Origin of the sequence: Paraburkholderia lebeckiae (genome assembly GCF_050436225.1) — a bacterium.
Lineage (GTDB): Bacteria > Pseudomonadota > Gammaproteobacteria > Burkholderiales > Burkholderiaceae > Paraburkholderia > Paraburkholderia tuberum.
Map to the genome: position 1 here is coordinate 3,040,480 of NZ_JBNDLU010000001.1, position 54,650 is coordinate 3,095,129.

At 63.8% G+C, this 54,650-nt stretch carries 54 protein-coding genes, 1 tRNA gene and 3 pseudogenes (2 of these 58 only partly in view); 33 read left to right on the forward strand and 25 right to left on the reverse strand.

From position 1 onward, the window contains the following. Together OKW45_RS14185 and OKW45_RS14190 are read right to left on the reverse strand one after the other, a co-directional pair. Positions 1–665: the 5' portion of a maltotransferase domain-containing protein gene (locus tag OKW45_RS14185; RefSeq protein ID WP_429469002.1), read on the reverse strand. The gene continues 2,788 nt to the left of window position 1, outside the view; 665 of the gene's 3,453 nt are visible here — the first part of the coding sequence; the start codon lies at positions 663–665; its stop codon lies beyond the left edge, outside the window. A 532-nt stretch (positions 666–1,197) separates the two neighbouring features. After that, positions 1,198–1,860, reverse strand: a complete 663-nt coding sequence (locus OKW45_RS14190) for a DUF1345 domain-containing protein (RefSeq protein WP_429469005.1) — start codon at positions 1,858–1,860, stop codon at positions 1,198–1,200. A 306-nt stretch (positions 1,861–2,166) separates the two neighbouring features. Between OKW45_RS14190 and OKW45_RS14195 the strand changes: the two genes are divergently transcribed. The 4 genes from OKW45_RS14195 to OKW45_RS14210 all read left to right on the forward strand — a co-directional run bounded on the left by OKW45_RS14195 (position 2,167) and on the right by OKW45_RS14210 (position 6,881). Next, positions 2,167–2,793 carry a sugar dehydrogenase complex small subunit gene (locus OKW45_RS14195; protein ID WP_429469008.1) on the forward strand — a complete coding sequence of 209 codons (627 nt, stop codon included), beginning with the start codon at positions 2,167–2,169 and terminating at the stop codon, positions 2,791–2,793. 109 nt (positions 2,794–2,902) lie between these two features. After that, a complete protein-coding gene (locus OKW45_RS14200; protein ID WP_429469011.1) occupies positions 2,903–4,504 on the forward strand; it encodes a GMC family oxidoreductase in 1,602 nt (533 codons plus the stop codon). A gap of 20 nt (positions 4,505–4,524) precedes the next feature. Further along, positions 4,525–5,955 (forward strand): cytochrome c, encoded by a 1,431-nt coding sequence (locus tag OKW45_RS14205; RefSeq protein ID WP_429469013.1) that lies wholly within the window; start codon positions 4,525–4,527, stop codon positions 5,953–5,955. A 188-nt stretch (positions 5,956–6,143) separates the two neighbouring features. After that, the gene (locus OKW45_RS14210) at positions 6,144–6,881 is read left to right on the forward strand and encodes a metallophosphoesterase (protein ID WP_026226467.1); all 738 of its coding nucleotides are present in this window, start codon (positions 6,144–6,146) and stop codon (positions 6,879–6,881) included. A 37-nt stretch (positions 6,882–6,918) separates the two neighbouring features. Here OKW45_RS14210 and OKW45_RS14215 read toward each other — a convergent pair whose 3' ends face one another. Both OKW45_RS14215 and OKW45_RS14220 read right to left on the reverse strand, forming a co-directional pair. Beyond that, positions 6,919–7,620, reverse strand: coding sequence for an RES family NAD+ phosphorylase (locus tag OKW45_RS14215; RefSeq protein ID WP_429469015.1), 702 nt, complete (start codon positions 7,618–7,620; stop codon positions 6,919–6,921). After that, positions 7,617–7,979: an MbcA/ParS/Xre antitoxin family protein gene (locus OKW45_RS14220; RefSeq protein WP_018424156.1), complete on the reverse strand. Its 363-nt coding sequence runs from the start codon at positions 7,977–7,979 to the stop codon at positions 7,617–7,619. Before OKW45_RS14220 ends, OKW45_RS14215 begins: the two co-directional genes overlap by 4 nt. A gap of 187 nt (positions 7,980–8,166) precedes the next feature. On the opposite strand from OKW45_RS14220, the gene OKW45_RS14225 reads away from it, so the two are divergent. Then, positions 8,167–8,814 (forward strand): hypothetical protein, encoded by a 648-nt coding sequence (locus tag OKW45_RS14225; RefSeq protein WP_429469018.1) that lies wholly within the window; start codon positions 8,167–8,169, stop codon positions 8,812–8,814. A gap of 54 nt (positions 8,815–8,868) precedes the next feature. Here the strand turns inward: OKW45_RS14225 and OKW45_RS14230 are convergent, their stop codons facing one another. Further along, positions 8,869–9,720, reverse strand: a complete 852-nt coding sequence (locus OKW45_RS14230) for a LysR family transcriptional regulator (protein ID WP_429469021.1) — start codon at positions 9,718–9,720, stop codon at positions 8,869–8,871. A gap of 98 nt (positions 9,721–9,818) precedes the next feature. Between OKW45_RS14230 and OKW45_RS14235 the strand changes: the two genes are divergently transcribed. From OKW45_RS14235 to arsH, 6 genes are all read left to right on the forward strand, one after another. Continuing rightward, positions 9,819–10,211 (forward strand): tautomerase family protein, encoded by a 393-nt coding sequence (locus OKW45_RS14235; RefSeq protein ID WP_429469023.1) that lies wholly within the window; start codon positions 9,819–9,821, stop codon positions 10,209–10,211. 91 nt (positions 10,212–10,302) lie between these two features. Further along, positions 10,303–10,635 (forward strand): ArsR/SmtB family transcription factor, encoded by a 333-nt coding sequence (locus OKW45_RS14240; protein WP_429469025.1) that lies wholly within the window; start codon positions 10,303–10,305, stop codon positions 10,633–10,635. Continuing rightward, positions 10,632–11,099, forward strand: a complete 468-nt coding sequence (locus OKW45_RS14245) for an ArsI/CadI family heavy metal resistance metalloenzyme (protein ID WP_429469028.1) — start codon at positions 10,632–10,634, stop codon at positions 11,097–11,099. The genes OKW45_RS14240 and OKW45_RS14245 overlap by 4 nt, the downstream gene beginning before the upstream one ends. Continuing rightward, complete coding sequence (locus tag OKW45_RS14250; RefSeq protein WP_429469031.1) at positions 11,096–11,617, forward strand: arsenate reductase ArsC; 522 nt, start codon at positions 11,096–11,098, stop codon at positions 11,615–11,617. The genes OKW45_RS14245 and OKW45_RS14250 overlap by 4 nt, the downstream gene beginning before the upstream one ends. Beyond that, a complete protein-coding gene (arsB, locus tag OKW45_RS14255; protein WP_429469033.1) occupies positions 11,604–12,701 on the forward strand; it encodes an ACR3 family arsenite efflux transporter in 1,098 nt (365 codons plus the stop codon). Before OKW45_RS14250 ends, arsB begins: the two co-directional genes overlap by 14 nt. Then, the gene (gene arsH / locus OKW45_RS14260) at positions 12,698–13,459 is read left to right on the forward strand and encodes an arsenical resistance protein ArsH (RefSeq protein WP_026226470.1); all 762 of its coding nucleotides are present in this window, start codon (positions 12,698–12,700) and stop codon (positions 13,457–13,459) included. Before arsB ends, arsH begins: the two co-directional genes overlap by 4 nt. A 59-nt stretch (positions 13,460–13,518) precedes the next feature. On the opposite strand, the gene OKW45_RS14265 is transcribed toward arsH, so the two are convergent. Next, positions 13,519–13,767 carry a hypothetical protein gene (locus OKW45_RS14265; RefSeq protein WP_026226471.1) on the reverse strand — a complete coding sequence of 83 codons (249 nt, stop codon included), beginning with the start codon at positions 13,765–13,767 and terminating at the stop codon, positions 13,519–13,521. 144 nt (positions 13,768–13,911) lie between these two features. Here OKW45_RS14265 and OKW45_RS14270 point away from each other — a divergent pair, with 144 nt between their 5' ends. Together OKW45_RS14270 and OKW45_RS14275 are read left to right on the forward strand one after the other, a co-directional pair. Next, positions 13,912–14,616, forward strand: coding sequence for an SDR family NAD(P)-dependent oxidoreductase (locus tag OKW45_RS14270; protein ID WP_018424166.1), 705 nt, complete (start codon positions 13,912–13,914; stop codon positions 14,614–14,616). An 85-nt stretch (positions 14,617–14,701) separates the two neighbouring features. Beyond that, positions 14,702–15,547 (forward strand): TOBE domain-containing protein, encoded by an 846-nt coding sequence (locus OKW45_RS14275; RefSeq protein WP_184004274.1) that lies wholly within the window; start codon positions 14,702–14,704, stop codon positions 15,545–15,547. A gap of 37 nt (positions 15,548–15,584) precedes the next feature. On the opposite strand, the gene OKW45_RS14280 is transcribed toward OKW45_RS14275, so the two are convergent. From OKW45_RS14280 to OKW45_RS14295, 4 genes are all read right to left on the reverse strand, one after another. Further along, complete coding sequence (locus OKW45_RS14280) at positions 15,585–16,295, reverse strand: sulfate/molybdate ABC transporter ATP-binding protein (RefSeq protein WP_018424168.1); 711 nt, start codon at positions 16,293–16,295, stop codon at positions 15,585–15,587. A 1-nt stretch (position 16,296) separates the two neighbouring features. Continuing rightward, positions 16,297–16,971 carry a molybdate ABC transporter permease subunit gene (gene modB / locus OKW45_RS14285; RefSeq protein ID WP_018424169.1) on the reverse strand — a complete coding sequence of 225 codons (675 nt, stop codon included), beginning with the start codon at positions 16,969–16,971 and terminating at the stop codon, positions 16,297–16,299. A gap of 22 nt (positions 16,972–16,993) precedes the next feature. After that, entirely contained in the window at positions 16,994–17,767 is a 774-nt protein-coding gene (gene modA / locus OKW45_RS14290) for a molybdate ABC transporter substrate-binding protein (protein WP_429469037.1), read from the reverse strand. A gap of 192 nt (positions 17,768–17,959) precedes the next feature. Beyond that, on the reverse strand, positions 17,960–18,661 hold the full coding sequence (locus tag OKW45_RS14295; RefSeq protein ID WP_429469040.1) for a phosphatase PAP2 family protein: 702 nt from the start codon (positions 18,659–18,661) through the stop codon (positions 17,960–17,962). Positions 18,662–19,019: 358 nt separating this feature from the next. Between OKW45_RS14295 and OKW45_RS14300 the strand changes: the two genes are divergently transcribed. Next, entirely contained in the window at positions 19,020–20,198 is a 1,179-nt protein-coding gene (locus tag OKW45_RS14300; protein WP_429469043.1) for an extracellular catalytic domain type 1 short-chain-length polyhydroxyalkanoate depolymerase, read from the forward strand. Positions 20,199–20,307: 109 nt separating this feature from the next. Next, positions 20,308–20,490 carry a DUF3563 family protein gene (locus OKW45_RS14305; protein ID WP_018424173.1) on the forward strand — a complete coding sequence of 61 codons (183 nt, stop codon included), beginning with the start codon at positions 20,308–20,310 and terminating at the stop codon, positions 20,488–20,490. A gap of 156 nt (positions 20,491–20,646) precedes the next feature. Here the strand turns inward: OKW45_RS14305 and OKW45_RS14310 are convergent, their stop codons facing one another. The 7 genes and pseudogenes from OKW45_RS14310 to OKW45_RS14340 form a co-directional block, all read right to left on the reverse strand. Continuing rightward, on the reverse strand, positions 20,647–21,102 hold the full coding sequence (locus OKW45_RS14310; RefSeq protein WP_429469403.1) for a TspO/MBR family protein: 456 nt from the start codon (positions 21,100–21,102) through the stop codon (positions 20,647–20,649). A gap of 57 nt (positions 21,103–21,159) precedes the next feature. Continuing rightward, positions 21,160–21,713 (reverse strand): annotated as a pseudogene (locus tag OKW45_RS14315) (FAD-binding domain-containing protein); the annotation flags it as partial. Between the two features lie 101 nt (positions 21,714–21,814). Continuing rightward, the gene (locus OKW45_RS14320) at positions 21,815–22,234 is read right to left on the reverse strand and encodes an organic hydroperoxide resistance protein (RefSeq protein WP_429469046.1); all 420 of its coding nucleotides are present in this window, start codon (positions 22,232–22,234) and stop codon (positions 21,815–21,817) included. Between the two features lie 172 nt (positions 22,235–22,406). After that, the gene (locus tag OKW45_RS14325) at positions 22,407–22,859 is read right to left on the reverse strand and encodes a MarR family winged helix-turn-helix transcriptional regulator (protein WP_018424177.1); all 453 of its coding nucleotides are present in this window, start codon (positions 22,857–22,859) and stop codon (positions 22,407–22,409) included. A gap of 173 nt (positions 22,860–23,032) precedes the next feature. Further along, a complete protein-coding gene (locus OKW45_RS14330) occupies positions 23,033–23,839 on the reverse strand; it encodes a BPSS1780 family membrane protein (RefSeq protein WP_018424178.1) in 807 nt (268 codons plus the stop codon). Continuing rightward, entirely contained in the window at positions 23,830–24,825 is a 996-nt protein-coding gene (locus OKW45_RS14335) for a homoserine kinase (protein WP_026226473.1), read from the reverse strand. Before OKW45_RS14335 ends, OKW45_RS14330 begins: the two co-directional genes overlap by 10 nt. A gap of 176 nt (positions 24,826–25,001) precedes the next feature. Continuing rightward, on the reverse strand, positions 25,002–25,397 hold the full coding sequence (locus OKW45_RS14340; protein ID WP_018424180.1) for a hypothetical protein: 396 nt from the start codon (positions 25,395–25,397) through the stop codon (positions 25,002–25,004). Between the two features lie 190 nt (positions 25,398–25,587). Between OKW45_RS14340 and OKW45_RS14345 the strand changes: the two genes are divergently transcribed. Then, the gene (locus OKW45_RS14345; RefSeq protein WP_026226474.1) at positions 25,588–27,114 is read left to right on the forward strand and encodes an AMP nucleosidase; all 1,527 of its coding nucleotides are present in this window, start codon (positions 25,588–25,590) and stop codon (positions 27,112–27,114) included. Between the two features lie 118 nt (positions 27,115–27,232). Here the strand turns inward: OKW45_RS14345 and OKW45_RS14350 are convergent, their stop codons facing one another. From OKW45_RS14350 to OKW45_RS14360, 3 genes are all read right to left on the reverse strand, one after another. Further along, the gene (locus tag OKW45_RS14350; protein WP_018424182.1) at positions 27,233–27,763 is read right to left on the reverse strand and encodes a chromate transporter; all 531 of its coding nucleotides are present in this window, start codon (positions 27,761–27,763) and stop codon (positions 27,233–27,235) included. Beyond that, positions 27,760–28,329 carry a chromate transporter gene (locus OKW45_RS14355; RefSeq protein WP_429469048.1) on the reverse strand — a complete coding sequence of 190 codons (570 nt, stop codon included), beginning with the start codon at positions 28,327–28,329 and terminating at the stop codon, positions 27,760–27,762. Before OKW45_RS14355 ends, OKW45_RS14350 begins: the two co-directional genes overlap by 4 nt. Positions 28,330–28,529: 200 nt before the next feature. Beyond that, positions 28,530–29,273: an LOG family protein gene (locus tag OKW45_RS14360; protein WP_035471771.1), complete on the reverse strand. Its 744-nt coding sequence runs from the start codon at positions 29,271–29,273 to the stop codon at positions 28,530–28,532. 1 nt (position 29,274) lies between these two features. Here OKW45_RS14360 and polA point away from each other — a divergent pair, with 1 nt between their 5' ends. The 3 genes from polA (at position 29,275) to OKW45_RS14375 (ending at position 34,492) form a co-directional block, all read left to right on the forward strand. Further along, positions 29,275–32,016 (forward strand): DNA polymerase I, encoded by a 2,742-nt coding sequence (gene polA, locus OKW45_RS14365; RefSeq protein WP_429469051.1) that lies wholly within the window; start codon positions 29,275–29,277, stop codon positions 32,014–32,016. 157 nt (positions 32,017–32,173) lie between these two features. After that, positions 32,174–33,529, forward strand: coding sequence for an NAD(P)/FAD-dependent oxidoreductase (locus OKW45_RS14370; protein WP_026226476.1), 1,356 nt, complete (start codon positions 32,174–32,176; stop codon positions 33,527–33,529). Positions 33,530–33,619: 90 nt separating this feature from the next. Continuing rightward, positions 33,620–34,492 carry a dienelactone hydrolase family protein gene (locus OKW45_RS14375; protein ID WP_429469054.1) on the forward strand — a complete coding sequence of 291 codons (873 nt, stop codon included), beginning with the start codon at positions 33,620–33,622 and terminating at the stop codon, positions 34,490–34,492. Positions 34,493–34,542: 50 nt separating this feature from the next. Here OKW45_RS14375 and OKW45_RS14380 read toward each other — a convergent pair whose 3' ends face one another. Further along, a complete protein-coding gene (locus OKW45_RS14380) occupies positions 34,543–35,412 on the reverse strand; it encodes a sulfurtransferase (protein WP_018424188.1) in 870 nt (289 codons plus the stop codon). A gap of 149 nt (positions 35,413–35,561) precedes the next feature. After that, positions 35,562–36,668: an aromatic ring-hydroxylating oxygenase subunit alpha gene (locus OKW45_RS14385; RefSeq protein WP_429469056.1), complete on the reverse strand. Its 1,107-nt coding sequence runs from the start codon at positions 36,666–36,668 to the stop codon at positions 35,562–35,564. A gap of 318 nt (positions 36,669–36,986) precedes the next feature. On the opposite strand from OKW45_RS14385, the gene OKW45_RS14390 reads away from it, so the two are divergent. From OKW45_RS14390 to folE2, 4 genes are all read left to right on the forward strand, one after another. Next, positions 36,987–37,295 carry an exodeoxyribonuclease VII small subunit gene (locus OKW45_RS14390; protein ID WP_429469059.1) on the forward strand — a complete coding sequence of 103 codons (309 nt, stop codon included), beginning with the start codon at positions 36,987–36,989 and terminating at the stop codon, positions 37,293–37,295. After that, a complete protein-coding gene (locus OKW45_RS14395) occupies positions 37,292–38,173 on the forward strand; it encodes a polyprenyl synthetase family protein (RefSeq protein WP_429469063.1) in 882 nt (293 codons plus the stop codon). The genes OKW45_RS14390 and OKW45_RS14395 overlap by 4 nt, the downstream gene beginning before the upstream one ends. A gap of 87 nt (positions 38,174–38,260) precedes the next feature. After that, positions 38,261–40,168, forward strand: a complete 1,908-nt coding sequence (dxs, locus tag OKW45_RS14400; protein ID WP_429469066.1) for a 1-deoxy-D-xylulose-5-phosphate synthase — start codon at positions 38,261–38,263, stop codon at positions 40,166–40,168. A gap of 245 nt (positions 40,169–40,413) precedes the next feature. Beyond that, the gene (gene folE2 / locus OKW45_RS14405) at positions 40,414–41,220 is read left to right on the forward strand and encodes a GTP cyclohydrolase FolE2 (RefSeq protein WP_429469069.1); all 807 of its coding nucleotides are present in this window, start codon (positions 40,414–40,416) and stop codon (positions 41,218–41,220) included. A 94-nt stretch (positions 41,221–41,314) separates the two neighbouring features. Here the strand turns inward: folE2 and tsaD are convergent, their stop codons facing one another. Continuing rightward, positions 41,315–42,343 carry a tRNA (adenosine(37)-N6)-threonylcarbamoyltransferase complex transferase subunit TsaD gene (gene tsaD / locus OKW45_RS14410; RefSeq protein WP_429469071.1) on the reverse strand — a complete coding sequence of 343 codons (1,029 nt, stop codon included), beginning with the start codon at positions 42,341–42,343 and terminating at the stop codon, positions 41,315–41,317. Between the two features lie 145 nt (positions 42,344–42,488). Here tsaD and OKW45_RS14415 point away from each other — a divergent pair, with 145 nt between their 5' ends. From OKW45_RS14415 to OKW45_RS14450, 8 genes are all read left to right on the forward strand, one after another. Continuing rightward, a complete protein-coding gene (locus OKW45_RS14415) occupies positions 42,489–43,724 on the forward strand; it encodes a BaiN/RdsA family NAD(P)/FAD-dependent oxidoreductase (protein WP_429469073.1) in 1,236 nt (411 codons plus the stop codon). Positions 43,725–43,773: 49 nt separating this feature from the next. Next, complete coding sequence (rpsU, locus tag OKW45_RS14420) at positions 43,774–43,986, forward strand: 30S ribosomal protein S21 (protein WP_018424196.1); 213 nt, start codon at positions 43,774–43,776, stop codon at positions 43,984–43,986. 240 nt (positions 43,987–44,226) lie between these two features. After that, complete coding sequence (locus tag OKW45_RS14425) at positions 44,227–44,673, forward strand: GatB/YqeY domain-containing protein (RefSeq protein WP_090808418.1); 447 nt, start codon at positions 44,227–44,229, stop codon at positions 44,671–44,673. A gap of 117 nt (positions 44,674–44,790) precedes the next feature. Beyond that, a complete protein-coding gene (gene dnaG, locus OKW45_RS14430) occupies positions 44,791–46,668 on the forward strand; it encodes a DNA primase (protein ID WP_429469076.1) in 1,878 nt (625 codons plus the stop codon). A gap of 91 nt (positions 46,669–46,759) precedes the next feature. After that, entirely contained in the window at positions 46,760–49,150 is a 2,391-nt protein-coding gene (gene rpoD / locus OKW45_RS14435) for an RNA polymerase sigma factor RpoD (protein WP_084754380.1), read from the forward strand. 153 nt (positions 49,151–49,303) lie between these two features. After that, a tRNA-Ile gene (locus tag OKW45_RS14440) sits at positions 49,304–49,391 on the forward strand. 465 nt (positions 49,392–49,856) lie between these two features. Further along, positions 49,857–50,027, forward strand: coding sequence for a hypothetical protein (locus tag OKW45_RS14445; RefSeq protein WP_429469078.1), 171 nt, complete (start codon positions 49,857–49,859; stop codon positions 50,025–50,027). Between the two features lie 895 nt (positions 50,028–50,922). Further along, positions 50,923–52,068, forward strand: coding sequence for a porin (locus OKW45_RS14450; protein ID WP_429469081.1), 1,146 nt, complete (start codon positions 50,923–50,925; stop codon positions 52,066–52,068). 153 nt (positions 52,069–52,221) lie between these two features. On the opposite strand, the pseudogene OKW45_RS14455 reads toward OKW45_RS14450, so the two are convergent. Beyond that, a pseudogene (locus OKW45_RS14455) lies at positions 52,222–52,762 on the reverse strand (porin); the annotation flags it as partial. A 194-nt stretch (positions 52,763–52,956) separates the two neighbouring features. Between OKW45_RS14455 and OKW45_RS14460 the strand changes: the two are divergent. Next, a complete protein-coding gene (locus OKW45_RS14460) occupies positions 52,957–53,313 on the forward strand; it encodes a transposase (protein WP_429469083.1) in 357 nt (118 codons plus the stop codon). Between the two features lie 18 nt (positions 53,314–53,331). Here the strand turns inward: OKW45_RS14460 and OKW45_RS14465 are convergent. Then, positions 53,332–53,913: pseudogene (locus OKW45_RS14465) on the reverse strand (Crp/Fnr family transcriptional regulator); the annotation flags it as partial. 165 nt (positions 53,914–54,078) lie between these two features. On the opposite strand from OKW45_RS14465, the gene OKW45_RS14470 reads away from it, so the two are divergent. Continuing rightward, positions 54,079–54,650 carry the 5' portion of an acyl-CoA synthetase gene (locus OKW45_RS14470; RefSeq protein WP_429469086.1) on the forward strand. It continues 1,063 nt past the right edge of the window, so only the first 572 of its 1,635 coding nucleotides appear in the window; its start codon is at positions 54,079–54,081; its stop codon lies beyond the right edge, outside the window.

Sequence of the window (54,650 nt, forward strand, 5' to 3'; positions counted from 1 at the left end):
GAAAACGCGCTGTCGAAGCCGGCTGCTTCGAGACCGGGCAGATCGCCGCGCGACAGGCCCGGCGTTGCCGCGAGAAAGCGCACGTGCGGATGCTTCGCGCGCACTTCATCGCCGAGGTGCCGCCATACGGCAGCCGGCACGCGATGCGGCGAATCGAAACGGAAGCCGCCGACACCCGCCTCGGCGAGCGCGAGCAGTTGCTGGGTCCACCATACGCTCAGCGAGGCACTCGTCGCGGGATCGTCGAAATTCGCGTAGGCAACGTTGTCTTCGCGATGCACGTGGCGCGGATCGAGCCGTGCGAGCTCGGACTCACGCGCGTGAAACCAGTCCGAATGCTCGCTGTACAGCACGCCGTCGGCGGCCATGCGGTCGATCACGAGATCGACCAGCAGCGTCAGGTTGTTGCGGCGCGCGGCATCGGCGAGCATGCGCACGGCGTCGTGCACCGAATGCTGCGCCTCGAACACCGGATGCAGCCGAGCGTGATTGCCGACCACCTGGCCATGGCCGGCCTGGCCGGGCTCGAACAGCCCGCCGATCAACGCATGATCGAAGCCGAGCCCGGCCGCGTGAGCGAACTGCGCGGGCCAGGCATCGAGGGGCCCGACGAGAAGAGAATGAAAAAAGTAAATCCGCGGCGCGTACCCGTTTGGAGATTCCATCGGTCGTTTCCAGAATTGTCCTGCTGCGGTGTGGATGCACTTCGCATGCGATCACAGCGCTCATTGGGCTTCCCGAGCCGGATACCGCGCGATGCGTCAGCGGGGGCACGTACTGGTCAATGTAGTGCAAAGATCGTCGCGCTGCTGGCCAGTCGCGGGTGCTTTGACGCCAGACGCCGGTCTCGCGGGACTGGTCGTCACTCGTCGCAGAGAGGAGCAAACCGTGTGCCAACGCGGCGGGCAGCCGGTCACCGCGCTAGCGCGGAAACGGGGAGGTTACGGTGAGAGGGCGAGTGCCGAAGGTGCGCGCGCGCACGGAGCGCGCGCAATAATGCGGGCATTGTTACGCATGCTGCGGGTGGCCGGCATGTAAAACGGGATGGCGTGGGGCCGGTTTTACACGAGCGGCCCCGCGTTGCACGGAATGCGGTTCAAGCGGACGCGTGAAGCCGCGGCGCCGCTCACGTGGCAGCCATGTGGCACGCGCGTGGCATTCGCGTGAAATTCATCCGAACGCCGCGCAACGGCCGTGTTACGAACCCAGCAGCCCCGCCGCGATGTTCACGCACAGGCCGAGCACTGCGACGTTGAAGTAGAACGACAGGACCGATTGGGCGAGCGTCGCGCGGCGAATTTCGCGTGAGCGCAACACGACATCGGAAGTCTGCGACGCGACCGCGATCGTGAACGAGTAGTACAGGAAGTCCCAGTAGGTCGGCAGCAAATGGTGATCGGGAAACTTCAACGCGGTCTCTTGCGCGTCCGCGTCGTAGTAGAGGCGCGCGTAGTGCAGCGTGAATATCGTCGGAATCAGAAACCATGCGCCGATCAGCGTCAGACCGGTCAGCAGGTAATGCCAGACGGTCGTTGCGCCGCCCGCGCCCTTGGCCGACGCGAGTTCGAGCACGATCGCGGCGACGCTCGCGATCGTCGCGACGCAGATGACGACCAGCACGACGCCCGCGTTTTCGTCGTCGCGCATCGCGTATTCGCGCACGCGGTGCTCGTCGGCAAGAGCCATATGCACCCAGATCATCAGCAGGTAGCTCCAGATGGCCGCGTCCCAGCCGATCAGTGTGCGGGCGATCGGACTCGTATGACCGGGCACGAGGAACGCGACGACGATCCCGATCACGAGGCCGATCACCGTGCGGGGCCGATTGCGAAGAAGCTGCGGATAGTAGTTGATGGACATGGACTCGATGAACGACGAAGTGTAGGGCAGTCGGTGTCGCGGATTCTACGCGTGCAACGCGGACCGATTGTCGAATAGTGGGTCACAGGCTATAGTCTTCCGCAGCGGCCTTGCGCGCCGCTTTCAGTCGAAAGCCGATTGGTAGAAAACACCACACATGCGGCGCGCGTGAATCACGCGCACGGATACGAGACCGCTGAAGCGGCGTAAGACCAGGTTTGGGGAAGAGCAAACGAAGCGGCACGCGAACGGCATCATGCCCTCGCCGGGCTGCTCGTCGAGAACGACTCATCATCTGGAGCCCCCATGACAGATGTTCCTGAGGATAACGATGCGCATCCCCACGTGACGCATCGGCAAGGAGCGAAGTCTTATCGCAATGCCACACGGTTCACCGGCTTGCCACCGTCGTTTTCCGCTTCGCGCAGGGCCTGGGTGCTCGGCTCGTGCGCGACGGCCGCGGCGCTCGCGTTCGCCGGCGCGAGCCGTTCGCCGTCGTGGATCGCGCCCGCCTTCGCCGATACGCGGCCAGCCGGGGGCGGACTCGATGCCTTCCTCGCGCTTTCGCAACACCTCACCGGTCGTAGCAGTTTCGATACCGTGCTTGGCCAACGTGTCTACGATGCGCTGTCGCGTGCCGATAACCAGTTCGCGCAGAACGTCGCGGCGCTGAACACGTGGCTGCAAGGCCACGGCGGCGTGCCGTCCGATACGGTCAAGCAGGCGCTGCAGACCGACCAGCCCGCGCTCGCGAAAACGGTCGGCGCGATCATGCGCGCGTGGTATCTGGGCCTCGTCGGCGACATGCCGCACGTCCAGGTGATCGCGTATGAAAAGGCGCTGATGTTCGAGCCCGTCCAAGACGTGCTCACGATTCCCTCCTATTGCCGCGACGTGCCGTTCTACTGGACGCAGAAGCCGACGCCCGCGTGAGCCGCGCGAGCCCGCGAGCGGGCCGCGCCAGCAGCGCAACCAGCACGCCGGACCCGCAAGCGTCGCACGAACAAAGCCCGCAACAGGCAGGGCATCGAAGAGAGAAACGATGGCAAACACACAATCCGCCGATATCGTCGTGGTCGGCTCCGGCGTCGCCGGCAGTCTGGTTGCGCATCAGCTGGCGCTGGCGGGCGCGTCGGTGATCCTGCTCGAAGCGGGGCCGCGCATTCCGCGCTGGCAGATCGTCGAGAACTTCCGCAACTCGCCGGCCAAGTCCGACTTCGCGACGCCGTATCCGTCGACGCTTTACGCGCCGCATCCCGAGTACGCGCCCGCGAACAACTACCTGATCCAGAAGGGCGATTATCCGTACAACTCACAATACGTGCGGCTCGTCGGCGGCACGACCTGGCACTGGGCGGCCGCCGCGTGGCGGCTGCTGCCGTCGGACTTCCAGTTGCGCAAGCTATATGGCGTCGGGCGCGACTGGCCGTATCCGTACGAAACGCTCGAGCCGTGGTACGTAGCCGCCGAAGTGCAGCTCGGCGTGTCCGGTCCGGATAGTTCGATCGATCTCGGTTCGCCGCGCTCGAAGCCCTATCCGATGCAGCAGTTGCCACTGTCGTACATGGATCAGCGCTTCAGCGACGTGCTCAACGCGCAGGGCTTCAAGGTCGTGCCCGAACCGGTCGCGCGCAACAGCCGTCCGTACGATGCGAGGCCCACCTGCTGCGGCAACAACAACTGCATGCCGATCTGCCCGATCGCCGCGATGTACAACGGTGTGATCCACGCGGAGAAGGCCGAGCAGGCCGGCGCGAAACTGATTCCCGAAGCGGTCGTGTATCGCATCGAAGCGGACGACAAAGGGCTCATCACCGCGGTCCACTACAAGGACCCGAACGGCAATAGCACACGCCTCACCGGCAAGCTGTTCGTGCTCGCGGCGAACGGCATCGAAACGCCGAAGCTGATGTTGATGTCGACCTCCGACAAATTTCCGCACGGCGTCGGCAACAGCTCCGATCAGGTGGGCCGCAACCTGATGGACCATCCCGGCACCGGCGTCACGTTTCTCGCCAACGAACCGCTGTGGCCCGGCCGCGGGCCGATGGAGATGACCTCGATCGTCAACTTCCGCGACGGCGCGTTCCGCTCCGATTACTCGTCGAAGAAGCTGCATTTGTCGAACGGCGTGCCGACGATGGGCGTCACCGCCGACCTGCTGGAAAAAGGCCTGACCGGCGCCGAACTCGACCGGCAGATTCGCGACCGCGCGGCGCGCACGCTGAACATCAACAGCTTTCACGAGCATCTGCCGGAGCCGCAGAACCGCATCGTGCCGTCGGCAGATCACAAGGACGCGCTCGGGATTCCTCAGCCCGAGATCTACTACTCGATCAACGACTACGTGAAGAAGAGCGCCGCCAATACGCACGAACTGTATGCGCAGATCGCGACGCTATTCGGCGGCACCGAGGTCTCGTTCGACGACAGCTTCGCGCCCAACAATCACATCATGGGTACGACGATCATGGGCAGCGATGCGGCGAGTTCGGTCGTCGACGCGGACTGCCGCACGCACGATCATTCGAACCTGTTCATCGCGAGCAGCGGCGTGATGCCCACCGCCGCGTCGGTGAACTGCACGCTGACGATCGCTGCACTGTCGCTGAAACTGGGCGACAAGCTGAAGCGCGAAATCTGAGCGCCGACCGGAGAGCCACAATGACGAAGAACACCTGTCGCGCGCAGCCGGACCCTGTGCTGATGCACGTCAACCAGCGCCGCCGCTTCGGCGGCGCGGCGCTCGCGGCCGCGTTTTCGCTGTTTGCGCTGTCGATAGCGTGGCACGAGTCGCACGGCCCGGACGCAAACTCGACCGACGAAATGCCGATTACCCATGCGCGCGCCGACGACGCGGCGCAGGCTTCGGTCGGCGGCCCGGCCATGCTCGCCGGCAAGGCCGCGAATGGCGAACTCGTGAAGCGCGGCCAATACCTGACCCGTGCCGCCGATTGCGCGGCCTGCCATACGGCGGACAAGTCGCGCCCCTTCGCGGGCGGCCTGCCGATCAGCACACCGTTCGGCACGATCGTGACGCCGAACATCACGCCCGATCCCGACACCGGCATCGGCCAATGGAGCGACGCCGATTTCATGCGCGCGATGCACGAAGGCATCGGCAAAGGCGGCGAGCGGCTCTATCCGGCGTTCCCGTACACCGCCTACACACGCGTGACCGAACAGGACGTGCTGGCGATTCGCGCGTATCTGAACACGCTCGCGCCGATTCACTACACGCCGCCCTCGAACAGCCTCAAGTTCCCGTTCAATCAGCGCTGGCTAATGGTGTTCTGGAACCTGTTCAACTTCACCGAGGGGCGCTTCGTGCCGGACCCGAAACAGAGCCCCGAATGGAACCGGGGCGCGTATCTGGTCGAAGGGCTCGCGCATTGCGAGGAATGCCATACACCGCGCAATTTCATGCAGGGGCTGAAGTCGAGCGCGCGTTTCTCCGGTGCGGTGCAGGCCGGCTGGCATGCGTTCAATATCACGCCGGACAAGCTGAGCGGCGTTGGCGACTGGCGCGACGACGAACTCACGTCGTATCTGTCGACCGGCGCGGCGCCGAGCCGCGCAAACGCGGCCGGCCCGATGGGCGAAGTGGTCGCGAACAGCACGCAGTATCTGACGCCGGTGGATTTGCGCTCGATCGTCGTGTTCTTGCGCTCGGTGCCGGCCGTGAGCGGCGGCGACGCGCGTCCCCGTCATCAATGGGGCAAGCCGGCCGGCGACGTCACCGCCCTGCGCGGCACCGCGATCACCGGCGTGAACGGCGCGCAACTGTTCGTCGCCAATTGCGCGACCTGTCATAGCTGGACCGGGCAGGGCGTGGGCGCGAGCGCGCCGGGCGCGTATCCGTCGCTGATCCACAATTCGACGGTCGGCGCGAACGACGCGAACAATCTCGCGTTGGTCATTCTGCACGGCGTGAATCGCACGACCGCGCACGCGGACGTGCTGATGCCCGCGTTCGGCGGCCATCTCGACGACGAGCAGATCGCGGCGATCGCCAACTACGTGACGAAACAGTTCGGCAATCCGCAGGCGACGATCGCGGCCGACCAGGTGGCGAAGCTGCGCACGCTGCAATAGCGCGCGGGAGGACTCGGGCGCGCGCCAGGAGTGACCCGCGCAAACGTGCATTTCCGGTAACGCATACCGCAAATGTGCCGTTTCAGCGTCATTTCTGCGTCGTTCGATGTCTTTCTTGCTCGATGAAGCGTGCGGATACGATAGGCACCCCGCATACGCGCGCGCGTCGGCCGCATTATCATGGTGGGATGAATTCCTCCCCCGCCAACTTCGTTCAGCATCACGACGCCAACGAGGCCGGCCGCGATTTCGTGGTCGGCGATCTGCACGGCTGCGTCGACGCTTTGCGCTACCTGCTGCGTCAGATCGCGTTCGATCCGACGTGCGACCGGCTGTTTTCGGTCGGCGATCTGGTCGATCGGGGCGAGCACTCGGAGCAGGCGCTCGCGCTGCTCGAGAAGCCGTGGTTCCATGCGGTGCTCGGCAATCACGAGGACGCGCTGTGCGCGGTCGCCGACGGCCGCTTGCGGCGGCAGTGGTGGTACGGCATCGGCGGCGCGTGGGCGGTCGACGTGCCCGACGAGCGTCTGCGCTATTACGCCGAGCATCTGCGCACACTGCCGCTCGTGCGCGTGATCGGCAGCGGCAAGGCGCGCTTCAACGTTCTGCACGCCGAATTTTTCGGCTCCGACGCCGAGCTCGACGCAGGCAATTATTCGGCCGAAACGCGCCAGCAATTGCTGTGGGGTCGCGAGCTCGCGCTAGGCAACGGCGATCCGCTGCGGCAGCGCGGGCTGTCGCTGACTTATTGCGGCCATACGCCGGTGCGCGACATCACGCAGATCGGCTCGCAAGTGTTCATCGATACGGGCGCGTTCGGGCCGGACGGCACGTTGACGATCGTGCAGCCGCAGGCGTTGCGTCGTTGGTCGATCTCGGTCGAGGCCGCGCGCGCGGAAGGGGCGGCGGAACTGGCCTTGCCTTGAACGGCTGAAGTCCCCGCGCTGCTTCGCCGCTCTTCTGTCACCCGACTTGATTCAACTCGAACACCATATCGACGCTCCTGCCGTTCCAGTTGTATTCGAGGTATGCCGCGTGATGGCAGTCGCGCAGCAGCATCGTGCGGAACGCCGCGAGGCATTCGCCAGCGCTGTCGCGCACCGACGGATACACGATGCCCGGCGCGCCCGCCGCGCGTACCGCGCGCCCGAGCGCCTGTCCGGGAAGGTAGTCGTCGGGCGACAGCACGGCGGGATCGAACTCGGGGTCGCGACGCAAGTCGACCACGTTGCCTTGTGCGACTACCGTATAGAGACGCATCTGTTGACGCATCGGCGGCTCGGCGGTTGCCTGGAGAAACTGACCCGTGTGATAGCGTGTTTCGGCGATCGCAGTCGCGCGTGAACGCGCGCAATAGAACACGCCGTAGGTGCCGTCGGAAAAGCGGCTGCCGAGCGGATTCAGATGCGTGAGCGCGGCCATGATCGGCCCGTAGCCGGGCCCGAAACGGCGCTCCTCGCGCGGCACCAGATCGAGTTCGCCGATTTCGGTGCGCAGACGGTCGTTGGTCATCGCTTCGAGCGCATACAGCGCGTCGAAATCCTCCGGCGATGCGACCCGATCGAACAGGTTGATGGCCGGAAAGCGCGTCGGAATCACTCGATACGCGGGCGACCAATCGAGCGCTGCGCTGGTCCAGCGGTCCTGCCATTGCGGTTGTGTCACGCCCAGCCGCCTCGCATTGCGTCGAGATACTGGCGCACGGCCACGAGATCGCTGATGTTGCCTGCCAGCATACGGTCCAGCGCGCGTTTGCCGCCGAACGGCGGCGCGCTGTTGGGGCGTTTGACCCAGGTGTCGGCGGCGCTCGGCTGCGGCAGCAGAATCTGCAGCGCCTTGTAGATACCGAGCAGCAGCGACAGTCGCTCCAGCGTGTCGTGGCTGAGGCGCGCGGTCTCGGGCGTCGCCCTCCACTTGAAGAACGTCGAGCGGCCCGGCTTGCCGAGCAGCACGATCTGCTCGTCGGCGCTCAGGTCCCAGTCGCGCGCGATGTTGAAGAACGCACGCAGACCGGCCGCGGACATCTGCGTCAGCGTGGGTTCCGAAAGCGATCGTCGCGGCGATGCCTCGGGCGAGGAAATTCGGGCAGCGTGAGTCATTGCGGGTAAGTCCCTATGTGTACTTTTCAATGATATTAGTCCAAAAGTGGATTTTTGCAAGAGAATATAATCCTGGCTCGTTTTGGCAGTCGTCGATCAGGAGAAGCAGCAGATGCGGGTTCGAGTAGTAGCAGCGGCGCTGGCCGTATGGTGTGTGTCGGAGGTGGTGTTGGCTGCCGGTTATGCGGAAGTGTGGAATCCGCCGGAGGTGAGCGGGCATCTCGCGAGCGGACACGTTACCCGGCAGGCGCACGCGCGGAAGAAACCCGAGGCGGTGAAAGTGAAGGCGGGCGCCAAGGGCGGAATCAAGACCAAAACTGGTGCGCATGCGCGGCAGACGGCGGGCGCCCGGCACGCGGCAACCCATGTCGCGTCGGCCGGCGTGGCCCACGGCGGCAAACTCGCGGCGCATGGGAACGGCGCGAAACATCTCGTGGGGGGCGGGAACGTGAAGGACGGCGTGAAAGTCGCCGCGTCGGGCCAGAACCGCTCGCACGCCATCGTTGACGCGCGGGCCGCGAAGCATGCGCAGCCACGGGTGCAACTGGCGCGCGCGAAGCCGGCTCAGGGCAAGGTGGTGCACGCCGATTTCGCGGCGGCTCACACTGCGAAGCCCGCGATTTCCCGTGCGAATCCGATCAAACCGCCCGTGCGGACTTCGCCGGACGCGTCCGCAAACGTTAGCGACATCGCGCCGATGGGCTCCGTGCCCAATCCGGCGACCGCCAGCAGCGGTTCGCTGCCGCCAATCATCCACTAAGGCTGCTTCGAGCGGCGCGGTGTGGCGCGGCGCGGTGTGGCATCGGTCGTGGCGTCACGCCGTGGCGAGGCCGTTTGCAAGCAGCCGCAGCGTTTCCGCCGAGCGGGCCTCGCGCACGCGCGAATGCAGCGTCACACGCGACTCCGGCAGCGCCGGCAGGCTGAGCCGCGCGCCGACGTCGATCAGACCGCGCGGCGCAACCCGACGCGCGAGCGGCGATACGGCGAGCCCAGCGGCCACAGCCGCGCCCACTGCCGCGACGCCACCACCCACAAACACCTCCTGCCAGGCGATCCCCGCCGCCGTCAGCGTGCGCAACGCGACGTCACGCACGTTGCACGGCGGGCTCAATAGCGCGAGCGCCAGCGGCTCACCGGCTCGCGGCAGCCATGTCGGCGTCGCGAGCCAACCGAGCGGTTCGCTGAACAGCGTCTGCGCGTCATCGCGCGGCGGTTCGTCGGCGCCGTAGCGGACGATCGCCGCATCGAGCCGGCGTTCGTCGAACTGCGCGAGCAACGCCGCCGACGTGCCCATATGCAACTCGACCACGAGGCCCGGATCGTGCGCGTTGAGCCGGCCGAGCAGGTGCGGCAGATCGGAGCCCGCGACGTGCTCGCTGAGCCCGAGCACGAGCCGCCGCCGCTCCACCGACAGCGCGCCGAGCGCGCGCTCGTGCGCGTTCAGCAACTCGCGCGCGGCGTTGAGAAACGCGTGGCCGTCGGCGGACAGACGCACGACGCGTGGCGTGCGCTCCAGCAACTGCTTGCCCAAGTGCGCCTCCAGTCGCTTCAGCTTCAGGCTGACGGCCGATTGCGTGGTGTCGAGCGCGTCCGCGGCGCGCGTGAAGCTGCGCAGATCGGCGACCAGCACGAAGGCCCGCACCGCATCGAGATCGAGGACTTTCATTTCAGATGAAAATGGATGAAATAGGCATGGATATCTGTTTATTATGATGGAGCGCGCCTAAGCTGTGTTCAACCCAACACCGCAACAAGGAGCCCATCATGCCGCTCACCCGAATCTCACTGCGCGCCGGCAAGCCGGCCGAATACCGCCAGGCGCTGACCGCCGGCATCCAGCGCTCGCTGGTGGATACGTTCAACGTGCCGAAGGACGACATGTTCATGCTGATCACCGAGCACACGCCCGACAACATGATCTATGACCGGCAGTACCAGAATATCGAGCGAGGCGACGATCTCGTCGTGATCCAATTGACCGTCAGCAACACGCGCCCGGTCGAGCAGAAGAAAGCGCTGTATCGACGCATCGTCGATGAACTCGGGAAGTCGCCGGGCGTGCGGCCCGAGGATGTGTTCATCAACCTCGTCGAGGTCGAGAAGGAGACCTGGTCGTTTGGGAATGGGATTGCGCAGTACGCAAGCCGTCCCGACTAGTGAAATGCGTCATCAAAGAGCGAACCACCGACCAGATTGCGACATTTCAACAAATATTGAAATATGACGGTGAAGTGGATATAGTGTCCTTATGGACACGATCAATGCCGTACGCGCGCTGGGCGCGCTCGCTCACGAATCCCGTCTCGCGATCTTTCGCCAGCTCGTCGTTGCCGGCCCCAAAGGCATGGCGGCTGGCGAAATAGCGCAGCAGTTAGGCATTTCGCCTTCCGGCCTTTCGTTCCACCTGAAAGACCTGACACACGCCGGACTGGTGAGTCCGCGACAGGAAGGGCGCTTCGTCATCTACACCGCAAACTTCGACGCGATGACGTCGCTGATCGGCTTCCTCACAGAGAACTGCTGCTCCGGTGCATCGTGCGCCGCGAGCGACCTTTCCAACTGCTGCCGAGACGAAACATGAAACGCATGCACATTCACGTGGCTGTGGACAATCTTGCCGACAGCATCCGCTTCTACAGCGCGATGTTTGGCAACGTCGAGCCGACGGTCATCAAGAGCGATTACTGCAAGTGGGAGTTGAGGGACCCCGTCGTGAACTTCGCGATCTCGCAACGCGGCGCGAAACCTGGCGTCGATCACATTGGCATCCAGGTCGAAACCGATGAGGAACTGGCAGAGATGAACGCGCGCTTCGCCGCCGCTGAAGTTCCCGTGCAGCACCAGAGCGGCACGACATGCTGTTACGCGAAGTCCGACAAGGCGTGGACCGTCGATCCGCAAGGCGTGGCCTGGGAAACCTTCCTGACGCTCGAATCGGCTCCCATCTATGGGCAATCTCATACCCAGGCATTGGCAGCAAACGAATCCGCGGCAGCCTGCTGCGCTCCGTCCCCGACAGGCATTTCATTTCGGAGCCGCACATGAGCGGCAAACCGTATTCGGTACTGATTCTCTGCACCGGCAACAGCGCACGCAGCATCATGGCCGAGGCGCTGTTCAACGTGCTCGGCAAAGGACAGTTTCGCGCGTACAGCGCGGGCAGCCATCCATCCGGCGCAGTCAATCCGTTCGCGATCGAGAAATGCGCGGCACTGGGCTACGACACCGCGAAGATGCGCAGTAAGAGCTGGGACGAGTTCGCAACGCCCGACGCACCCCAGATGGACTTCGTCATTACCGTATGCGATCAGGCTGCGGGCGAGGTCTGCCCGATCTGGCCCGGCAAGCCGATCAGCGCACACTGGGGCTTTGAAGATCCCGCAGCCTGCCAGGGAACCGACGACGAGAAGCGCGAAGTTTTCGACAACGTCTATCGACAGATCATGAATCGCGTGAGCCAGTTCGTGGACCTGCCGCTGCACGCGCTCGACCACGACGCAATCCAGCGCGAAATGCGTGCCATTGGCGAGCGTCCGGCAGAGGAAACCAATGAGTCGCGCTGAGGCTCGCGCAGCCGCGCGCCCGGCTATCGGCTTCTTCGAGCGCTATCTGACGGTGTGGGTCGCGCTGTGCATCGTGGCAGGCGTGATACTCGGCCAGTTGTTGCCGGGCGCATTTCAGGCGCTCGGGCGCATGGAAGTCGCGCACGTCAACCTGCCCGTCGGCGTCCTGATCTGGGTGATGATCATCCCGATGCTCATCAAGATCGACTTCTCGGCGATGAAGCAGGTCGGCAGCCAATGGCGCGGCATCGGCGTGACGCTCGCGGTCAACTGGCTCGTCAAACCGTTCTCGATGGCCGTGTTGGGCTGGGTGTTCATTCGTCACGTGTTCAGGCCGTGGCTGCCCGTCGAGCAACTCGACAGCTACCTCGCAGGTCTCATCCTGCTCGCCGCCGCGCCGTGCACGGCAATGGTCTTCGTGTGGTCGCAGCTGTGCAAGGGCGACCCGTATTTCACTCTGTCGCAGGTCGCGCTGAACGACTCGATCATGGTCGTGGCGTTCGCGCCACTCGTCGCGTTGCTGCTCGGGCTGTCCGCGATCACAGTGCCTTGGGACACACTGATCGCTTCGGTTGGCCTTTACATAGTGATCCCGGTCATCCTCGCGCAACTGCTGCGCCAACGCTTTCTTCGAAACGGCGAAGAGCATTTCCGTAGCGTCGTTGCCCGTCTCGGTCCCTGGTCCATCTGCGCCTTGCTCGTGACGCTGGTCCTGCTGTTTGCGTTTCAGGGTCAGCAGATCGTTGAGCAGCCGCTGGTGATCGCGATGCTCGCCGTGCCAATCCTCATTCAGGTGTTTCTGAACTCGGGACTGGCCTACCTGCTCAACCGCCAGTTGGGCGTCGCACATTGCGTCGCTGGCCCGTCGAGTCTGATTGGCGCAAGCAACTTCTTCGAACTCGCCGTTGCCACGGCAATCAGCCTGTTCGGTTTTCATTCGGGTGCCGCCCTGGCGACGGTGGTTGGGGTTCTGATCGAGGTCCCCGTGATGCTGCTCGTCGTGGGGGTCGTGAACCGTTCGCAAGCATGGTACGAATCAGGGCAGCGGAAAGTCGCGCCCAACTTGGGGAGAAACGGATCGTGATGAGTGATCTGCCGAACGTCAGCCCTATTCACCTCGATATACCGGACGTGGACAAGCTGGCACCCGTGACCACTTCAACGCATCCGCCACGCATCCTGCTGCTTTACGGGTCGCTGCGAGCAACGTCGTATAGCCGGCTGCTGACGCTCGAAGCCGAGCGCATCCTCCGGCATTTCGGAGCGCAAACGCAGGTATTCGACCCGCACGGCCTGCCGCTCGCCGATAGTGTCCCGGCAGATCATCCGAAGGTCGTCGAACTGCGCAAGCTGTCCGAGTGGTCGGAGGGCCAGGTTTGGTGCAGCCCGGAGCGCCACGGCAATCTCACGGCCGTATTCAAGAATCAGATCGACTGGCTGCCGCTCGAAAGCGCGGGAATACGGCCGACCCAAGGGCGCACGCTGGCTGTGATGCAGGTGTGCGGAGGCTCGCAATCGTTCAATGCGGTAAACGCGCTGCGCGTGCTTGGCCGCTGGATGCGGATGGTGACCATCCCCAATCAGTCGTCGGTCGCGAAGGCATACCAGGAATTCGATTCCGATGGCCGTATGAAGCCCTCGTCCTACTATGATCGCGTGGTCGACGTGATGGAAGAACTGATCAAGTTCACGCTGCTCGTGCGGGACCGTTCGGACTATCTGACCGATCGATACAGCGAGCGCAAGGAGGCCGCGCCCCTGCAAGCGAGCGTACTTGCAGGCTCGGCGATGCGACACGAAATCGATTCCAATGCCGACACCGACGACAGCGAAACCGAATGAACCCGACCATCTGCATGCCCGGCTACAGACGTGGGTGCTGGCGTGGCTGAGCGGACTTGCTAGTCCTTACCCCACCGCCAGCGCGGCGGCTCGCCCTTCAGCCAGCACACGACCACGAGGGCCACTGTTAATAGCGCGACCAGCAAGGCGAACGTGAGCGGATGACCCGCGGGTTGAAACCGGAAAACGACCATCCCGAGCGACACGAAATACGCGAGCAGCGTCAGCCATCCTTGCCAGCGCACGGGAAGGCCCCAACCCCAGCCATAGCGTTTGGCAGGGAACCAGTATTCACGAGAGGGTGACATCGCGCGGTCTCCTGATTCGTGCGCTTGCTCATTGTCGACGATTCACGGTCGGTAAGTGCAAGCATTGCATCTTCCGCCCTGTATCACGAGCGACTATATTTCCTGGACCGGTTTCAACCCGAGTCCATCGACAGGAAACGTTCCATGCAACCCGCAAACCAGCAAAAAACCGTGCTTCTGATCGGCGCCTCGCGCGGCCTCGGCTTCGCGATGGTCGAGGAGTATCTGAAGCGCGGCTGGCGAGTCATCGCGACCGGCAGACAAAATTCCACGACCAGGCTCCTTCAGCTTGCGAAAGCGTCACATGAAGCACTCGAAGTCGAAACGGTCGACATCACGATGCCCGAACAGGTCGCCGCGTTGCGGGGCCGCCTCGAAGGACGTCCGATCGACCTGCTGTTCGTCAACGCCGGCGTCAAGAACGACGATAGTGAAACGATCGCGGATGTATCGACCGACGAATTCGTGCGCGTGATGGTGACGAACGCGTTGAGTCCGATGCGGGTCGTCGAGGCGCTGCAGGATCTCGTTCGGCCGACTGGCACGATCGGCGTGATGTCGTCGGGGCAGGGCAGCGTCGCCAACAACGAGAACGGCAATTACGAGGTCTATCGCGGCAGCAAGGCGGCGCTCAACATGTTCATGCGCAGCTTTGCCGCACGTCATCGAAGCGATACCAGAACCCTGCTGCTGATGGCGCCCGGCTGGGTGCGAACCGACATGGGCGGGCCGGACGCGCGTTTGAGCATCGACGAAAGCATCCCGAACCTGGTCAGCACGATCGACGCATACGACGGCCGTGCCGGTTTGCATTACCTCGACTACCTTGGCAGAGTCGTGCCGTGGTGAACGGCAAGCGTCGGGGCCAGCGGTAGAAGAGCGCGTCGCTATAATGATTCGCCGCCATGCCTCGTACCCTCAGCCACTCTCTGCCATGACCATCGACCGCCCCGATCCTCCCCGCGATGCCCTCGAACTCGGCGGCTCTGTCTGGTTTCAGGCGGGCACGCAGACGCTCGGCGGCGCGGCCCGCATCGCGCTGCTTGCGGCGATTGGCGAGACCGGCTCGATCACGAGCGCGGCGAAGGCGGTCGGCATCAGCTACAAAGGCGCGTGGGATGCCATCGACACGATGAACAACCTCGCCGGCGAGCCGCTCGTCGTGCGTCTGACCGGCGGCAAGGGCGGCGGCGGCACGACGCTGACGCCGCGCGCGGTGAAGCTGATCGAGACGTTTCGCGCGGTCGAGCGCGAGCATCGGCGCTTTCTCGAACGCGCCGGCGCGGCGATCGGCGAAGGCTTCGCGACGGACTGGGACCTGATCGGCCGCATCGGCGTGAAGACGAGCGCGCGCAATCAGTTCTACGGCACGGTGTCGGCGATCGAGCGCGGCACCGTCAACGACGAAGTGTCGCTCGCGCTGCCCGGCGGCCACACGATCGTCGCCGTGCTCACGCACGAGAGCACCGAAGCCCTCGGGCTCGCGGTCGGCGTGGCGGCGTTTGCGCTGATCAAGGCGTCGTGGGTCGTTTTGCTCGTACCGGGTGATGGCGATCGCGGTGCGCCGTTGAACCTGTCGGCGCGCAATCAGTTGCGTGGCACCGTGCACAGCGTGAAGCGCGGCGCGGTGAACGCGGAAGTGTCGCTCGGGCTCGAAGGCGGCGCGGTGGTCACGGCGGTCGTCACCAATGGCAGCGTCGACATGCTCGGTTTGCAGGAAGGCGCGAGCGCGGTCGCGGTGTTCAAGGCGTCGAGCGTGATACTTGGCGTGAAGGATTGAGGTTGCCGGGGCGTAACGAAGGCGCAATGCCGCCCGCTCAACGGGGCGACGCCTCGCTGCGCGCATATCCTGCGAACGGATGATCCTCTCGCACGCGGCCGTCGCTGACCTGCACGACCTGATCGCCGAATGCGGCGACGTCGTCCGGATCGTGCGTGATCAGCACCATCGGAATATCGAGCCGCGTTTGCAGGTCCGATAGCTCGCGCCGCATGCGCTGGCGCAACTCGCTATCCAGTGCGGAAAACGGCTCGTCGAGCAGCAGCAGGCGCGGCTGTGAAACCAGCGCGCGCGCGAGCGCCACGCGCTGCTTCTGCCCGCCCGACAGCTGCGCCGGGTGATTGCCCGCCACGCCCCTCAATTCGAGCGCATCGAGCCAGTAATCGACCTGCGCATGCGCGCCGCGCGCACGCGGATTGAGCCAGCCCCGGTGCAGCCCGAAGCCGACGTTCTGCCGCACGTTCAGATGCGGAAACAGCGCGTAGTCCTGAAACAGATACGCGATCTCGCGCGCCTGCGGCTTCTGATCGATGCCGACCGCGCTATCGAACAAGGTAGTGCCGTGCAGCGTGATGGTTCCTTCATCGGGCCGCAGCAAGCCGGCGATCGCCTGCAAGGTCAGGCTCTTGCCCGCGCCCGACGGCCCGAACAGCACGAGCCGCTGCGTGCTCGCACTGAACGCGACGTCGAGCGTGAAACGCCGCTCGGCGGTCTCGAAGGTCTTGCGGATGGCGACGTTGAGCGGCATGTCAGCGGGCTCTCAGAAGCGTGTGCTGCGGCACGAGACGCCCCGCAAGCAGCAGGATCGTCACGCACGCGACCGATGTCACGAGCACGAGGAAGTTGGCGGTGCTGTCGTCGCCGGCCTGCACCGCGGAATAGACCGCGACCGACAGTGTCTGCGTGCGGCCTGGCAGATTGCCCGCGATCATCAGCGTCGCGCCGAATTCGCCGAGCGCGCGCGCGAACGCGAGCAGGCCGCCCGCGAGGATGCCGCGCGCGGCGAGCGGCAGCGTCACGCGGAAAAACACCGCGGCTTCGCTGACGCCGAGCGTGCGCGCCGCGCGCTCCAACTGCGGATCGACGCCTTCAAAGGCGGCGCGCGCGGACTTCAGCACGAGCGGAAACGCGACCACCGTCGACGCGATCACCGCGCCCTGCCACGTGAAGACGAGCTGGATGTCGATGCGGTCGAGCCACGCGCCGATCACGCCGCGTCGGCCGAGCAGCACGAGCAGGTAATAGCCGAGCACGGTGGGCGGCAGCACGAGCGGCAGCATCAGCAGCGAATCGATCACATCGCGCGCGCCGGAGCGCCAGCGCGACAGGCCGAGCGCGGCCGCGACGCCGAGCACGAGATTGAGCGCGGTGGCCCAGCCTGCGACCTTCAGCGATAGCAGCAGCGGAACCCAGGCCTGTTGCATGAGCGTGTGCTCTCCCCGTGAATCAATGCGCCGGCTTGAAGCCGTACTTCGCGAGCACCGCCTGGCCGGCCGGCGACAGCACGAAGTCGATGAAGGCTTGCGCGTCGGCCGCGTGATGGCTGTCTTCGACCTGCGCGATCGGATAGCTGATCGACGTTTGCGTCGGCAGGTTCAGCGCGACCTTGACCTTGTCGGGCATGATCGCGGCATCGGTGCCGAACACGAAGCCGGCGTCGACTTCGCCGCGCGCGACGTAATCAAGGCTCTGACGCACGTTCGACGCGAGCACCGCCTTCGCGCTGACCGCGTTCCACACGCCGGCGGCCTGAAGCGCGCCCTGCGTGTAGCGGCCAACCGGCACCGAGGCCGGATCGCCGAACGCGACGCGCTTGACGTTCGCGGTCGTCAGCGCGTTGAGGTTGGCGGGCGCGAAATGACTGTCGGCTGGCACGATCAACACCAGCGAGTTGGCGGCGAAGTCGCGCCGCGTCGACGGCACGATCACCTTTTCGGCGGCGGCCTTGTCCATTGCCTTCTGATCCGCGGACGCGAATACGTCGGCGGGCGCGCCTTTGACGATTTGTTGCATCAGCACGTCGGACGCGCCGAAGTTCAACAGAACCTTGGTGCCCGGATGCTGTTGCTCGAACGCGTCGCCGACCGCCTTGAACGCATTGGTCAGGCTGGCGGCGGCCGAGACCACCAGTTCATCGGCGTGGGCATCCACGCTGACCGCGAGGGCGGCGGCTGCTGCGACGCACAGCGCGTACTGCTTCAGATGGCAAGAGCGTGTCATGAAGGACCTGGAGTCTGACGTGAACGGGAAGCGGTGGCTTAAAAACGCCATCGTAATATATACGCGGTTATAGCGGTGCGCGAAACGGTCGATTCGGCGCAGCGCTTCATGTATGGCGTGAAGCGCGAGCAAAATGCTACGAAACTGTAAAAGGAAGCTTGAAAACGCGGCGGGGAGGCCGGCGCAGCGTGCTCAGATGTCCAACGCGCGCATCGGCTCGAGCGTCTTGCGCGTTTGCGACAGCGGCGCGGCCGACGGTCGGATGTCGCGTGGGGACCGCCATATCGCGCGAATGAACGGCCGGTCGTGGCCGGACACCTTCAATGCGATATGCGTGACCCAGCGCTGCGTGGGCACGTGCACGCCGTGCATCAGGATTGCCAGCACCATCAGGCTGACGGCGACCGGGAGCGCCGACAGCCGGCCCGGCTCCGCATCCCACGCGATGCGCACGAACACGAGCGCGGCGAGCGCGCCGACGAGGCAGCCAGTTGCCGCTTCGGACGGCGAATGCGCGCTCAGCACGACGCGCGACAAGCCCACCGCCAGGCCGGCGGCCAGCCCCCCGAGCACGCCGAGCAGCCGGACGGCGCGGCGCGCGGGCAATAGCATCAAAAATAGCGCGACCGGATAGACGGCCGTGGACAGCATGGAGTGACCGCTCACGCCGGTGAAATCGAGCTCGCGCACGCCGACGCCCCAGCCGAGGAAGGCGAGCTTGGTCACGGTCACGACGCCGATCGCCGTCCCGAGCAGCGCGAGCCAGCAGCCCGCGAGCCGCCACGAGTAGCCGACCGCCAACCATAGCGCGATGGCGAGCGCGAGCGGCAGCGTCAGGCCGGCGCCGCCGAGGCTGGTGATCGAATACCACAGGTGGATCGGAAAATCGGGCATGGCGAGAGCGCGACGCGGGTCGCGTGAAGTCGGGTTGGTGGAAATCGGCGCGCGGCCGGCACGAAACGCCGATGCGGCCCGGATCGACACGTCGGGAGATCAACCGCCAGTATAGTCGGGTGTCGCGCGACGGTCTTGCGGCGCGCAGCGCTTTTGCACGCCGAATGTGGGTTGCCGAACGGCTGTCGACGTGGTTTGACGACAGGTCCCCGGCAAGGTTCGCGACGATCGGAATGGGCAGGAAGGGCGGCGCTGGTGTTCAGCACCGCAGGAAAAATGATGTTATTGTGCATTGCACAACTTTATCCGATCCGCAGTTTTGGGGTCCGCATTTATCTCTTTTGCGAGGTTATCGCCGATGGCAAAAAGCCTGTCGAAAATCTGGCTACGTGGTTTCAAACGCCTGCTCGCGATCCAAACCGAACACGCGCAAAAAACCGCCAAGCGAGCGCAGGCGCGACCGGTTCGCGCCGCCACCACCAAACCGTCGAGCAAGGCTCATCCACTGAAGCCGGCTGCCGCGCTACGCATGCCGATGAAACGCGAAGCGCCACGCGAGTCGCGCGTGCGTCCACGCGCGGCCGCGTGGGCGAGCGGCGCGTGGACGCGCTCGTTCCATTCCGCGCCGGCCGCGCCGGGCCGGCTGGTCAATCACCTGCAGTACGGGCTCTATATCCCGTCCGGGCACGCGCATGAGGCGATGCCGCTGGTCGTGATGCTGCATGGCTGCACGCAGTCGATCGACGAATTCGCCGAGGGTACGCGCATGAACCTGCTCGCCGACCGCTACGGCTTCGCGGTCGTGTATCCGGAGCAATCGAAGCACGCGCACTCGCACCGCTGCTGGCATTGGTACGATGCCGGCGATAACGCCGGCGGCGCGGAAGCGCGCGCGGTCGTGTCGCTGGTGGATTCGCTGGTCGAGCAGCACGGCTTTGACCGCGCGCGTGTCTACGTGGCGGGGATTTCGGCGGGCGCGGGGCTGACCGCGCTATTGGCCGTCAAGTACCCCGGGCATTTCGCAGCGGTCGCGCTGCATTCCGGCCCCGCTTTCGGCGAGGCGCGCTCCGGCATTACCGCGATGGACGTGATGCGCCGCGGCGCGCGTCGCGAGCCGGTGGAACTCGTCGACGAAACCACGAACGTCGCACAATACCCGGGCATGCCGGCATTGATCGTCCACGGCGATGCCGATCATGTGGTGGCGCCCGTCAACGCGGACCAGTTGGCGGCACAGTTCCTGCGTCTGAACCGCCTTATTGATGCAAATGGCGCGCGCAAAGCCGGCGAGACGCGCGAAGACCGCAAAAATGGCGTCGTGATGCGCGATTATCTGCGCGGCGGGCGGCGCGTGGTGCGGGTTTGTCGTGTGCAGGGGCTGGGTCACGCATGGGCTGGCGGTGACGATGCGCTGCCCTTCCATTCGTCCAAGGGTCCGGACGCGAGCGCCATGCTGTGGGAATTTTTCCGGCATCAGCGTCGCACGGACGCGGGCCGCATCGCGGAAGGATTGGCGGCTTCGTCGGTCGGGCGGTGACGTCCGAGCAACACCTCGAAAATGAGCAGTGGCGCGAAATCAGGGTTTTCCCTATAATACGGGTTATCCCCTAGGCGTAAACGCCTAGCCATCATTGCCGAGGTGAATCATGTATCTGATCAGTCGCCTGTTCCTGTTTCTGACCAAGTCGCCGGACCAGCTCGCGAAGGAGCGCGCTGACGCCTATCTCGCTGAAGCGACCGATCTCTACGACCTCGAATTCCGCATGCGCAAGCTTGATCAAGAGACGAACGTGCGTCAGCCGTCGTGGATGAGCCAGCACTACGGCTAAGCCGACTGCCTGGACTCGGCAACAGGCAGTCAGCAATCGGAACATCGGCGCGTGGTGAGGCGCTGGTGTTTTGGGTTGGCCATCAAGGCTATTGCCGGTATCGCGCGCTCCCCTTTACTCATCGTGCGGCCTTCGCGCCCGCTTGGCAGGCTCCGCTCAAGCAGCCGGATTCAGTTGCCACAACGCGTAGTTCAAAAGCGCGGCGTACGCGACCCACACGACATACGGCATGAGCAGAATGCCCGCGAGGCGATCGCGCCGCCAGAACACGTACGTCAGCATCACGATCAGCAGCAGAATCAGGATGTCGATCAACGCCGTCTCCGGCCGATGCAGGCCGAAAAATAGCCACATCCACGCGGCGTTGAACACCAGTTGCACGACCCACAGTACGATCGCCGCGGTCAGGCCGTCGCGCTTCCACACGCGCCACGCGGAAAACGCCATCAGCACGTAAAGTACGGTCCAGACCGGTGGGAAAACCCAGTTCGGCGGATTGAACACGGGCTTTTGCAGGCCCGTGTACCACGCGTCCGGCAGAGACAGACTCGCGGCCCAGCCGGCCGCCAGCGTCAGGATCAAAAACACGAGCAGCGACGGCAGACGGCGCATCTTCACCCCCTTCAGACCTTCTTATTCAATAATGTGAGCAGGCACTCACTTTCCATATCAGGCCAGTGTGCGCTCGCGGGCCTGTGCGTGGTCGACGATCCGTTCGGGATGATTCCCCCAGTACCATGCACCGAATTCCGCGAGCCGCTCCGCGCCGGCTAGCCACAGCGCGGGAATCCATTTTGCCGGCAACTTCGCGAGCCGCGGTAGATATCGTTTGATAAAGCGCCCGTCGGGTCGAATTTTTCGGATCGTGTGACCGGATTGAAAATACGGGAGTGAGGTTGCGCGCCGCAGCCGGTCGAGGCGGCCCACTGCCAGCCGCCGTTGTTCGCCGGGAAATCGAAGTCGTTCAGCAAATCGGCGAAGTATCGCTCGCCGAGCCGCCAGTCGATGCCGAGGTCCGTCGCGAGGAAGCTTGCCGTGACCATCCGCAGACGGTTGTGCTTTTAGCCGGTCTGGTTCAACTGCAGCATCGCGGCATCGACGAGCGAATAGCCGGTGCGGCCGTCGCACCAGGCGGCGAACGCTGCGTCGGCCGAGCGGCCTTTTTCCCAGCCCAACTGCTCGTATTCCCGCTTGAACGGCGCGCCTTTCGCGAGGCGCGGGTGGCGCCCGCACCCTGCACGATAGGGCCGGGCGCGGCACCGGGTAATGCGCCGCGAGCGGTTCTTCTTGAGCATTGCTGATCGGCGCAATGGCCGACCTGACCTCAAGCGACGTGCAGACGAACCGCGACGTTGTTACGCGTAGCGTTCGAGTACGGGCAGACCTGGTGCGCTGCATCCACCAGTTCCCTGGCAGCGTCCGCAGCCAGACCTGGCAGAGTGATACGCAGGTCGATGTCGAGCGCGAAGCCGCCCTTGTCGTTCGGACCGATGCCGACGTCGGCGGAAACCTGCGTGTCGGCCGGCAGGGCCTGTTTGCGCTGGCCGGCGACAGACTTCATGGCGCTCAGGAAACAGGCCGAGTAGCCGGCTGCAAACAGCTGTTCGGGATTCGTGCCTGCTGCGCCATTTCCGCCGAGTTCACGCGGTGCCGCCAGCTTCACGTCCAATGCATTGTCCGACGATACGGCGCGGCCGTCGCGGCCGCCGGTGCTCGTTGCGCTTGCCTTGTAGAGGATGTTCATGGTGCAGCTCCTAGTCTTGGGTGTCAGGGGTTGGCATGTTTGCCGCTGGCTGCCGGTTCGCCGGTCCGGCGAAGCGCTAGCGAAGCGGCGTGTGACCAAGATAGAACGCAAATCATTTGTGTGCAAATGAATTTTGCGATGGAACCGGAACTAGTCCTTTTCAGTTATCGCACTACTGGTCCATGAAGTCGTTGAGCGTCGTGCGCAGTCGTGTGAGGTCGTCGCGCAGACGCAGCAGGAAGTCCGCCGTCTGCTGCGTCGCGCAGAAGATTTCGCCGGGCACGTCGCGCGCCTGACGCTTGAGCGCCTTGCCCGCGCCCGTCAGGCGAATGTAGACGAGGCGCTCATCGTCGGTGCCGCGCGCGCGCCCGACGAGTCCCTGCGCTTCGAGGCGCTTGAGCAGCGGCGTGACCGTCGCCGGATCGAGATTCAGGCGCGCGGCCATGTCCTTGACGGTGACGTCGTCGGTTTCCCACAGCACGAGCATCGCCAGATACTGTGGATACGTGAGTCCGAGCTTTTCGAGCAGCGGCTTGTACGCTTTCGTCATCGCGAGCGAGGTCGAGTAGAGCGCGAAGCATAGTTGCTCGTCGAGCGTGAAGGGGAGAGCGGGGCGCTGGGTCATGATTCATCTCGGCAAAAAGAGCGTGCAAATGGATTGCACGCAAACCATTGTGCCGCAAGTCGATTCAGGATGCCGTGCGTCGGGAACAGGTGTGTCGACAGAGACGTCGGGAAGGTCCGCGCGGAACACGCGGCGCGCGGGCGCCAGAACGGCTCCCGCGCGGGAACGACAGGTCAGGCCGCCGGCGTGGTCGGCAGATCCGGCGTTTGCGGCGTCTGCACGCCGAAGCAGCCGCGATAGGTCGCGTAGAACGAGCAGTACAGCATGGTCGTGACGATCATCGTCGCGGGCATCAGGATCGCGAACGCGAAGTCGGCCGCGCCGAGCGCCTGCATCAGCGCGGACAGGCCGATCGACACGACTGTTGCGACTGCGAACCACAGCGCGGCGAATACGACGAAAGCGCCGCGATTGCGCCAGCAACTGACGACGCTGAAGAACATCGCCTTGACGGGCGGCACGTCGTGCCAGGCGGCGAGGATGGGCGAGAACCAGAACAGCATCGCGACCGGTATGTAGAACGCGAGCGCGGTGATCACCGCGAGCGGGATATTGCTGTTGGCGATCGTGTTCTCATCCATCGATGCGCTGCCGAGCATTACCTTCAGCAGCATGCCGCCGTCGGCGAGCGCCGAGCCGGCCAGCACGAGCGCCATGGCGATGACATACAGCACGCCGAGCACGAGCAGCCGCCGCGCGACCACCGGGCCATACGAGTGAAAGCCGTCGACAAGGATGGTCGGAAACACCGGTTTGCCCGCGATCGTGTTGCGGCATGCGGCCATGAAGCCGACCGCGACACCGGGAATGAACAATAGCGGCAACACGCCGCCGACCACCGGAATCTGCGACACGAGCGTCATCACCAGCAAATAGGTGAAGAACAGCGTCAGAAAGGCGAGCGGATTCTTGCGGAACAGCCAGATACCCTGGCGGAACCACACATAGCCGGTTTTCGCGGGGACTTCGATCAGTTGCATGTGGTATGGATGCCTGGATTCGCGACGCCCTGCAGGCGCTCGCGCAGAATGCGTTCGAAATGACCGGGGTCGTGCGGCTTCAGCAGTTCGGCCGCGCGCGGCAAATGAAAATCATACAGGCGCGAGACCCAGAAACGGTATGCGCCCGCACGCAGCATGTCGCCCCAGTGACGGTTTTCCTCGACGGTGAACGGCCGCACCGTCTGATACGCGCGCAACAGCGCCTCGGTGCGCTCGGCGTCGAGCTTGCCGGTCGCGAGGTCGACGCACCAGTCGTTGACCGTCACCGCGACGTCGAACAGCCACTTGTCGCAGCCGGCGAAATAGAAATCGAAGAAACCACCGAGCCGCACTTCGTGGCCGGTGTCGGGCGCCGCGTGAGCGAACATCGCGTTGTCGCGGAACAGGTCGGCGTGGCACGGGCCAGCGGGCATTGCCGCGTAATCGGCGGAGGCGAAGAACGCTTCCTGATGCGCAAGCTCGGACGCCAGCAGATCGCGCTGCTCGCCTTCCAGATACGGCAAAATCGTCGGCACGGTTTGGCGCCACCAAGGCAGGCTGCGCAGGTTCGGCTGATAGCGCGGATAGTCGCGGCCCGCGAGGTGCAGGCGCGCGAGCATCTGGCCGACCTCGACGCAATGCTCGACGCCCGGCGAGAGTTCGGGTGTGCCTTCGAGCTTCGTCACGATGGTCGCGGGTTTGCCCAGCAGCATGCCGAACAGCACGCCGTCGAGACGCGGCATCGGATCCGGTACCGGCACGCGATGCGCGGCGAGATGCCGCATAAGGTCCAGATAGAACGGCAGTTGTTCAGCTGTCAGCTTTTCGAAAATTGTCAGCACGTATTCGCCGCGCGTCGTCGTCAGAAAGAAGTTGCTGTTTTCAATGCCGGACGAAATGCCGCGAAACTCGACGACATCGCCGAGATCGTAGTGACTCATCCATTCTGCGAGTTGGGATTCGTTGACAGCGGTGAAGACGGCCATGCGGAAACGTCGGATCAGGTTGTTCGGGCTGGCGCGGTGCGGCCAGTGCGAGGTGAGACAAACGAATGTGGCGGAGCGGGCGACGAATGCGGAACGGCGAAGTGTAAGCGTCGCCGCATTCAGCGCGGGTTCGCCGCGCAGCGGCCGCCGTTGCCGGCGTGCCGCTTTCGTACCGATCAATAGTGGAGATTCACCGATGGCAAGCGCGTACTGGGCTTGCCGCTGTCGTGGACGGTGGGCGACGTGTCGGGCGACGCGCTCATCTGGTAGCGGGTGCCGAAATTCGAATGCACGTTGATTTCGACCGGCTTGCCCTTGTCGCGGAATTCAGTGATTTCGGTTCCGTTCGGGCTGACTTCGTGAAAGCTCGGCGTGCGCGGAACGTTGATGTCGACCTTCGAGCTGACCTCTGCGCCCGGACGATTGATCTTGTCCAGGTCCGGCAGACCGGCCCGTTCATTGGCGGACTGGGGCGCGCCGGCGGCCGGCGGTTCGTCGACGGGCTGGGCAGCCATCGCGGCGTTGCCGAAGGCGAGAGCCAGCGCAACCGCGATGGGAAGGAGCAGCTTCATGGTGATTCTCCGATTGGGTGCCCAGATTCTAGCAAATCCGGCCTGACGTACGGGCGCGAAGCCTTATTTTGCGCCGCTTTCGCGCAACCTGCGTGCGTCCTCGCGGGCGCTGTTGCAAGCGTCGCCGCCGACATTTGGCAACAGCGGGTTCCGTGGTAATGTCGTCTCATCAAAAGGGAGAACGATGATGATCAACAACGATATCAATCAGCGCACGGTGCAGACTCCCGCCAACAGCTTCCCAACCGAAGGCTTCGACGACGCGGCCGAGGCCGTCACCCGCCTCGCCGCGATCTACGAGGCAAACACGTCGTTCCTGCGCGATGCGTTCGCGCGCTATCGCCGCAACGAGCAGTTCGACCATCGGGTGCGCGCCTGCTATCCGTTCGTGCGCGTGCGTACCGAGGTCAACACGCACGTCGATTCACGCCGCTCGTACGGTTTCGTCGCGGGGCCGGGCGTGTTCGAGACGACCGTCACGCGGCCAGACCTGTTCGGCAACTACTATCGCGAGCAACTGCGGCTGCTGGCGAAGAATCATCATGTGCAGATCGAGGTCGGTGTGTCGGACCAGCCGATTCCGATTCATTTCGCGTTCGCCGAGGGCATCCACCTCGAAGGCGATCTGGACCGCGAGCGCCTGTTCCTGATGCGCGACATCTTCGATACACCGGACCTCGCGCTGCTCGACGACCGCATCGTCAACGGCACGTACGAGCCGCTGCAGGGCGAGCCGCATCCGCTCGCGTTGTTCACGGCGGCGCGCGTCGATTTTTCACTGCATCGGCTGAAGCACTACACGGCGACATCGCCGACGCATGTGCAGAACTACGTGCTGTACACCAACTACCAGTTCTATATCGACGAATTCGTCAAGCTCGGCCGAGGCATGATGGCCCGTACGGACGACGAGGAATTGCGCGCCTATCGCAGCGAATACACATCATTCGTGGAGCCCGGCGACGTCATCACCTACAACGAGAATCTCGGCGAGCAGGCGCAGGAGGGCACGCCGCCGCCACGTCTGCCGCAGATGCCCGCCTATCACCTGAAACGCGCGGACGGCAGCGGCATTACGATGGTCAACATTGGGGTCGGGCCGTCGAATGCGAAGACCATCACCGATCACATCGGGGTGCTGCGTCCGCATGCGTGGATTATGCTCGGCCACTGCGCGGGACTGCGCAATACGCAACGTCTCGGCGACTACGTGCTCGCGCACGGCTATGTGCGCGAAGATCATGTGCTCGATGCCGATCTGCCGCTGTGGGTGCCGATTCCGGCGCTCGCCGAAGTGCAGGTCGCGCTCGAGCGCGCGGTCGCGCAGGTCACGCAGCTCGACGGCGTCGAGCTGAAGCGCGTGATGCGCACGGGCACGGTGGCGAGCGTCGACAATCGCAACTGGGAGCTGCGCGATCATCGCGAGCCGGTGCAGCGGCTGTCGCAAAGCCGTGCAATCGCGCTCGATATGGAAAGCGCGACGATCGCCGCGAACGGCTTCCGCTTCCGCGTGCCTTACGGCACGTTGCTGTGCGTGTCGGACAAGCCGCTGCACGGCGAGCTGAAGCTGCCGGGCATGGCCGATCAGTTCTATCGCGCGCAGGTCGATCAGCATCTGCAGATCGGCGTGAAGGCGATGGAACTGCTCAGGATGAATGGGCTGCATCGATTGCATAGCCGCAAGCTGCGGAGTTTCGCGGAAGTCGCGTTTCAGTAACTCAGGCCGAGGCACTGATAAACAGCCCGCTTACGCTGGATGTGCCGCTTTGAAGATGGCTCGCGAGCGACGTCGGAACCAATCGGCTTCGTTGGTTGTCGAGATGACGCTCGCCGGCTCAACCCTGCCCGAACCCGGTCAACCCGATCAAGCTCCCCGCCGCCAGCAGCCACAGCGGATGAATCCGCGTCTTCGTCGCCATCACGGCCGTGAACGCAGTAATCGCCCACGCTATCGCGGTCGGATTCGACGCGCGCGTGATCAGCGCCGCGCTCGCCGCGACGAGGCCGGCCGTCACCGGCACGAGTCCCAGCTGCGCAAAGCGGCGCCACGGACGGTCCTTGAAGCGGTTCCACGCATGCAGCGCGAGAATCGTCACGAGCGACGACGGCCCGAACTTCGCAATCGACGTGACGAGCATGCCTGCCCAGCCGGCCACATGCCAGCCGATCAGCGTGACGATCATCAGGTTCGGGCCGGGCGCGGCTTGAGCGAGCGCGAACAGCGCGCTGAACTCGCTGGCCGGCATCCAGTGATGCACGTCGACCACCTGCCGCTGCATCTCCGGAAGGATCGTATTGCCGCCGCCGAACGCGAGCAGCGACAGCTGACTAAAAATCGCCGCAAGTGAAACGAGCGTGTCGTTCATCGCGCGCTCCTTGCAGCAAGATAAATGCTGAGCGGCGTGAGCACGAGCATCGTCGGCAGCAGCGGCAGTCGCAGCACGGCAATCGCGACGAAGCCGAGCGCGGCGATCAGCGCGGCCAGCGGCTTGTTGCGCAACGGCAGCACGATCTTGAACGCCATCGAAATCAGCAGGCCCGAAGCCGCCGCGGCGAGGCCCGCGAACAGATGACGCACGTGCGGATCGTTCTGCGTGTGCTCGTACAGCACGCCGAGCCCGATCACCACCAGCGAAGGCCCGGCGATCAAGCCGAGCAAACCGGCCAGCGCGCCTGGCACGCCGCGAAAGCGCATGCCGATCGCGACCGACAGATTGATCACGTTGCCGCCCGGCAGGAATTGACAGAGCCCGAGCAGGTCGGTGAATTCGTCGCTGGTCAGCCAACGGCGTTGTTCGACGAGTGCGCGGCGCGCGAGCGGCAAGGCGCCGCCGAATGAAATGAGACCGAGGCCGAGAAAGCCGCCGAAGATCTCACGCAAGGTCGGCGTGGGCGCGAGCGCGGCTTCGGGTGAGCTGAGTTCGTTGTTCATATTGCGAGCTTCGAGTACCAGCTGAGCACGTTAGCGCCGGACTGCAAGCGTGCAAAACGATTTGTTCGCCAATCCGGTTGACAGTCAGCGCGCCGCAAACTGGCCTGCAAAACGAAAGCGGGCAGCCCGAAGGCTGCCCGCCATGTGCGCGACGATAGGCATCGTGCTACGCGCAATGCGAGGCGCGCAGCCTCTTGCCATCACAGGTAGAACATCCGGTCTTCTTCCGACTTGACCGGATGAACTTCGCCTTCCTCGCGGTCTTCGTAGAACTTGAGCACCGCTTCGAGCACCTGGTCCGGATTGTCGATCACCTGCATCAGATCGATGTCGGTCGGATTGATCAAACCCATCGGAATCAGAGCGCTCTTGAACCACGCAAGCAGACCTTCCCAGAACTCGGCGCCGACCAGAATGATCGGCACATGGCGCGACTTCTTGGTCTGGATCAGCGTGAGCACTTCGGCCAGTTCGTCGAGCGTGCCGAAGCCGCCGGGCATCACGATCACCGCGTCCGAGTTCTTCACGAACGTGACCTTGCGCGTGAAGAAATGGCGGAAGCGCAGCGAGATGTCCTGCCACTGGTTGCCCGACTGCTCGTGCGGCAACTCGATGTTCAGACCGACCGAAGGCGCCTTGCCCGCATGCGCGCCCTTGTTGGCCGCTTCCATGATGCCGGGGCCGCCGCCCGAGATCACCGCGAAGCCAGCATCCGACAATTTGCGCGCGATCTGCGTGGCGAGTTTGTAGTACGGCGAGTTCGGTTTCAGGCGTGCCGAACCGTAGATGCTGACCGCCGGGCGAATCTCCGACAGGTACTCGGTCGCCTCGATAAACTCTGCCATAATCGTGAACATCTGCCACGATGCGCGGGCTTTCTTGGCCGTTGCGCGCTCTTGATCTGCGAGCGATCGCAGACTCGGAATCACTTTTCTCTTAGTCATAATGCCTGAAGAACGAAGCCTTGAAGGTAAGACCCTGCTGTTGGTCGACGGTTCGAGTTATCTGTACCGGGCCTACCATGCGATGCCTGATCTGCGCGGTCCCGGGGGTGGCCCGACGGGTGCGCTCTACGGGATGATCAACATGCTGCGGCGCATGCGCAAGGAAGTCACAGCAGAGTATAGCGCGTGCGTGTTCGACGCCAAGGGCAAAACGTTTCGCGACGACTGGTATCCGGAATACAAGGCGAACCGTCCGTCGATGCCGGAAGATCTTGCCCGTCAGATCGAGCCGATTCACGTCGCGGTGCGTGCACTCGGCTGGCCGCTGCTGATGATCGATCGCGTCGAAGCGGACGACGTGATCGGCACGCTGTGCACCGAGGCGGAAAAGCTCGGCATGAACGTGGTCGTGTCGACCGGCGACAAGGACCTCGCGCAGCTCGTGTCGAATCGCGTGACGCTCGTCAATACGATGACCAACGAAACGCTCGACCGCGACGGCGTGGTCGCGAAGTTCGGTGTGCCGCCGGAGCGCATCATCGATTATCTGTCGCTGATCGGCGATACCGTCGACAACGTGCCGGGCGTTGAGAAGTGCGGTCCGAAAACCGCGGTTAAATGGTTGACGCAGTATGAGTCGTTAGATGGCATCGTCGGGCATGCGAGCGAGATCAAGGGCGCGGTCGGCGAGAATCTGCGCCGCGCGCTGGACTTTTTGCCGATGGCGCGCAAGCTCGTCACAGTCGAGCGTCATTGCGATCTGACCGGGCACATCGTGTCGATCGAGGAGAGTTTGCCGAGCCTTCCCGAATCGCGCGAAGAGTTGCGCGAGGTGTTCACGCGCCACGGCTTCAAGACGTGGCTGCGCGAAGTCGAAATCGCCGATGCGGTCGAAGGTCCGGAAACCGACGTGCCCCCCGCGTTGTCCGTCGATCACGAGCGCCACTATGAGACCGTGCAAACATGGGAGCAGCTCGACGAGTGGCTCGACAGGATCAATGCGTCTGAGCTGACCTCGTTCGATACCGAGACCACGTCGCTCGATCCGATGATCGCGCAGATCGTCGGCTTGTCGCTGTCGGTCGAAGCGGGCCGCGCCGCGTATGTGCCGCTCGCGCATCGCGGCCCCGACGCGCCAGTGCAGCTGCCGCGCGACGAAGTGCTCGCGAAGCTCAAGCCGTGGCTCGAAAGCGCCGACCACAAGAAGGTCGGCCAGCATCTGAAGTACGACGAACAGGTGCTCGCGAATTACGGCATCGAAATGCGCGGCGTCGAGCATGACACGTTGCTCGAATCGTACGTGCTCGAATCGCATCGCACGCACGACATGGACAGCCTCGCGCTGCGTCATCTCGGCGTGAAGACGATCAAGTACGAAGAGGTCGCGGGCAAGGGCGCGCAGCAGATCGGCTTCGACGAAGTCGCGCTCGACAAAGCCGCCGAATATGCGGCCGAAGACGCAGACATCACGCTGCGTTTGCATCAGGCCTTGTATCCGCAGATCGCCGCGGAGAAATCGCTCGACCATGTCTATCGCGCGATCGAAGTGCCGACTTCGCGCGTACTGCGCAAGATGGAGCGGACCGGCGTGCTGATCGACGCGGAGAAGCTGCGTCAGCAGAGCAGTGAGATCGCCACGCGTCTGATCGAACTCGAAGGCAAAGCGTACGAACTGGCCGGCGGCGAATTTAACCTCGGCTCGCCAAAGCAGATTGGTCAGATTTTCTTCGAGAAGCTCGAACTGCCGGTCATCAAGAAGACGCCGAGCGGTGCGCCTTCCACCGACGAAGAGGTGTTGCAGAAGCTCGCGGAAGACTATCCGCTGCCGAAGATTCTGCTCGAACATCGCGGCCTGTCGAAACTGAAGTCGACCTATACCGACAAGCTGCCGCGCATGGTCAATCCGCACACCGGCCGCGTACATACGAACTACGCGCAGGCCGTCGCGGTGACGGGGCGGCTCGCGTCGAACGATCCGAACCTGCAGAACATTCCGGTGCGTACCGGCGAAGGTCGACGCATCCGCGAGGCGTTCATCGCGCCGCCCGGGCACAAGCTCGTCTCCGCCGATTATTCGCAGATTGAATTGCGCATCATGGCCCACATCTCTGGCGACGAATCGTTGTTGCGCGCGTTTTCGCAGGGCGAGGACATTCACCGCGCGACCGCGTCGGAAATCTTCAGCGTGACGCCGCTCGAAGTGTCGAGCGATCAGCGGCGCGTCGCGAAGGTCATCAACTTTGGGCTCATCTACGGCATGAGCGCGTTCGGACTCGCATCGAACCTCGGCATCACGCGCGATGCGGCGAAAATTTATATCGACCGCTACTTCGCGCGCTATCCCGGCGTCGCGCGCTATATGGACGAGACGCGTCTGAGTGCGAAGGCGAAGGGCTACGTCGAAACGGTGTTCGGCCGTCGTCTGTGGCTGCCCGAGATCAACGGCGGCAACGGTCCGCGCCGCCAGGCCGCGGAGCGGGCCGCGATCAACGCGCCGATGCAGGGTACCGCGGCCGACCTGATCAAGATGTCGATGATCGCCGTGCAGAACTGGATCGAAGACTCGAAGATTGGCACGCGGATGATCATGCAGGTGCATGACGAACTGATTCTCGAAGTGCCCGACGCTGAGTTATCCGAAGTCCGCAAGCGCCTGCCAGAACTGATGTGCGGCGTCGCCGCGCTGAAGGTGCCGCTCGTCGCCGAGGTCGGTGCGGGTCTGAACTGGGAGGAAGCGCATTGACATGCACGTGACATGCGCACGATAACGTCGTGCGCATGTCACACATGGGTTTTGGCGACTTGTGACTTCCCAGGCGGGTCGAGGACAATCGGTTCAGGACGGCGCATTCATGCGCAGCGTCGCGACAGATAATTCATCGGCTACACGGAGAAGTGCAATGCATCGATTTATCGTCGTTGGCGGAGGTGCGGGAGGATTGGAACTGGCGACGCGTCTTGGCGATCGCTATGGGGCCGACAAGAAGGGGCGCAGCGCGCAGGCCCGGGTCACGCTGGTCGACCGCTATCCGACGCATATCTGGAAGCCGCTGCTGCACGAGGTGGCGGCGGGCAGCATGGACCCGTTCACGCAGGAGCTCCCGTACGCGGCGCAGGCGCGCTGGCATGGCTTCGCGTTCCAGCAAGGCGACCTGACCGCACTCGACCGCACGAATCGACGCATTACGCTCGGCACCGTGCTGGACGACGACGGCGCTGAACTGCTGCCCGAACGCGAGCTCGAGTACGACACGCTGATCATCGCGATCGGCAGTACCACCGCCTTCTTCGGCGTCAAGGGAGCGGCCGAATTCTCCATAGCACTGGATACGGTCAGCGAGGCAGAGCGTTTCCGCAAGCGCCTGATCGCCGCATGCATGCGCGCCGAGCATCAGGCGCACGAACCCGTCGAGTCGAGACCGGGACCCGGCACGTGGACGTCCAGCGAGCCGCGCATTCAGGTGGCGATCGTCGGCGGCGGCGCGACGGGGGTCGAGTTGTCGGCGGAGTTGCGCAATACCGCGCAGGTGTTGTCCGCGTATGGCTTGCACAAGCTCGATCCGCGGCATGACGTCGGCATCGTGCTGATCGAGGCGGGGCCGCGCATTCTGCCCGCGTTGCAGGAGCGCGTTTCCACGGCCACCGCCGAATTGCTGACCAAGCTCGGCGTGAAGCTGATGATCGGCGAGACGGTGGCCGAGGTCGCGCCGGGCTACATCCGCACCGCGAGCGGTCACACCGTGCGGGCCGATCTGACCGTGTGGGCGGCGGGCATCAAGGCGCCGGCGGTGCTCGGTCAGCTCGACGGCTTGCCGGTCAACCGGCTCGGCCAGCTGGTCGTGCGCCGTACGCTGCAAACCGGGATCGACGACAACATCTTCGCGCTCGGCGACTGCGCGGCCTGCGAGTGGCCGGGCAACGAGCGCAACGTGCCGCCGCGCGCGCAGGCCGCGCATCAGCAGGCGAACTTTCTGATGAAAGGACTGGCGGCGCGCCTCGACAACAGGCCACTACCGGAATTCACTTATCGCGACTTCGGCTCGCTGGTCTCGCTCGGCCACTTCAGCGCGGTCGGCAATCTGATGGGCGGGGTGATTGGCGGCAATATGCTGATCGAAGGGCTGTTCGCGCGCTTCATGTACATGTCGCTGTACCGGCTGCATATCGCGGCGCTGCACGGCTATCCGCGCATGGTGCTCGACACCTTCGCGCACTGGTTGCGCCGTACCACGCTGCCGCGCGTCAAGCTGCACTGACGCGCGCGGACGATCTCCTCAGTTGAATGTGCAACGGGATGCGCGCAAGGCGTATCCTGTGGCCTCTAACAATACTTCGAGGAGCGCCCCATGCTGAAGCCTGAAGTCGACTGTCTGATCCCGCACGTTCCTTTCGATCGGCGCACCTTCATCAAGGCGACGCTGGGCTCCGGCTTCGCGGCGGCGGTGCTGCCAGTCTCGGCGCAAACCATCCATACCGACAGCGACGGCCTCGAAGCAGGGGAGGTGGCGTTTCATTCGCTCGGTACGCTGATACCGGCTTATCGCGCGCAGCCGAAGGGCAAGACGCATCTGCCGGTGATCCTCGTCGTGCATGAGGCTTTCGGCGTGCACGAGCATATCGCGGACGTCTGCCGACGCTTCGCGAAGCTGGGCTATCTGGCAATCGCGCCGAACCTGTTCGAGCGCGAGGGCGATCCGACCGCCTACAGGAGCATCCAGCAACTGAGCGAGCAACTGCTCAGCAAGGTACCCGACGAGCAGGTGCTGGCCGACCTCGACGCAGCCGTCGCGTGGGCCGGCGAAAACGGCGGCGACCTGAACCGGCTCGGCGTGAACGGCTTCTGCTGGGGTGGGCGCATCTCGTGGCTCTATGCCGAACACAATCCGCGCGTGAAGGCGGGGGTCGCCTGGTACGGTCGCGTGACCGGCGCGAAGAATGCGATGACGCCGGCCAATCCGATCGATCTCGTCGCTGACCTTCATGCGCCGGTGCTCGGCCTGTACGGGCGCCAGGATCAAAGCAATCCGCAGGACACGCTCGAGCAGATGAAGAAGGCGATCGCGCAAGGGCCGCAAGCAGGACGCGGCTCGCAGTTCGTCGTTTATGACGACGCGGGTCACGCGTTTTTCGCCGATTACCGTCCGAGCTACAGGAAGGCCGATGCCGAGGATGGCTGGCGTCGCGCGCTCGTATGGTTCAAGCAGCACGGCGTGGCTTGAAGCGCAGCTCGAATTCCTCGCGTCTGGTTACGACTTGCGGCGGCTCGCGCTCAAGGTTTCGCCCCCGTCGCCACCGGCCGTTTCGGGTCGGAACTCCATTCGCTCCAAGAGCCCGCGTACAACGCTGAACCATGCAGGCCGGCAACCTCCATCGCTAGCGAATTGACGCAGGCGGTCACGCCCGAGCCGCATTGCAGCACCACGTGTTCGGGCGGCGTATCGCCGAGCAGCGCGTGGAATTCCTCGCGCAGTGTGTGCGCCGGCTTGAAGCGGCCGTCGGGGGTAAAGTTGTCCTTGAAGAAGCGGTTCAGCGCGCCCGGGATATGGCCGCCGACGCGGTCGAGCGTCTCGTTTTCGCCGCGATAGCGATCGGCCGCGCGCGCGTCGACGACGATTCGCTCCTTCGAACCGAGGTTGCGCTCGACCGCCCGGGTATCGATGGTCACGGCGAGCGGCGCGGCCGCCTTGAAGTCGCCGGTGTTCTGCGCGGGCACGTCCTGCGTCAGCGGTTGGCCGGCCGCTTCCCATGCCTGCAGCCCGCCGTCGAGCAGCGCGACCGCGTCGTGACCGAGCCAGCGCAACAGCCACCAGACCCGCGCCGCGTACATGCCGCCTTGTGCGTCATATGCGACGACCTGTTGACCTTGCTTCAGCCCCCGCGACTCCAGCGTTTCGACGAGCCGCGCGCGATCGGGCAGCGGATGCCGGCCGTTCGAGCCGTTCTTCGGCCCGGACAGATCGCGATCGAGATGCAGATAGTGCGCGCCCGGCAGATGGCCGGCCAGCCAGGCTTTCTCGCCCGCGTCGGTATCGGTGAGGTCGAACCGGCAGTCGATCACGAACACGCTGCCCGGCGCGGCCGTGAGCCGCTCGGCAAGATTGGTCGCGGAGATCAGGGTGGTGTAATGAGTGTGGGGCATGAGCGTCTCCTCGATACGGGCGATGGCGGCTACGGGCCGCGTCGTTCACGCGGTTGGCGAATGGCCGGTCTATGTCGGTAGTCTAAACAAAAAAAGACGGGTCGAAGCCCGTCTTTCCTTGAGTCGATCGATGCGCCACGTGGCGCGGATCAGATCGTGCCGAGTTCGCGCCGCAGAAACTCGTGGAAGTGCTGCATGCCGTCTTCCATCGGGCTCTGATACGGTCCGACCTGTGATTCCCCGCGCTCCATCAGCGCGAGGCGGCCGGCGTCCATGCGCTCGGCGATCTCGTCGTCTTCGCGGGCCGTCTCCATATAGGCGGCGCGCTCGGCTTCGACGAAGTCGCGCTCGAACAGCGCGATTTCCTCGGGGTAATAGAACTCCACCACGTTGGTGGTCTTCTGCGGACCGCGCGGAATCAGCCACGACACGACCAGCACGTGCGGATACCACTCGATCATGATGCCCGGGTAGTACACCATCCAGATCGCGCCGAACTCGGGCGGATTGCCGTCGCGAAAGCGCAGCACTTCGTCGTGCCACTTGCGATACGTCGGGCTGCCCGGTTGCTCGAGCGCCTTGTGCACGCCGACCGTCTGCACGCTGTACCAGTCGCCGAACTCCCACGTCAGATCGTCGCAATTGACGAAGCTGCCGAGGCCCGGATGGAACGGTGCGACGTGATAGTCCTCCAGATAGACCTCGATGAAGGTCTTCCAGTTGTAGTTGCACTCATGGACTTCGACGTGATCGAACATGAAGCCCGAGAAATCGAAGTGGCGCTTGGTGCCGAGGCGTGCAAGATCTTTCGCGACGTCGCGACCTTGCACCTCGAACAGCAGCCCCTGCCAGTTCTGCAGCGGCGTGGCGCCGAGATTCAGGCACGGGTTGTCGGCAAAATGGGGGGCGCCGAGCAAGTCGCCCTTCAGGTCGTACGTCCAGCGATGCAGCGGACAGACGATGTTCTGCGTCTGGCCGCGACCGTTGAGCATGATGGCTTGCCGGTGGCGGCACACATTCGACAGCAACTCGACTTGCGACTGCTGGTTACGGACGAGTACCCGCCCCTCGCGTTCGCTGGGCAAGGCGAAATAATCCCCCGCTTCGGGCACCATTAGATCGTGGCCGATGTAGCGAGGACCTTTCTTGAAAAGGGTGTCGATTTCGCGCGTAAGAAGCGCTTCGTCAAAGTAAGCCGTGACTGGCAGCTGGCTGTGAACAGACCGCAACTGCAATGCATTGCTCAGATTGGACATTCCCACTCCCGATGAAGACGTGAAAGCAGTGAACAACCCAACCATCGAAGATTCGATTTAGGGAGCCCGCGATTATACCCGTTTCCCCGTGACAGGGGCACTTAAGTCCCTGATTTGGGTTAAAAATGTCAGGAAAGTTCGGCATTTTCGCCGCAGACCTCGAGCTTTTTTTCTGAGAAACTTCAGGGTCGAAGCGGGGAAAGGCGGGCATCAGACAGGCTCGAAACGAGGCGGAAGGCAGGACGCAGGCGGGCGGGCGGATCGAAAATGTCGCTTTTGCCGTAGAATGTCCGACTTGTTTTAATTTTGCGACTATTCATGGCGAAGACCGCATCGAAAGATTCCGCCGCCGCGCCAGCCGAATGTGGCGACAGCGCACCGCTGCCGGAGAACTACGAGGCCGCGCAGGCTGAGCTGGAAGAGCTCGTCGCGCGCATGGAGGGCGGTAGCCTGAGCCTCGAGGAATCGTTGGCGGCATACCGTCGCGGCGCGGCACTTGTCGGATTCTGTCAACTGCAGCTTGAAAAGGTCGAGCAGCAGGTGCGGGTGCTGGACGGCGAGACACTCAAGCCGCTGCCCATGAATAGCGCAGGCACAGCCGCGACTGAGAGCGGGGACGACCTATGACATTCGAACAATGGACGCGCGCGGTGCTCGAACGCGTCGAAGCGGCTCTGGAACACTATCTGCCTGCCGGGACGACCGAACCCGCCAGGCTGCACGAGGCGATGCGCTATGCGGTGCTCGGTGGCGGCAAGCGGGTGCGGCCGCTCCTGTGCCACGCGGCCGGCGAGCTGACCGGCGCGCGCGCCGAATGCCTCGATGCGGCGGCGGCGGCACTGGAAATGATCCACGTGTACTCGCTGGTGCATGACGACATGCCCTGCATGGATGACGACGCGCTGCGCCGCGGCAAGCCGACGGTCCACGTCAAGTATGACGAGGCGACCGCGCTGCTGGTCGGCGACGCGCTGCAGTCGCAAGCATTTGTCGTGCTCACGTCCGACGTGATGGGCCTGCCGCAGCAGGCGTCGCTCGTGCGCGAGCTCGCGCTCGCAAGCGGCTCGATCGGCATGTGCGGCGGCCAGGCCATCGATCTGGCGAGCGTCGGCCACACGCTGACCCGTCCGCAGCTCGAGACCATGCATCGGATGAAGACCGGCGCGCTGCTGCGCGCGGCCGTGCGCATGGGCGCACTGGCCGGCGAGACGCCGGACACGCAGGCTCTGGCGTCGCTCGACGCCTACGCCGCCGCGGTCGGTCTCGCGTTTCAGGTCGTCGACGACATTCTCGACGTCACGACCGACTCCGCAACGCTCGGCAAGACCGCCGGCAAGGACGCGAAGGACGGCAAGCCAACCTACGTGTCGATTATCGGGCTCGACGCGTCGCGCGCGCTCGCGGCGCAACTGCGCAGCGACGCGCACGCAGCGCTCGCGCCGTTCGGCGCACGCGCACAGCGTCTTGCCGAACTGGCCGACCTGGTGGTGAACCGGGTCAGCTGAACGCGAAAGCCCGCCGTCGCGCACCCTCCATTCCCGGGGTGCATGTATGAAGTGCGGGCGCGTAAGTTTTCCTACAATGGAACGACGATGTACGACTTGCTGAAAACCATCGACGACCCGGCAGCCCTGCGCCGCCTCGATCGCCGCCAATTGCAACCGCTTGCCGGCGAGTTGCGCGCCTTCGTGCTCGACAGCGTATCGCAGACGGGCGGCCATCTCTCGTCCAACCTCGGCACGGTTGAGTTGACCATCGCGCTGCATTACGTCTTCGATACGCCGCACGACCGGATCGTCTGGGACGTCGGCCATCAGACCTATCCGCACAAGATCCTGACCGGTCGTCGCGACCAGATGCACACGCTGCGTCAGTTGGGCGGTATCTCGGGCTTCCCGAAGCGCGACGAATCGGAATACGACACCTTCGGCACCGCGCACTCGAGCACGTCGATTTCGGCGGCGCTCGGCATGGCGGTCGCGAGCAAGCTGCAAGGCGACAACCGCATGGGCATTGCCGTGATCGGCGACGGCGCGATGACGGCGGGCATGGCCTTCGAGGCAATGAACAACGCGGGCGTCGAAGACGACGTGCCGCTGCTCGTGATCCTCAACGACAACGACATGTCGATCTCGCCGCCGGTCGGCGCGCTCAATCGCCATCTCGCGCGTCTGATGTCGGGGCGCTTCTATGCGGCCGCGCGCGCGGGCGTCGAACGCGTGCTGCGCGTCGCGCCGCCGGTGCTCGATCTCGCGCGCAAGCTCGAGGAGCACGCGAAGGGCATGATCGTGCCGGCGACGCTGTTCGAAGAGTTCGGCTTCAACTACATCGGACCGATCGACGGTCACGATCTCGATTCGCTGATTCCCACCCTGCAAAACATCAAGGAACTGCGCGGGCCGCAGTTCCTGCACGTGGTCACGAAGAAAGGACAGGGCTACAAGCTGGCCGAGGCTGATCCGGTGCTGTACCACGGCCCTGGCAAGTTCAATCCGGCCGAGGGTATCAAGCCGGCCGCGACGCCGTCGAAAAAGACCTACACGCAGGTGTTCGGCGAGTGGCTGTGCGACGCGGCCGAACTCGACTCGCGCGTGATCGGCATCACGCCGGCAATGCGTGAAGGCTCGGGCATGGTCGAGTTCGAAAAGCGCTTCCCGGATCGTTACTTCGACGTCGGCATCGCCGAGCAGCACGCGGTGACGTTCGCGGGCGGCCTTGCCGCGGACGGCATGAAGCCGGTCGTCGCGATCTATTCGACCTTTCTGCAACGCGCATATGACCAGCTGATTCACGACGTCGCGCTGCAAAACCTGCCGGTGGTGTTCGCAATCGATCGTGCGGGTCTCGTTGGTGCGGACGGCGCGACGCATGCGGGCGCGTACGACCTCGCGTTCATGCGTTGTATTCCGAACATGACCGTGATGGCGCCGTCGGACGAAAACGAGTGCCGGCAGATGCTGTACACCGCGTTGCAGCAGTCGCATCCGACCGCTGTGCGCTACCCGCGCGGCGCGGGTACCGGGGTCGCAACGGTCAAGCAGATGGCCGCGTTGCCGCTCGGCAAGGGCGAAGTGCGTCGCGAGACGTCGGCGCCGGCCGGCAAGCGCATCGCGATTCTCGCGTTCGGCACGATGGTCGCGCCGTCGCTCGCGGCCGCCGAGCAACTCGACGCCACCGTCGCGAACATGCGCTTCGTGAAGCCGCTCGACACCGAACTCGTGCGCGAGCTGGCCGAGACGCACGACGCGATCGTCACCGTCGAGGAAGGCTGCATCATGGGTGGCGCGGGTTCGGCGTGCGTCGAAGCCCTGCTCGCATGTGGGGTTATGCGCCCCGTACTACAATTGGGCCTCCCCGATCGGTTCATCGATCACGGGGACCCGGCCAAGCTGCTCGCCGCGTGCGGTCTCGACGCCGCGGGTATCGCCCGGTCGATCCGCGAACGCTTCCTTGCGAGCGGCGCGGTCGGCGGTCAGTCGTCCGTGAAGCGCGTCGCGTAAAGCGCTGTCGGCTGTCGTGCCGTCGTAGGTTCGACTCATGCCGCCGTCATGCGACGGCGGCTTCGGCAATCTCCAGTTTGAACCGACGGGTGTTGTGGGCCGTCACCCAACGCCGGCGCGAGCCGGCGTTCGCCGTTGCGCGCGCTGATCCGCATTGCCGATCGGTGCCTCGCACTCGCTGCGCGATAGTCGCCGATGCAGTGAAAATTTGGCGCAGCCCGGCGCTTTCCAGAAAGGACAAAAGAATGAATCAGATGAATCCCGCTTTCGTGATGCCCGACGTGCAAAGCACCGCCGACACGCGCCAGATTCCGATCCAGCGGGTCGGCGTGAGGGGCGTGCGTCATCCGTTGACGATTCGCACGCAAGGTGGCGAAGCGCAGCCGTCGGTCGGCACGTGGAATCTCGACGTGCATCTGCCGGCCGAGCAGAAGGGCACCCACATGTCGCGCTTCGTCGCGTTGCTCGAAGAGAACAAGGCGCCGCTCGAACCGGCCACGTTCCGCACGATGCTCGCGGCTATGCTTGAAAAACTCGAGGCCGAGGCGGGCCGCATCGAAGTGTCGTTCCCGTACTTCGTGAACAAGACCGCGCCGGTGTCGGGCGTGCAGAGCTTGCTCGATTATGAAGTCACGCTGACCGGTGAGACCCGCCATGGCGCGACGCGGGTATTCCTGAAGGTGCTGGTGCCGGTCACGAGCCTGTGCCCGTGCTCGAAGAAGATCTCGCAGTACGGCGCGCACAATCAGCGTTCGCACGTTACCATCGATGCCGAGCTGAACGGCGACGTTGCTGTCGAAGAGTTGATCCGTATCGCCGAGGAAGAAGCGTCGTGTGAACTGTGGGGGCTGCTCAAGCGCCCGGACGAGAAGTTCGTCACCGAGCGCGCGTATGAAAATCCGAAGTTCGTCGAAGACCTCGTGCGCGACGTTGCCCAGCGTCTGAATGCCGACGAGCGCATCGTCGCGTATGTGCTCGAAGCGGAGAACTTCGAGTCGATTCACAATCACAGCGCGTATGCGGTGATCGAGCGGGACAAGCGCCTCGCCTGATACATTCCTGATCGCTCCACGCCGGTTCGTTGCGAAAGCATTGAAGCAAAAAAGCCGCTTGTAAAGCGGCTTTTTGTCCTCTTGGGGCGGCGGTTCAGTGCGCGAGCGACGTCAGATCCCAACGCGGCTTCACGGTGAACGCGTAGTCGTGGCCGGCCTGTTCGGGCCAGCGTTGCAAACGCAGCGCGCCGGCCAGCGCGATCATCGCCCCGTTGTCCGTGCACAGCGACAGGTCCGGGTAGTGGACGTAGAAATTGCGCTTCTGCGCGGCGGCCGACAGCGCTTCGCGCAACTGCCGGTTCGCGCCGACGCCGCCCGCCACCACCAGCCGGTTCAGCTTCGTGCGCTTGAGCGCCGCTAGAGATTTCGCGGCCAGCACTTCGACGGCGGCATCGACGAAACCGCGCGCGAGGTCGGCCTTGGCCTGCTCGCAGATGTTCGCGCCGCCCAGCCGGTTCGCGTGCGTGAGCACGGCGGTCTTCAGGCCGCTGAAGCTGAAATCGAGGTCGCCGGAATGTAGCATCGGGCGCGGCAGCACGACTGCCCCGGGTGTGCCGAACTCGGCCATGCGCGAGACTTCGGGGCCGCCCGGATAGCCGAGGCCCAGCAGCTTGGCGGTTTTGTCGAAGGCTTCGCCGGCGGCGTCGTCGAGCGTCTCGCCGAGCGTCTCGTAGACGCCGACGTCGGTCACGCGCATCAACTGCGTGTGGCCGCCCGAGACCAGCAGCGCGACGAACGGAAACGGCGGCGGCTCGTCGACGAGCAGCGGCGACAGCAGATGCCCTTCGAGATGGTGAATGCCGACGGTCGGCTTGTTCCACGCCATCGCCAGCGAATTGGCGACGCTCGCGCCGACCAGCAGCGCGCCCGCGAGCCCGGGCCCTTGCGTGTAAGCGATCGCGTCGATGTCGCCGCGCGCGACGCCGGCGCGGTCCATCACCTCTTCGAGCAGCGGCAGCGCGCGGCGGATATGGTCGCGCGATGCAAGCTCCGGCACGACGCCGCCGTACTCCCGGTGCATCGCAATCTGCGAATGCAGCGCGTGCGCGAGCAGGCCGCGCTCCGTGTCGTAGAGCGCGAGACCGGTTTCGTCGCAGGAGCTTTCGATGCCGAGAACGAGCATGATGAATCGCTTGAGACGGCCGCGCGCGACGCGCGTCCGAAAGTGGAAGGTAAGCCTGAAAGTATACCAGCGCGGACAGGCAGCCGCAGGCGGCCGGCAGAGCACGGGCATGGATGCGCGGGCCCGGCAGGTACAATGCGGCCCCATGGAATCCTTCGATATCGCGGTGATCGGCGCGGGCGCGGCCGGCATGATGTGCGCGGCCGTGGCCGGTCAACTCGGCCGGCGTGTGGCGCTGATCGACCACTCGCAGCGTCTCGCGGAAAAAATCCGTATTTCCGGCGGTGGCCGCTGCAACTTCACGAATCTGTATGCGGGGCCGGCCAATTATCTGTCGGCGAATCCGCATTTTTGCCGCTCGGCGCTCGCGCGCTATACGCCGCGCGATTTCATGGCGTTGCTGAAGCAGCATCGCGTGACATGGCATGAGAAGCACAAGGGCCAGCTGTTCTGCGATCAGTCGAGCGACGCGGTCATCGACGTGCTGAAGAACGAGTGCGACGCCGGTGGGGTTGCATGGCGCACGCCGCTGTCGGTCGAAGAGGTGCGCCAGGACGCCGAAGGACAGTTCCTGCTCGGCACGACGACGGGCACGATCGCCGCCCGTGCGCTCGTGATCGCGACGGGCGGTCTGTCGATCCCGAAGATCGGCGCAACCGATTTCGCATACCGGATCGCCAGGCAGTTCGGCCACAAGTTGATCGACACGCGTCCCGCGCTGGTTCCGCTGACCTTCGCTCCGGCCGACTGGGAGCCGTTCGCGGCGCTATCGGGCGTGTCGCTTGAAGTACAGCTGTCGACTGGCAATACGAAGACCGGCGCCGAATTCACCGAAGATCTGCTGCTCACGCACCGCGGCCTGTCGGGCCCAGGCGTGCTGCAGATCTCGAGCTACTGGCAGCCCGGCGAGCCGATTCACATCAATCTGCTGCCGGAGCGCGACGCCGCGACTGCGCTCATCGACGCGAAAAACGGCACGAAGCGGCAGATCGCCAATCTGCTATCGGAATGGGTGCCGCAGCGGCTCGCGCATGTGTGGCTCGACACTCACCAGGTGGCCGCCGAGGCTCGCGTCGCCGATCTGCCGGACAAGGCGCTGCGCCGCATCGGTGAGGCTCTGTCGCGCTGGAACCTCACGCCGAACGGCACCGAGGGTTATCGCAAGGCCGAAGTGACTCGCGGTGGGGTCGATACGCGCGGTTTGTCATCGACCACGATGATGAGCGCGCGGGTGCCGGGCCTCTACTTCATCGGCGAGGCGGTCGACGTGACCGGTTGGCTCGGCGGCTACAACTTCCAGTGGGCGTGGGCGTCGGGTGTCGCGGCGGGCGAGGCGGCGGCCGAATATGCCCGGGGGCTTGACGGCGCAATGGCTTTGTGAGAAAGCTCTGCTATACTCCTGAACCTTTACAAAGTTCCGTTATTGAAAAATGACGACCATCCGCGTAAAAGACAATGAGCCGTTCGAAGTCGCCATGCGCCGTTTCAAGCGCACCATGGAGAAAAACGGCTTACTGACGGAACTTCGCGCTCGCGAGTTTTACGAGAAACCCACAGCCGAACGCAAGCGCAAGAAAGCGGCGGCAGTGAAGCGTCATTTCAAGCGTCTGCGTGGCCAGATGCTGCCAAGGAAGCTCTACTGATTCTGGCGTTGCCGCGCTCCGCTTCGCACGAGGCGCGGCAGCATCCAAGCCGATGGCGGCACGTCAGGTGCCATCACGGGAAACCCGGCCCATCGGGCCAACCGGCAGGGTCGCATCCACTACGCATATTGCCCAACCCGCTTGAGGAAGAAGTCCCAAGCGGGTTTTTGTGCTGATGCGGCGGTATCGCCGCCGTCGACCGGCCGGTTTTTCAACTTTTCAACGCAATTCAGGTGAGTGATGAGTCTCAAGGACCGGATCAACGACGATATGAAAGCTGCCATGCGGGCGCGCGAGACCGAACGTCTCGGGACGATCCGCCTGCTGCTCGCCGCGATCAAGCAGCGTGAAGTCGATGAGCGGGTCACGCTCGACGACGCCGCCATAACCTCCGTCGTCGACAAGATGATCAAGCAGCGCAAGGATTCGATCAGCCAGTTCGAGGCCGCAGGACGTACGGATCTTGCGGACAAGGAAAAGGCCGAGTTGGCCATTCTTTCCGCGTACATGCCTGAGCAGATGTCCGAAGCGGAAATCGTTGCCGAGGTGCAGGCGGCAGTCGCGCAAACCGGCGCTGCCGGCCCGCAGGACATGGGCAAGGTGATGGGCGTGCTGAAGCCGAAGCTGGCCGGCCGCGCCGACATGACCGCCGTCTCCGCACAGGTCAAGGCCGCGCTCGCTAAGTAACTCTGTCGATTTGTCCGGGTCGCGCGCCTCCTGAAGGCGAGGCGCGGGACCCGATCGCGGTGTCGAGCCCGGGCTCCGGGCTTGGATTTTGAAGCTTTCCAGGCAGCGTCATTTACTGTGATCCCACCGTCATTCCTGCAGGACCTGCTCAACCGCGTCGATATCGTCGACGTGGTCGGCCGGTATGTGCAGCTGAAAAAGGGCGGCGCGAACTTCATGGGGCTGTGCCCGTTTCACAACGAGAAGAGCCCCTCGTTTACGGTTAGTCCGACTAAACAGTTTTATCACTGCTTCGGCTGCGGTGCGCATGGCACGGCCATCGGTTTCCTGATGGAACACGTGGGTGCGTCGTTTCCCGAAGCGGTCAACGAGCTCGCGCAATCGGTGGGTCTCACCGTGCCGAACGAGCCTTCTTCCGGATATGGCGGCGGCGGTGGCGGAGCTGGCAGCGGCTACGCGCCGGCGGCATCGAAGGCCGTCACAACCGCGCTGTCCGATCTCATGCAGACCGCCTGCGACTACTACCGTAAGCAACTGCGCGGTGCGCCGGGCGCGATCCAATATTTGAAGAAGCGCGGCCTGACTGGCGAAATCGCCGCGCGCTTCGGTCTCGGCTATGCGCCGGAAGGGTGGCAAAACCTCGAGGCGGCGTTTCCGAACTATCGCGACGACGCGCTGGTCGACGCGGGTCTCGTGATCGTCAGCGAAAAGTCGGACGCGCAGGGTCAGAACCGCCGCTACGACCGCTTTCGCGAGCGGATCATGTTCCCGATCCGCAATGTCAAAGGGCAGGTGATCGGCTTCGGTGGCCGCGTGCTCGACGGCGGCGAGCCAAAGTATTTGAATTCACCCGAAACGCCGCTATTTAACAAGGGCAGCGAGCTGTACGGGCTGTTCGAGGCGCGTCTTGCGATTCGAGAGCAACATTGCGTGCTGGTCGTCGAAGGTTATATGGACGTGGTCGCGCTGGCCCAATTGGGCTTCCAGAACGCGGTCGCGACCCTCGGCACCGCTTGCACGCCGATTCATGTGCAGAAACTGATGCGCCAGACCGATACGGTCATCTTCAGTTTCGACGGCGACGCGGCCGGCCGGCGCGCCGCGCGTCGCGCGCTCGATGCGTGCCTGCCGCATGCCGCCGACAACCGGACGATCCGTTTCCTGTTCCTGCCCAGCGAGCATGATCCCGACAGCTACGTGCGCGAGTTCGGCACCGAGGCTTTCGCCGAGCAGGTCGAACGGGCGATGCCGTTGTCGCAGTTCATGCTCAATGAGGTGTTGACCGGCAAGGAGCTCGATCAGCCCGAAGGCAAGGCCCGCGCGCTGTTCGACGCGAAACCGCTGCTGCAGGCGTTGCCGGCCAATGCGCTGCGCGCGCAGATCATGCATATGTTCGCCGACCGGCTCGATGTGCCGTTCAGCGAAGTCGCGGCGCTTTGCGAAGTCGATGCGCGGATCGCGGCCGCGGCGCGCGGGGCGCCGGCCCGCAAGGACCGGCGCAGCGTGACCGGCATCGAGGAAAAGACGCTGCGCAATCTGGTGATGTATCCGCGCACGGTCGCGATGCTCGACGAAGAGGCCGAAGAGGCGCTGCTCACCGTAACCCGGCACGGCGAACTGTTCGCGGAAGTGACGACGCACGCGCGAGCCCTCGGCGATTCGGCAGCGTTCCAGTTGTTGTCCGATCTCTTGCGAAATGGCGCGAACGCCCCAACTTTCGAGGAAATCTTTCGCAAAATTCTAGACTATGATGAAAACGTCCGGGATTTGCTGCTGAAAGACCCGCAGGACGCGGCCGTCATCGAGGAACGGCGCGAGCAGGAACGAATTGTCGGCGAGGAGCTGAAAGCCGCGATTTTGAAGATGCGATACGACGCTTATTGCGATCGTCTCGAACAGCTTTCGCGACAGTCGCGGCATACGCCGGAAGAGTTTGCCGAGTTTTCGGAGCTCAACCGGAAGCGGGCCGACATGAAGCGTCAACTCGGGTTGTAGCGGAGAGGCCGAAACCTCGGGTGGTATAATCAAAAGTTTCTAGCGGTTTGTTTTTTCAAGGGTTTTCCTAGCAAAGGCGAAAGGCGATGCGATGGCAAAGACGACAGGCGGAAATCAGACAACGGGCTCACGCGCTAAAGAGCGCACCGGAAAAGTTACCGAAGCCAAGCTGACTGCAACCGCCAGAAGACCGTCTGCTGTCAGCGTTGCACCGGCTGCCGGGAAGAAGTCGTCGACCACTGCGGCCGCGCAGGCCGCACCGGTTCGGGCGGCGAAAGCTGTAGCACCGCCGGCTGCCAAGCGGGCTGGTGTCAGAAGCGCAAGGGAAGCGGCTGCCGTTCAGGACGATGCGGTAGCGCGCGTGACTTCAGTATCCACGGTTCAACCGGCTGTTGTCCAACAGCCGGGGATCGAGACTACAGCCGGTACGGCGAACTCCATGACGAAAAAGCTGAATGAAGTACCCGTCGATGACGATGCAACCCAGGCCGAAGAAACCGCTGCCGCCGCACCGGGCAAGCCGGAGAAGGTCAAGGCTCGCGACCGTCGTGCAAAGGAAAAAGCGCTGCTGAAGGATGCGTTCGCGTCGTCGCAGCCCGGCACGGTGGAGGAACTCGAGGAGCGTCGCTCCAAGCTGCGCGCCCTGATCAAGCTCGGCAAGGAGCGCGGCTTCCTCACGTACGCTGAAATCAACGATCACCTGCCGGACAACTTCACCGAGACCGAGGCGATCGAAGGCATCATCAGCACGTTCAACGACATGGGCGTCGCGGTCTACGAACAGGCCCCGGACGCTGAAACGCTGCTGCTCAACGACAACGCGCCCGCAGCTTCGTCAGACGACGAAGTCGAAGAGGAAGCCGAAGTCGCGCTGTCCACCGTCGACTCCGAATTTGGCCGCACCACCGATCCCGTGCGTATGTACATGCGCGAAATGGGCACGGTGGAGCTGCTTACGCGTGAAGGCGAAATCGAAATCGCGAAGCGCATCGAAGATGGCCTGAAGCACATGGTGATGGCCATTTCCGCGTGCCCGACCACGATCGCCGACATTCTCGCGATGGCCGAGCGCGTCGCCAACGACGAAGCGCGCATCGACGAACTTGTCGACGGTCTGATCGACGCCGACGCGGAAGACGCCGACGGCTTCTCCGCGCAGGAGGCGGAAGCGATCGAGAATGAAGACGAGGAAGCCGAGGAAGAGGACGAAGAGGACGAGGAAGAAGACGATGGCGCGGCGCAAGCCACCGCCAACGCCGCGCAGCTCGAAGCGCTGCGGCGCGCGTCGCTCGAAAGATTCGCGTCGATCAGCGAATGGTTCGACAAGATGCGTCGCGCGTTCGAGAAGGAAGGCTACAAGTCCAAGTCGTATCTGAAGGCGCAGGAAACCATCCAGAACGAGCTGATGACGATCCGCTTCACCGCGCGTACCGTCGAGCGTCTGTGCGACACCCTGCGCGCGCAGGTGGATGAAGTGCGTCAGGTCGAGCGTCAGATCCTGCATACGGTCGTCGACAAGTGCGGCATGCCGCGTGCGGAATTCATCGCGCGTTTCCCGGGCAGCGAGACGGACCTCGAATGGGCCGGCAAGATCGTCGCCGAAGGTCACGCGTATAGCGCGATACTCACGCGCAACATTCCGGCGATCCGCGAACAGCAGCAACGTCTGCTCGATCTGCAGGCGCGCGTGGTGCTGCCGCTGAAGGACCTGAAGGAAACCAACCGTCAGATGGCGGCTGGCGAACTGAAGGCGCGCCAGGCGAAGCGCGAGATGACCGAGGCCAACCTGCGTCTCGTGATCTCGATCGCGAAGAAGTACACGAACCGCGGTCTGCAGTTCCTCGACCTGATTCAGGAAGGCAACATCGGCCTGATGAAGGCGGTGGACAAGTTCGAATACCGTCGTGGCTACAAGTTCTCCACGTATGCGACGTGGTGGATCCGCCAGGCCATTACGCGTTCGATCGCCGACCAGGCGCGCACGATCCGGATTCCGGTTCACATGATCGAAACGATCAACAAGATGAACCGCATCTCGCGTCAGATCCTGCAGGAAACCGGTCTCGAGCCGGATCCGGCGACGCTCGCCGAGAAGATGGAAATGCCGGAAGACAAGATCCGCAAGATCATGAAGATCGCGAAGGAGCCGATCTCGATGGAAACGCCGATCGGTGACGACGACGATTCTCATCTGGGCGACTTCATCGAAGATACGAACACGGTCGCCCCGGCGGATGCGGCGTTGCACGCGAGTATGCGCGACGTCGTGAAGGACGTGCTCGATTCGCTGACGCCGCGCGAAGCGAAGGTGTTGCGCATGCGTTTCGGTATCGAGATGAGCACGGATCACACGCTCGAAGAAGTCGGTAAACAGTTCGACGTGACGCGTGAGCGGATTCGCCAGATCGAGGCGAAGGCGCTGCGCAAGCTGCGTCATCCGAGCCGTTCGGACAAGCTGAAGTCATTCCTCGAAGGGAATTGACGGCGACGGCCGCGGTTGGCCGCAAATGATGCGATCAAAGGGGCCTCCCGGTCGTTTCGCCGAAGCGAAGCGGTTGCGGAGGCTCCTTTTTCGTGTAGTATGTCGGCCAATCGACGAAACGGGCCCGGCCTTCACGACCGGGTCTTTTTTCTTGGGCTGGACGCCGTGTTGGTTGCAGGCAGTGGACTCATAATCCACCTCCGAAAGGACATCGTGGGTTCGAATCCCACCCGGCCCACCAAAGTATCGAAAAAAGGGTTCCGAATTCCGGAACCCTTTTTGTTTTTGGGCGGCCTTCGGCCAGCCTCAGCTGGGAGACCCAGTGACCAGCTTCAACCCCTGCCAGCCGCGTCGCTCGACGAAGCCAATGAAGACCTGCCGCAGCGTCCAGTGCGAGCGCTGACGCGGGTCGCATTCTGTTTCGCATGGCTATTCGGGCTGGAGCCGTTCCTCACAGCATCGTCCGATGAGGTGGCGAACTCGCGCCCGGAGGGTCACTGAGTTGTCGGGCGTTGCAAATTCCGTTTCGAGTCAGCGCAATTTCTACAGACGGCGTGGCTAAGCGAGCTGGGCGGCGCGGTGCTCGCACGTTCGGGCGGCTGAAAGCGGCGCCTGCCTCGCCGTTCATCGAGCGCCGCACGCGATCGCGGGAATAGCCGTTGCGCATCCAACGTAGGGAAACCGTCCCATTCACCTGGAGGCCGTCATGCAAACCGATCCAACCATCGATCCCGCCGCGCCTCCTAATCAGCCGCTCGAGGAACCCAACGGCGAGCCGCGTCCGTTGCCCCACACACCGCCCGACACCGACCCGCTCGCGCCGGGCTCCTCGCCCGAGGACGAGGAGGCGCTTAAGCGCGCTCCGCGCAAACCATAAGCGGTGGTCACGCGTAATCAGGGAAAATCCGTGTAAAAACGGGCGCCACCCCGCCGTTGATTGAATGCGGAAGGCTTGTTGATGCACGCCGTCCGCTTTCAGCGCGGGCCTTGTCACGCGGCGGCCGGCGTCGCAATTTACCTCCGGGCAACGCCCGTGCTGAAGGCTTTTTTGAATCGCGCGCGCATCTTATAGAGGCGTGACAGAGGGTGCTCGCTAAAGCGAGCAATTAGAAGACCGCCGCAATGGCAGTGTCTCAATACTGAATGCTGATTCGACGCGGCGAGCCCGGACCCTTGCGCTGCCCGGGGCGGCGGCGATTGTTTGCGTCGGTCAATAAAGACTAGGTGAATAAGCCGTCTTGGTGAGTCGACGAGTTAATCGCCCCGCCGGAAACCATTAATTGGTGTATTCGCGAGGAAGACTGCATTAACTCTATTAAGTTCCGGCGCTCCGAAAATAAATCTCAAACGACGCGGAAAACCGTCCCTTCCACCATTCGATTACAAAAAATATCGGCCGGTCTTTTCGTCAACTTGCTCCGACCCGATTACGTCACGCGTATTAAAGTACTGTTGCAAACGCACAACTTAGGATATTGACGCGTTGCAAATTCGTTTTGGCTAGAGCTGGCGATCCGGCACCTAGATCTTGCAATAAACGATGGAAAAACAAGAAGTTATACCTATCGGCACCAACATTGTTGCGAATTTCGAAAAATCCTGTTGCGTGAATTACCTGCGTCGGTACCAGGGTGTCCCCCTACACTCACGCTTCGCTTCAAGGGTGCCCGGTCGATCCCTACGGTTCGGCCAAGCGGGTGGCGGCAAATGCGATGCATCGGCTGCTGAGGCGGGTCCTGCTCCCCGTATAAATTTTTCGAATTGGAGTTCCCATGAAAAAGAGTCTCATCGTCGTTGCGGCTGCCGCATCGTTCGCTTCGGTCGCTGCTCACGCACAAAGCAGCGTGACCCTGTACGGTCTGCTCGACGCAGGTCTGACGTACACCAGCAACGTTGCCCACAACTCCAAGTGGGCAGCAGGTAGCGGCGGCATCAACCAGAGCATGTTCGGCCTGCGTGGTTCGGAAGATCTGGGCGGCGGTCTGAAGGCAATCTTCACGTTGGAAAGCGGCTTCAACATCAACAACGGCAAGTTCGCTAACAACAACGGCATGTTCAACCGTCAGGCCTTCGTCGGTCTGTCGAGCTCGCAATTCGGTACGGTCACGCTGGGTCGCCAGTACGACGCAGCGCAGGACTACCTCGCACCGCTGACCGCAACGGGCAGCTGGGGCGGCACGTACTTCGCGCACCCGTTCAACAACGACAACCTGAACACCAACGGTGGTCTGTCGGTCAACAACTCGGTCAAGTACTCGAGCGCTAACTACGCTGGCTTCACGTTCGGCGGCACGTACGGCTTCTCGAACCAGGCTGGTGGCTTCGCAAACAACCGTCAGTACAGCTTGGGCGCCGCATACCAGTGGCAAGGCCTGCACCTCGGTGCTGCCTACGCTCAGCAAAACAACCCGGCTGCTAACGCAAGCGGCGCATCGGACGGCGTTCTGGCGAACACCGCGGGCGTGCTGCAAGGCAACTTCCGTCAGCGTCAGTTCGGCGCAGGCGCTTCGTACGGCTTCGGCCCGGCGCTGGTTGGCGTGGCCTGGACGCAATCGCGCGTCGACAACCTGGTTGGTGCAGCTCCTGGTCAGCGTCAAGGCCACACCAACAACTACGAAATCAACGGCAAGTACAACGTGACCCCGGCTATGGCTCTCGGCGTCGCGTACACGTTCACCGATGCGCGCGGCTACGGCATCAACGCCGACGGTAACGACATGAAGACCCGTTACCACCAGATCGGCCTGCAGGCTGACTACTCGCTGTCGCGTCGCACCGACGTCTACGCTCAGGCTGTGTACCAGCACGCAATGGGTGACGGCGGCGTGGCTTCGATCTACAGCGGCGACAACACGGTTCCGACCTCGTCGTCGAAGAACCAGACGGCTGCTACGGTCGGTCTGCGTCACCGCTTCTAAGCTTCAGCAGAAGCTGCGTGTAGTACAGAAAGGTGCCGTTCGCGGCACCTTTTTTTATGCGCGCGGCAGACCGGTGAGCCGGTTTCCGTATGCGAGGCGAAAAAAACGGGCGTCCCTGGGGACGCCCGTTTTGCCATCACGACGTGAAGCGATTTAGAAGATTGTCCGCAAACCTAGCGCAACGCCGGTCTGGTTGTCGCGGCCCGGCAGTTCGACCGACGCCGCGCCCGACACCTTGTCGAAATCGACGGTGCCGTACACCTCGGTGCGCTTCGACAGCGCATACTCGGCCAGTGCGACGAACGTGTAGCGATAGCCACTGCCGAGCCGACCAGCGCCGATCGCCGCGTTCGACATGTCGTCGTAGTACGCGGCGCCCGTCAGCGTCAGCGCGCGTGGCCTGCCACGTGACGCCGGCGAACGGTCCGTTGTCGATGCGACCCGAGCCCTTGACGATATCGACGCCCGGCACGAGCGTCTGCTGCGCGAGCGCGCTGTCGACGAAGCCGGTGTCGTCCTTCGAATGCAGATAGCCGACGTACAGCTTCGTCGAGCTGAACGCATAGACCGCGTTCGCGTTGAAGATGCTCTGCTTGTGATTGCTGTTGTCGCTGTTCGGCTGCACGCCGGCCGCGACCGATAGCGGACCCGCCACGTACGACAGCGTGAAGCCGTACATGTTGCCCGCGCCGATGATAGATCAACGCTCGCGCAGCGCCATCAGCGCTTTCGCGCAATAACCTGTCGCAATTTTCGACAATTGCACCGTTCTTGGTGACAAAAGTTGACTTTGTCCTGGGCAAGTTTCGAGTAGTCTCGAGCGAATTGACGTATCGACACGACTTTCGGAGCGACGCCAGCACGCGTTTTACGCGTGCGCTTTCACGCATGAATAGTCCATCTTCCGAATCCATCGCGACCTCGCCAGTCGTTCAGGAGCTGACCGACGAGCAATGGCAGCGGGTCGCGCCGCTGTTACCTGAAACCTTGCATGATGACGGCCCGCGCCTTGGTCGTCCGCCGATCGAAATTCGCCACGTGCTCAATAGCGTGATGTGGGTGCTGCACACGCGCGCGCCGTGGAGCGCAATGCCCGAGCACTACGTCCCGTACCAGACCGCGCATCGCTACTATCTGCGCTGGAAAAAAACGGGCGTGTTGAGCGCGATCATGCTCGCGCTGTTCAAGACCGACGACGCTCTCGAAACGCGCGCGACGCGCAAGGGCGGCGTGCGCGCCGGGTAGGGAGCGTCAGTCGCGCCGCTAGATCTGTTCCCGCCCGTTCGCAGCCAGCCGCTCGAGATCGAGCACCTCGATCCGGTTATACGACAGTCGCAAAATCCGCAGCTTCCCGAGGTTCTGCAGCGCCTGATTGATGCGCTGCCGCGACGCTCCCGCGAGCAGACCGACTTCTTCCTGTGAGATCGCCAGTGTGCGACCTGTGTCCGGATACAGATCCGGATTGAAAAGCTACGCGAGCGATTGCGCGACGCGCGCGTCCATGTCGAGCAGCCGGCTATTCTGGATCGACGCGATGAATTCCTCCATCCGGTTGTTCAATTGCCGGATCACGAAGCCTGTGAATGGCAGACTCGATTCGAGTGAGGTATGGAAGGTCGCGGACGGCACGAACATCACGAGCGACGGCCGAATCGCGGCCACGTCGTATTTGCGCAATTCGCGCTTGATCACGCTGCCTTCGCCAAACCAGCCGCCCGGCGGTACCCCCGACAGCGTGCAGCTGCGGCCCGACGCGTTGCAGATAGCGAGCTTGATGAGCCCCGAGTGCACGCCGAACCAATCGTCGGACAGTTGCTGGCGACGGGCGATCCACGCACCGCCTTCAAAGTGCTCGGCGTGAGCCAGGTCAAGGCGGGGCGTCAGTGGCGCCACTCTGTCATTTGAATTACAGACAGTTGATGATGACAATTGCTAGGCTAGGCCCTGGTTCATTCATAGAACACGATCACAACAATCGGCGGCGCGGCTCGCGCCTCAGGAGACGAAGCAATGACACTGCACATGTTCGACGAAGGCCTCGGGCGGCGCGAGGCCAATTATGTCCCGTTGACGCCGATCGATTTCCTCGTGCGCGCAGCGCAAGTGTATGGCGAGCGGCTCGCGATCGTCCATGGGGAGATCCGGCGCAACTGGCGCGAGACCTATGAGCGTGCGCGGCGGCTCGCGAGCGCACTGCGCGAGGCCGGCATCGGCCGCGGCGACACGGTCGCCGCGCTGCTGCCGAACATCCCGCCGATGGTCGAGGCGCACTTCGGCGTGCCGATGGCCGGCGCCGTGCTGAATACACTGAACACGCGGCTCGACGTCGCGACGCTGCTGTTCATGCTGCGCCACGGTGAGGCGAAGGCGCTGATCGTCGACACCGAATACGGCGAGTTCGCACATCGCGCGGCGCTAGAATTCCCGGAGCTCCGCGTGATCAGCGTGGCCGACGCGCAGCCCGCCGACGCTGCGCAGTTCATTCGCGCGACGGACTACGAGCAGTTCCTGCAAACCGGCGACCCTTCCTTCAAGTGGACTCCGCCCGCCGACGAATGGGACGCGATCGCGCTGAACTACAC

What these genes read in the sequence shown, in the direction of transcription:
- OKW45_RS14220 (WP_018424156.1), bottom strand. Translation starts at nt 7,979, where the DNA reads ATGTCCGCGGCCGGTCTGCGTGCGTTCTTCAACATCGCGCGCGACTGG.
- OKW45_RS14425 (WP_090808418.1), top strand. Translation starts at nt 44,227, where the DNA reads ATGAGTCTCAAGGACCGGATCAACGACGATATGAAAGCTGCCATGCGG.
- OKW45_RS14385 (WP_429469056.1), bottom strand. Translation starts at nt 36,668, where the DNA reads ATGTCCAATCTGAGCAATGCATTGCAGTTGCGGTCTGTTCACAGCCAG.
- OKW45_RS14415 (WP_429469073.1), top strand. Translation starts at nt 42,489, where the DNA reads ATGGAATCCTTCGATATCGCGGTGATCGGCGCGGGCGCGGCCGGCATG.
- rpoD (WP_084754380.1), top strand. Translation starts at nt 46,760, where the DNA reads ATGGCAAAGACGACAGGCGGAAATCAGACAACGGGCTCACGCGCTAAA.
- OKW45_RS14310 (WP_429469403.1), bottom strand. Translation starts at nt 21,102, where the DNA reads ATGCGCCGTCTGCCGTCGCTGCTCGTGTTTTTGATCCTGACGCTGGCG.
- OKW45_RS14265 (WP_026226471.1), bottom strand. Translation starts at nt 13,767, where the DNA reads ATGTCACCCTCTCGTGAATACTGGTTCCCTGCCAAACGCTATGGCTGG.
- OKW45_RS14325 (WP_018424177.1), bottom strand. Translation starts at nt 22,859, where the DNA reads ATGACCCAGCGCCCCGCTCTCCCCTTCACGCTCGACGAGCAACTATGC.
- OKW45_RS14330 (WP_018424178.1), bottom strand. Translation starts at nt 23,839, where the DNA reads ATGCAACTGATCGAAGTCCCCGCGAAAACCGGCTATGTGTGGTTCCGC.
- OKW45_RS14270 (WP_018424166.1), top strand. Translation starts at nt 13,912, where the DNA reads ATGCAACCCGCAAACCAGCAAAAAACCGTGCTTCTGATCGGCGCCTCG.
- OKW45_RS14210 (WP_026226467.1), top strand. Translation starts at nt 6,144, where the DNA reads ATGAATTCCTCCCCCGCCAACTTCGTTCAGCATCACGACGCCAACGAG.
- OKW45_RS14445 (WP_429469078.1), top strand. Translation starts at nt 49,857, where the DNA reads ATGCAAACCGATCCAACCATCGATCCCGCCGCGCCTCCTAATCAGCCG.
- modB (WP_018424169.1), bottom strand. Translation starts at nt 16,971, where the DNA reads ATGCAACAGGCCTGGGTTCCGCTGCTGCTATCGCTGAAGGTCGCAGGC.
- dxs (WP_429469066.1), top strand. Translation starts at nt 38,261, where the DNA reads ATGTACGACTTGCTGAAAACCATCGACGACCCGGCAGCCCTGCGCCGC.
- rpsU (WP_018424196.1), top strand. Translation starts at nt 43,774, where the DNA reads ATGACGACCATCCGCGTAAAAGACAATGAGCCGTTCGAAGTCGCCATG.
- OKW45_RS14240 (WP_429469025.1), top strand. Translation starts at nt 10,303, where the DNA reads ATGGACACGATCAATGCCGTACGCGCGCTGGGCGCGCTCGCTCACGAA.
- OKW45_RS14360 (WP_035471771.1), bottom strand. Translation starts at nt 29,273, where the DNA reads ATGACTAAGAGAAAAGTGATTCCGAGTCTGCGATCGCTCGCAGATCAA.
- OKW45_RS14250 (WP_429469031.1), top strand. Translation starts at nt 11,096, where the DNA reads ATGAGCGGCAAACCGTATTCGGTACTGATTCTCTGCACCGGCAACAGC.
- OKW45_RS14295 (WP_429469040.1), bottom strand. Translation starts at nt 18,661, where the DNA reads ATGCCCGATTTTCCGATCCACCTGTGGTATTCGATCACCAGCCTCGGC.
- OKW45_RS14200 (WP_429469011.1), top strand. Translation starts at nt 2,903, where the DNA reads ATGGCAAACACACAATCCGCCGATATCGTCGTGGTCGGCTCCGGCGTC.
- OKW45_RS14275 (WP_184004274.1), top strand. Translation starts at nt 14,702, where the DNA reads ATGACCATCGACCGCCCCGATCCTCCCCGCGATGCCCTCGAACTCGGC.
- OKW45_RS14320 (WP_429469046.1), bottom strand. Translation starts at nt 22,234, where the DNA reads ATGAACATCCTCTACAAGGCAAGCGCAACGAGCACCGGCGGCCGCGAC.
- OKW45_RS14355 (WP_429469048.1), bottom strand. Translation starts at nt 28,329, where the DNA reads ATGAACAACGAACTCAGCTCACCCGAAGCCGCGCTCGCGCCCACGCCG.
- OKW45_RS14380 (WP_018424188.1), bottom strand. Translation starts at nt 35,412, where the DNA reads ATGCCCCACACTCATTACACCACCCTGATCTCCGCGACCAATCTTGCC.
- OKW45_RS14190 (WP_429469005.1), bottom strand. Translation starts at nt 1,860, where the DNA reads ATGTCCATCAACTACTATCCGCAGCTTCTTCGCAATCGGCCCCGCACG.
- OKW45_RS14460 (WP_429469083.1), top strand. Translation starts at nt 52,957, where the DNA reads ATGAATAGTCCATCTTCCGAATCCATCGCGACCTCGCCAGTCGTTCAG.
- OKW45_RS14335 (WP_026226473.1), bottom strand. Translation starts at nt 24,825, where the DNA reads ATGGCCGTCTTCACCGCTGTCAACGAATCCCAACTCGCAGAATGGATG.
- OKW45_RS14450 (WP_429469081.1), top strand. Translation starts at nt 50,923, where the DNA reads ATGAAAAAGAGTCTCATCGTCGTTGCGGCTGCCGCATCGTTCGCTTCG.
- polA (WP_429469051.1), top strand. Translation starts at nt 29,275, where the DNA reads ATGCCTGAAGAACGAAGCCTTGAAGGTAAGACCCTGCTGTTGGTCGAC.
- OKW45_RS14390 (WP_429469059.1), top strand. Translation starts at nt 36,987, where the DNA reads ATGGCGAAGACCGCATCGAAAGATTCCGCCGCCGCGCCAGCCGAATGT.
- OKW45_RS14340 (WP_018424180.1), bottom strand. Translation starts at nt 25,397, where the DNA reads ATGAAGCTGCTCCTTCCCATCGCGGTTGCGCTGGCTCTCGCCTTCGGC.
- folE2 (WP_429469069.1), top strand. Translation starts at nt 40,414, where the DNA reads ATGAATCAGATGAATCCCGCTTTCGTGATGCCCGACGTGCAAAGCACC.
- OKW45_RS14205 (WP_429469013.1), top strand. Translation starts at nt 4,525, where the DNA reads ATGACGAAGAACACCTGTCGCGCGCAGCCGGACCCTGTGCTGATGCAC.
- OKW45_RS14350 (WP_018424182.1), bottom strand. Translation starts at nt 27,763, where the DNA reads ATGAACGACACGCTCGTTTCACTTGCGGCGATTTTTAGTCAGCTGTCG.
- arsB (WP_429469033.1), top strand. Translation starts at nt 11,604, where the DNA reads ATGAGTCGCGCTGAGGCTCGCGCAGCCGCGCGCCCGGCTATCGGCTTC.
- OKW45_RS14280 (WP_018424168.1), bottom strand. Translation starts at nt 16,295, where the DNA reads ATGCCGCTCAACGTCGCCATCCGCAAGACCTTCGAGACCGCCGAGCGG.
- OKW45_RS14235 (WP_429469023.1), top strand. Translation starts at nt 9,819, where the DNA reads ATGCCGCTCACCCGAATCTCACTGCGCGCCGGCAAGCCGGCCGAATAC.
- OKW45_RS14245 (WP_429469028.1), top strand. Translation starts at nt 10,632, where the DNA reads ATGAAACGCATGCACATTCACGTGGCTGTGGACAATCTTGCCGACAGC.
- OKW45_RS14230 (WP_429469021.1), bottom strand. Translation starts at nt 9,720, where the DNA reads ATGAAAGTCCTCGATCTCGATGCGGTGCGGGCCTTCGTGCTGGTCGCC.
- OKW45_RS14195 (WP_429469008.1), top strand. Translation starts at nt 2,167, where the DNA reads ATGACAGATGTTCCTGAGGATAACGATGCGCATCCCCACGTGACGCAT.
- OKW45_RS14300 (WP_429469043.1), top strand. Translation starts at nt 19,020, where the DNA reads ATGGCAAAAAGCCTGTCGAAAATCTGGCTACGTGGTTTCAAACGCCTG.
- OKW45_RS14305 (WP_018424173.1), top strand. Translation starts at nt 20,308, where the DNA reads ATGTATCTGATCAGTCGCCTGTTCCTGTTTCTGACCAAGTCGCCGGAC.
- OKW45_RS14225 (WP_429469018.1), top strand. Translation starts at nt 8,167, where the DNA reads ATGCGGGTTCGAGTAGTAGCAGCGGCGCTGGCCGTATGGTGTGTGTCG.
- OKW45_RS14395 (WP_429469063.1), top strand. Translation starts at nt 37,292, where the DNA reads ATGACATTCGAACAATGGACGCGCGCGGTGCTCGAACGCGTCGAAGCG.
- OKW45_RS14375 (WP_429469054.1), top strand. Translation starts at nt 33,620, where the DNA reads ATGCTGAAGCCTGAAGTCGACTGTCTGATCCCGCACGTTCCTTTCGAT.
- modA (WP_429469037.1), bottom strand. Translation starts at nt 17,767, where the DNA reads ATGACACGCTCTTGCCATCTGAAGCAGTACGCGCTGTGCGTCGCAGCA.
- OKW45_RS14370 (WP_026226476.1), top strand. Translation starts at nt 32,174, where the DNA reads ATGCATCGATTTATCGTCGTTGGCGGAGGTGCGGGAGGATTGGAACTG.
- tsaD (WP_429469071.1), bottom strand. Translation starts at nt 42,343, where the DNA reads ATGCTCGTTCTCGGCATCGAAAGCTCCTGCGACGAAACCGGTCTCGCG.